The 57,671-nt window shown below is 70.5% G+C and carries 49 protein-coding genes, 1 tRNA gene and 1 pseudogene (1 of these 51 running past the window's edge); 24 read left to right on the plus strand and 27 right to left on the minus strand.

Going from position 1 to position 57,671, the window contains the following annotated elements:
- Positions 1 to 331 precede the first annotated feature (331 nt).
- The 3 genes and pseudogenes from AB0M80_RS25955 to dnaE form a co-directional block, all read right to left on the minus strand.
- A pseudogene (locus AB0M80_RS25955) lies at positions 332 to 1,518 on the minus strand (low temperature requirement protein A).
- Between the two features lie 427 nt (positions 1,519 to 1,945).
- Positions 1,946 to 3,415 carry an MFS transporter gene (locus tag AB0M80_RS25960; protein WP_364569845.1) on the minus strand — a complete coding sequence of 490 codons (1,470 nt, stop codon included), beginning with the start codon at positions 3,413 to 3,415 and terminating at the stop codon, positions 1,946 to 1,948.
- Positions 3,416 to 3,527: 112 nt separating this feature from the next.
- Positions 3,528 to 7,121 carry a DNA polymerase III subunit alpha gene (gene dnaE, locus AB0M80_RS25965; RefSeq protein ID WP_364569848.1) on the minus strand — a complete coding sequence of 1,198 codons (3,594 nt, stop codon included), beginning with the start codon at positions 7,119 to 7,121 and terminating at the stop codon, positions 3,528 to 3,530.
- 356 nt (positions 7,122 to 7,477) lie between these two features.
- On the opposite strand from dnaE, the gene AB0M80_RS25970 reads away from it, so the two are divergent.
- From AB0M80_RS25970 to AB0M80_RS25990, 5 genes are read left to right on the plus strand one after another with little or no spacing between them, the layout of a single operon-like run.
- A complete protein-coding gene (locus AB0M80_RS25970) occupies positions 7,478 to 8,125 on the plus strand; it encodes a FadR/GntR family transcriptional regulator (RefSeq protein WP_364570592.1) in 648 nt (215 codons plus the stop codon).
- Positions 8,122 to 9,543: an amino acid permease gene (locus AB0M80_RS25975; protein ID WP_364569851.1), complete on the plus strand. Its 1,422-nt coding sequence runs from the start codon at positions 8,122 to 8,124 to the stop codon at positions 9,541 to 9,543. The genes AB0M80_RS25970 and AB0M80_RS25975 overlap by 4 nt, the downstream gene beginning before the upstream one ends.
- On the plus strand, positions 9,540 to 10,463 hold the full coding sequence (locus tag AB0M80_RS25980) for an asparaginase (protein ID WP_364569854.1): 924 nt from the start codon (positions 9,540 to 9,542) through the stop codon (positions 10,461 to 10,463). The genes AB0M80_RS25975 and AB0M80_RS25980 overlap by 4 nt, the downstream gene beginning before the upstream one ends.
- Positions 10,460 to 11,851, plus strand: a complete 1,392-nt coding sequence (locus tag AB0M80_RS25985) for an aspartate ammonia-lyase (RefSeq protein WP_364569857.1) — start codon at positions 10,460 to 10,462, stop codon at positions 11,849 to 11,851. Before AB0M80_RS25980 ends, AB0M80_RS25985 begins: the two co-directional genes overlap by 4 nt.
- Before the next feature lie 52 nt (positions 11,852 to 11,903).
- A complete protein-coding gene (locus tag AB0M80_RS25990) occupies positions 11,904 to 13,529 on the plus strand; it encodes a CocE/NonD family hydrolase (RefSeq protein ID WP_364569860.1) in 1,626 nt (541 codons plus the stop codon).
- Here the strand turns inward: AB0M80_RS25990 and AB0M80_RS25995 are convergent.
- Together AB0M80_RS25995 and AB0M80_RS26000 are read right to left on the minus strand one after the other, a co-directional pair.
- Positions 13,519 to 14,277 carry a metallophosphoesterase gene (locus tag AB0M80_RS25995; protein ID WP_364569863.1) on the minus strand — a complete coding sequence of 253 codons (759 nt, stop codon included), beginning with the start codon at positions 14,275 to 14,277 and terminating at the stop codon, positions 13,519 to 13,521. The genes AB0M80_RS25990 and AB0M80_RS25995 overlap by 11 nt on opposite strands.
- A complete protein-coding gene (locus AB0M80_RS26000) occupies positions 14,274 to 14,906 on the minus strand; it encodes a GntR family transcriptional regulator (RefSeq protein ID WP_364569866.1) in 633 nt (210 codons plus the stop codon). The genes AB0M80_RS25995 and AB0M80_RS26000 overlap by 4 nt, the downstream gene beginning before the upstream one ends.
- Before the next feature lie 46 nt (positions 14,907 to 14,952).
- On the opposite strand from AB0M80_RS26000, the gene AB0M80_RS26005 reads away from it, so the two are divergent.
- Complete coding sequence (locus AB0M80_RS26005; protein ID WP_364569869.1) at positions 14,953 to 16,122, plus strand: aminotransferase class V-fold PLP-dependent enzyme; 1,170 nt, start codon at positions 14,953 to 14,955, stop codon at positions 16,120 to 16,122.
- On the opposite strand, the gene AB0M80_RS26010 is transcribed toward AB0M80_RS26005, so the two are convergent.
- Together AB0M80_RS26010 and AB0M80_RS26015 are read right to left on the minus strand one after the other, a co-directional pair.
- On the minus strand, positions 16,119 to 17,066 hold the full coding sequence (locus tag AB0M80_RS26010; protein ID WP_364569872.1) for an SDR family NAD(P)-dependent oxidoreductase: 948 nt from the start codon (positions 17,064 to 17,066) through the stop codon (positions 16,119 to 16,121). The genes AB0M80_RS26005 and AB0M80_RS26010 overlap by 4 nt on opposite strands.
- A 56-nt stretch (positions 17,067 to 17,122) precedes the next feature.
- A complete protein-coding gene (locus AB0M80_RS26015) occupies positions 17,123 to 18,259 on the minus strand; it encodes an acyl-CoA dehydrogenase family protein (RefSeq protein ID WP_364569875.1) in 1,137 nt (378 codons plus the stop codon).
- Positions 18,260 to 18,321: 62 nt separating this feature from the next.
- Between AB0M80_RS26015 and AB0M80_RS26020 the strand changes: the two genes are divergently transcribed.
- Positions 18,322 to 18,738 carry a cupin domain-containing protein gene (locus AB0M80_RS26020; RefSeq protein ID WP_364569878.1) on the plus strand — a complete coding sequence of 139 codons (417 nt, stop codon included), beginning with the start codon at positions 18,322 to 18,324 and terminating at the stop codon, positions 18,736 to 18,738.
- An 11-nt stretch (positions 18,739 to 18,749) separates the two neighbouring features.
- On the opposite strand, the gene AB0M80_RS26025 is transcribed toward AB0M80_RS26020, so the two are convergent.
- The gene (locus AB0M80_RS26025) at positions 18,750 to 18,935 is read right to left on the minus strand and encodes a hypothetical protein (RefSeq protein ID WP_364569881.1); all 186 of its coding nucleotides are present in this window, start codon (positions 18,933 to 18,935) and stop codon (positions 18,750 to 18,752) included.
- A 182-nt stretch (positions 18,936 to 19,117) separates the two neighbouring features.
- Here AB0M80_RS26025 and AB0M80_RS26030 point away from each other — a divergent pair, with 182 nt between their 5' ends.
- On the plus strand, positions 19,118 to 23,353 hold the full coding sequence (locus AB0M80_RS26030) for a hypothetical protein (protein ID WP_364569883.1): 4,236 nt from the start codon (positions 19,118 to 19,120) through the stop codon (positions 23,351 to 23,353).
- A gap of 61 nt (positions 23,354 to 23,414) precedes the next feature.
- Here the strand turns inward: AB0M80_RS26030 and AB0M80_RS26035 are convergent, their stop codons facing one another.
- Complete coding sequence (locus AB0M80_RS26035) at positions 23,415 to 23,879, minus strand: MarR family winged helix-turn-helix transcriptional regulator (RefSeq protein WP_364569886.1); 465 nt, start codon at positions 23,877 to 23,879, stop codon at positions 23,415 to 23,417.
- 125 nt (positions 23,880 to 24,004) lie between these two features.
- Here AB0M80_RS26035 and AB0M80_RS26040 point away from each other — a divergent pair, with 125 nt between their 5' ends.
- Complete coding sequence (locus AB0M80_RS26040) at positions 24,005 to 24,499, plus strand: carboxymuconolactone decarboxylase family protein (RefSeq protein ID WP_364570595.1); 495 nt, start codon at positions 24,005 to 24,007, stop codon at positions 24,497 to 24,499.
- Positions 24,500 to 24,541: 42 nt separating this feature from the next.
- On the opposite strand, the gene AB0M80_RS26045 is transcribed toward AB0M80_RS26040, so the two are convergent.
- Both AB0M80_RS26045 and AB0M80_RS26050 read right to left on the minus strand, forming a co-directional pair.
- On the minus strand, positions 24,542 to 25,411 hold the full coding sequence (locus AB0M80_RS26045) for a hypothetical protein (protein WP_364569889.1): 870 nt from the start codon (positions 25,409 to 25,411) through the stop codon (positions 24,542 to 24,544).
- Between the two features lie 158 nt (positions 25,412 to 25,569).
- Entirely contained in the window at positions 25,570 to 26,169 is a 600-nt protein-coding gene (locus AB0M80_RS26050) for a short chain dehydrogenase (protein ID WP_364569892.1), read from the minus strand.
- 119 nt (positions 26,170 to 26,288) lie between these two features.
- Between AB0M80_RS26050 and AB0M80_RS26055 the strand changes: the two genes are divergently transcribed.
- Complete coding sequence (locus AB0M80_RS26055) at positions 26,289 to 27,734, plus strand: MFS transporter (RefSeq protein WP_364569895.1); 1,446 nt, start codon at positions 26,289 to 26,291, stop codon at positions 27,732 to 27,734.
- Positions 27,735 to 27,775: 41 nt separating this feature from the next.
- On the opposite strand, the gene AB0M80_RS26060 is transcribed toward AB0M80_RS26055, so the two are convergent.
- The 3 genes from AB0M80_RS26060 to AB0M80_RS26070 all read right to left on the minus strand — a co-directional run bounded on the left by AB0M80_RS26060 (position 27,776) and on the right by AB0M80_RS26070 (position 28,857).
- Positions 27,776 to 27,847, minus strand: a tRNA-Val gene (locus AB0M80_RS26060).
- 40 nt (positions 27,848 to 27,887) lie between these two features.
- Entirely contained in the window at positions 27,888 to 28,352 is a 465-nt protein-coding gene (locus AB0M80_RS26065; RefSeq protein WP_364569898.1) for a peroxiredoxin, read from the minus strand.
- 73 nt (positions 28,353 to 28,425) lie between these two features.
- Positions 28,426 to 28,857, minus strand: a complete 432-nt coding sequence (locus AB0M80_RS26070; RefSeq protein WP_364569901.1) for a DUF3052 domain-containing protein — start codon at positions 28,855 to 28,857, stop codon at positions 28,426 to 28,428.
- Between the two features lie 415 nt (positions 28,858 to 29,272).
- Here AB0M80_RS26070 and aceE point away from each other — a divergent pair, with 415 nt between their 5' ends.
- Together aceE and AB0M80_RS26080 are read left to right on the plus strand one after the other, a co-directional pair.
- Entirely contained in the window at positions 29,273 to 32,068 is a 2,796-nt protein-coding gene (gene aceE, locus AB0M80_RS26075; protein WP_364569903.1) for a pyruvate dehydrogenase (acetyl-transferring), homodimeric type, read from the plus strand.
- 74 nt (positions 32,069 to 32,142) lie between these two features.
- Complete coding sequence (locus AB0M80_RS26080; protein WP_364569906.1) at positions 32,143 to 33,354, plus strand: alpha-hydroxy acid oxidase; 1,212 nt, start codon at positions 32,143 to 32,145, stop codon at positions 33,352 to 33,354.
- Positions 33,355 to 33,363: 9 nt separating this feature from the next.
- On the opposite strand, the gene AB0M80_RS26085 is transcribed toward AB0M80_RS26080, so the two are convergent.
- A complete protein-coding gene (locus AB0M80_RS26085) occupies positions 33,364 to 34,107 on the minus strand; it encodes an SDR family oxidoreductase (RefSeq protein WP_364569909.1) in 744 nt (247 codons plus the stop codon).
- Between the two features lie 82 nt (positions 34,108 to 34,189).
- On the opposite strand from AB0M80_RS26085, the gene AB0M80_RS26090 reads away from it, so the two are divergent.
- On the plus strand, positions 34,190 to 34,789 hold the full coding sequence (locus AB0M80_RS26090) for a TetR/AcrR family transcriptional regulator (protein ID WP_364569912.1): 600 nt from the start codon (positions 34,190 to 34,192) through the stop codon (positions 34,787 to 34,789).
- A 109-nt stretch (positions 34,790 to 34,898) separates the two neighbouring features.
- Complete coding sequence (locus AB0M80_RS26095; protein ID WP_364569915.1) at positions 34,899 to 36,509, plus strand: L-lactate permease; 1,611 nt, start codon at positions 34,899 to 34,901, stop codon at positions 36,507 to 36,509.
- Here the strand turns inward: AB0M80_RS26095 and AB0M80_RS26100 are convergent.
- From AB0M80_RS26100 to AB0M80_RS26115, 4 genes are all read right to left on the minus strand, one after another.
- Positions 36,490 to 37,128, minus strand: a complete 639-nt coding sequence (locus AB0M80_RS26100; RefSeq protein WP_364569918.1) for a nicotinamide mononucleotide transporter family protein — start codon at positions 37,126 to 37,128, stop codon at positions 36,490 to 36,492. The two genes, AB0M80_RS26095 and AB0M80_RS26100, sit on opposite strands and share 20 nt — an antisense overlap.
- 141 nt (positions 37,129 to 37,269) lie before the next feature.
- The gene (locus tag AB0M80_RS26105; RefSeq protein ID WP_364569921.1) at positions 37,270 to 38,043 is read right to left on the minus strand and encodes a hypothetical protein; all 774 of its coding nucleotides are present in this window, start codon (positions 38,041 to 38,043) and stop codon (positions 37,270 to 37,272) included.
- 214 nt (positions 38,044 to 38,257) lie between these two features.
- A complete protein-coding gene (locus tag AB0M80_RS26110; protein ID WP_364569924.1) occupies positions 38,258 to 39,478 on the minus strand; it encodes an ABC transporter permease in 1,221 nt (406 codons plus the stop codon).
- A complete protein-coding gene (locus tag AB0M80_RS26115; RefSeq protein WP_364569927.1) occupies positions 39,475 to 40,383 on the minus strand; it encodes an ATP-binding cassette domain-containing protein in 909 nt (302 codons plus the stop codon). Before AB0M80_RS26115 ends, AB0M80_RS26110 begins: the two co-directional genes overlap by 4 nt.
- Before the next feature lie 118 nt (positions 40,384 to 40,501).
- On the opposite strand from AB0M80_RS26115, the gene AB0M80_RS26120 reads away from it, so the two are divergent.
- The 6 genes from AB0M80_RS26120 to AB0M80_RS26145 all read left to right on the plus strand — a co-directional run bounded on the left by AB0M80_RS26120 (position 40,502) and on the right by AB0M80_RS26145 (position 45,949).
- Positions 40,502 to 41,716 (plus strand): helix-turn-helix domain-containing protein, encoded by a 1,215-nt coding sequence (locus AB0M80_RS26120; protein ID WP_364569930.1) that lies wholly within the window; start codon positions 40,502 to 40,504, stop codon positions 41,714 to 41,716.
- Positions 41,717 to 41,819: 103 nt separating this feature from the next.
- Positions 41,820 to 42,266: a nitroreductase family deazaflavin-dependent oxidoreductase gene (locus AB0M80_RS26125; RefSeq protein WP_364569933.1), complete on the plus strand. Its 447-nt coding sequence runs from the start codon at positions 41,820 to 41,822 to the stop codon at positions 42,264 to 42,266.
- Positions 42,267 to 42,448: 182 nt separating this feature from the next.
- Positions 42,449 to 43,372, plus strand: a complete 924-nt coding sequence (locus AB0M80_RS26130) for an ACP S-malonyltransferase (protein WP_364569936.1) — start codon at positions 42,449 to 42,451, stop codon at positions 43,370 to 43,372.
- Positions 43,369 to 44,352 carry a beta-ketoacyl-ACP synthase III gene (locus tag AB0M80_RS26135; protein ID WP_364569939.1) on the plus strand — a complete coding sequence of 328 codons (984 nt, stop codon included), beginning with the start codon at positions 43,369 to 43,371 and terminating at the stop codon, positions 44,350 to 44,352. The genes AB0M80_RS26130 and AB0M80_RS26135 overlap by 4 nt, the downstream gene beginning before the upstream one ends.
- Before the next feature lie 78 nt (positions 44,353 to 44,430).
- Complete coding sequence (locus AB0M80_RS26140; RefSeq protein WP_004559006.1) at positions 44,431 to 44,676, plus strand: acyl carrier protein; 246 nt, start codon at positions 44,431 to 44,433, stop codon at positions 44,674 to 44,676.
- A gap of 28 nt (positions 44,677 to 44,704) precedes the next feature.
- Positions 44,705 to 45,949 carry a beta-ketoacyl-[acyl-carrier-protein] synthase family protein gene (locus tag AB0M80_RS26145; RefSeq protein ID WP_364569942.1) on the plus strand — a complete coding sequence of 415 codons (1,245 nt, stop codon included), beginning with the start codon at positions 44,705 to 44,707 and terminating at the stop codon, positions 45,947 to 45,949.
- A gap of 53 nt (positions 45,950 to 46,002) precedes the next feature.
- Here the strand turns inward: AB0M80_RS26145 and AB0M80_RS26150 are convergent, their stop codons facing one another.
- Positions 46,003 to 46,599, minus strand: coding sequence for a hypothetical protein (locus tag AB0M80_RS26150; protein WP_364569945.1), 597 nt, complete (start codon positions 46,597 to 46,599; stop codon positions 46,003 to 46,005).
- Positions 46,600 to 46,630: 31 nt separating this feature from the next.
- A complete protein-coding gene (locus AB0M80_RS26155; protein ID WP_360265473.1) occupies positions 46,631 to 47,134 on the minus strand; it encodes a DUF3145 domain-containing protein in 504 nt (167 codons plus the stop codon).
- A gap of 273 nt (positions 47,135 to 47,407) precedes the next feature.
- Between AB0M80_RS26155 and AB0M80_RS26160 the strand changes: the two genes are divergently transcribed.
- Positions 47,408 to 49,228, plus strand: a complete 1,821-nt coding sequence (locus tag AB0M80_RS26160) for a hypothetical protein (protein ID WP_364569948.1) — start codon at positions 47,408 to 47,410, stop codon at positions 49,226 to 49,228.
- Between the two features lie 3 nt (positions 49,229 to 49,231).
- On the opposite strand, the gene AB0M80_RS26165 is transcribed toward AB0M80_RS26160, so the two are convergent.
- A complete protein-coding gene (locus AB0M80_RS26165; RefSeq protein ID WP_364569951.1) occupies positions 49,232 to 50,626 on the minus strand; it encodes an NAD(P)/FAD-dependent oxidoreductase in 1,395 nt (464 codons plus the stop codon).
- Between the two features lie 138 nt (positions 50,627 to 50,764).
- Here AB0M80_RS26165 and AB0M80_RS26170 point away from each other — a divergent pair, with 138 nt between their 5' ends.
- Positions 50,765 to 51,271 (plus strand): histone-like nucleoid-structuring protein Lsr2, encoded by a 507-nt coding sequence (locus AB0M80_RS26170; RefSeq protein ID WP_364569954.1) that lies wholly within the window; start codon positions 50,765 to 50,767, stop codon positions 51,269 to 51,271.
- 54 nt (positions 51,272 to 51,325) lie between these two features.
- On the opposite strand, the gene AB0M80_RS26175 is transcribed toward AB0M80_RS26170, so the two are convergent.
- The 5 genes from AB0M80_RS26175 to AB0M80_RS26195 form a co-directional block, all read right to left on the minus strand.
- Positions 51,326 to 52,057, minus strand: coding sequence for a lipoate--protein ligase family protein (locus tag AB0M80_RS26175; protein ID WP_364569956.1), 732 nt, complete (start codon positions 52,055 to 52,057; stop codon positions 51,326 to 51,328).
- Positions 52,054 to 53,442: an NAD(P)(+) transhydrogenase (Re/Si-specific) subunit beta gene (locus AB0M80_RS26180; protein WP_364569959.1), complete on the minus strand. Its 1,389-nt coding sequence runs from the start codon at positions 53,440 to 53,442 to the stop codon at positions 52,054 to 52,056. The genes AB0M80_RS26175 and AB0M80_RS26180 overlap by 4 nt, the downstream gene beginning before the upstream one ends.
- Positions 53,439 to 53,750: an NAD(P) transhydrogenase subunit alpha gene (locus tag AB0M80_RS26185; protein WP_364569962.1), complete on the minus strand. Its 312-nt coding sequence runs from the start codon at positions 53,748 to 53,750 to the stop codon at positions 53,439 to 53,441. Before AB0M80_RS26185 ends, AB0M80_RS26180 begins: the two co-directional genes overlap by 4 nt.
- Positions 53,747 to 54,859 carry a Re/Si-specific NAD(P)(+) transhydrogenase subunit alpha gene (locus AB0M80_RS26190; protein ID WP_364569965.1) on the minus strand — a complete coding sequence of 371 codons (1,113 nt, stop codon included), beginning with the start codon at positions 54,857 to 54,859 and terminating at the stop codon, positions 53,747 to 53,749. The genes AB0M80_RS26185 and AB0M80_RS26190 overlap by 4 nt, the downstream gene beginning before the upstream one ends.
- Positions 54,860 to 54,982: 123 nt before the next feature.
- Positions 54,983 to 55,606: a TetR family transcriptional regulator gene (locus tag AB0M80_RS26195; protein ID WP_364569968.1), complete on the minus strand. Its 624-nt coding sequence runs from the start codon at positions 55,604 to 55,606 to the stop codon at positions 54,983 to 54,985.
- A 195-nt stretch (positions 55,607 to 55,801) separates the two neighbouring features.
- On the opposite strand from AB0M80_RS26195, the gene AB0M80_RS26200 reads away from it, so the two are divergent.
- The gene (locus AB0M80_RS26200; RefSeq protein WP_364569971.1) at positions 55,802 to 56,869 is read left to right on the plus strand and encodes an FAD-binding oxidoreductase; all 1,068 of its coding nucleotides are present in this window, start codon (positions 55,802 to 55,804) and stop codon (positions 56,867 to 56,869) included.
- 10 nt (positions 56,870 to 56,879) lie between these two features.
- On the plus strand, positions 56,880 to 57,671 hold the 5' portion of the coding sequence (locus AB0M80_RS26205; protein WP_364569974.1) for an acyl-CoA desaturase. Its footprint extends 318 nt past the window's final position; 792 of the gene's 1,110 nt are visible here — the first part of the coding sequence; its start codon is at positions 56,880 to 56,882; the stop codon falls past the right edge of the window.

Below are 57,671 nucleotides of genomic sequence, written 5' to 3' on the forward strand. Positions count from 1 at the left end.
ATTTAATGCTCTCAAAGGAACCTCATACGAGGTTCATAAATAAGCTCTACTGGCTTAGTTCACTAGCACACTGTTGAGTTCTCAAGCAACACACTTCGAACCGCCGCGCCGTGAAGCGCTTTGGTCTTCGGCTTTTGTTTCAAGCTTTGTTCCAGGGATACTACCCTGGTTCGGGACCACCCACTCTACCACGATCGTGGGAGCTTGGTTCGTGTTCCCGGTGGCCACCCGGTTTCCCTGGCGACTTGGAGAACTTTACATGCCCCCGAAACCCCTCGCGCAGGGGGGTCCCCTTTTTCGCGCCAAGCCTCTGACCTGCACCGATAGGCGCTCAAGCCGGTTGGCGCTCCCCGTGGGTCGCGACGACGGTCAGCACGACGAGCGCGGCCGCGAGCCCGGCGGCGACGTGGATCGGCGCCGGGGTGAACGACGCCGCCACGACGAGCACCGCGGTGACCGGGAAGCCGATGGCGATCGGGCGGCACTCATTGGTGGGGCCGATGTGCAGCAGCCACACGCTCAGCAGGAACACCGCGACCGGGATCGTGGTCGCCATCGCCGCGGCGACCCCGCCGACGCCGTGCAGGGTGCCCGTGTCGTACCCGACCGCCACCTCGAGCCCGGCGCCGACCGCCGCCGCGGAGGCGAAGATCAGGTAGTAGCCGTACCCCCAGCTCATCGACGTGAACATGCCCGGACGACGGAGCAGCCGCGCGTGCCCCGGCTGGTCGAAGTACAGCCACCACAGCGAGAACACGAGCACCAGCCCGGCCGCCGCGAGGCCGGCCAGGCGCCCGACGTGCGCCGCGTCGGACACCCCCTCCTTGATCGCGTTGGTCGCGCTCAAGATCGTCTCGCCGAGCACGATCAGGGTGAACAGGCCGTACCGCTCGGCGATGTGGTGCGGGTGCCAGGCGGTCCCCTGCCGGCTCTCGGCCCACACCGGCACCGCCAGTTCGGCCACCACGAGCACGAGGAACGCGACGATCCCCGCCGTGCCCGGCACCCACAGCCGCGCGATCCACAGCACCTGGACCACCGCGATCCCGGCCGCGTAGCGCACGGCGGTGGGCCGGCACGCCGGATCCAGAGGCGCGGCGCGCAGCCACTGCCCGACCAGCGACAGCCGCATCAGGACGTACCCGGCGACGATCACCCGGAAATCGCCGTCGAACGCGCTGGACACCCCGGCCGCGATGGTCAGGCCGCCGGCGATCTGCAGGAGCGTGGCCAGCCGGTACGGGACGTCGTCGGTGTCGAACGCCGAGGCGAACCAGCTGAAGTTCAGCCAGCCCCACCAGATCGCGAAAACACCATCGCGAACGACGACACGCCGTGCGCGGCGTGCCCCTCGGCCAGCGCGTGGTGCAGCGAGGCCGCGGCCTGGCCGACGGCGACCACGAAGCACAGGTCGAAGAGCAGCTCCAGCGGTGTCGAGACGCGGTGGTGCTCGCCGCGGTCGCGGGAGCGCATCGGCCGGTACCAAACCCGCGCTCTGGTGGCCGGCTGCTCGGTCATCGGGACTCCCCGCGTCGGTCCGACGGACGCCGACCATCCCAGCATGATCAGGGTGGCGGCGGTGCGCACGACACGGGTGAAGACGGGCGGGCCCGGTTCCCCCTCACCCGGGCCCGCCCGCCGCCGTCACGCGCCGGCGGGCACCGATGGGCAGCCCTTCCGCGAATGCCGGACGGTCCCCCGCGGACGCCGACACCCACTGGATGGAAGGTGACCGAGTGTGTCCATTCCTTCGAACTCCGGACGCTTCGGTCGCTCAAGCCGGTCACCCCATCCCCGGGTGGCCGACTGATTGCCACTGTCGGTAGCCGAAGCCGCGCAGTGAAGGCTCCATAAGACTTACCCGGTTGCTCTGCGTAGCACCAGTGTCTTTCCGTGCTCGTCACTCGGATGGAGCATCGCCGATCTGCGGAAAGTAGTGCGTGGCTCAGCCCCGGGGGACGTCCGCCGCGGAGGTCTCGGCCTCCCGGGCTTCGCGTTCCTCCTCGGAAGCGCGGTGGCGCCGCGTCCGGAGCTCGGCGATCGCGAGGACGAGAGCGCCGCACGTCAGGACGGCCGCGCAGGCGAGCGCGATGGTGAGCGCCAGCGGATAGCCCCGGCCGACGAACAGGCCGAAGACCGACGCGAGCACGGCGGTGCCGATCGCCGTCCCGATCCGCTGCCCGGTCTGCAGCGCGCCGCCCGCGACCCCGGCCATCCGGACCGGCACGCATTCCAGCGTCAACGTCGTGTTCGGCGAAATGACCATCCCGCCGCCCACACCCGCGAACACCAGCGGGAGCGCGAAGGCCCACCCGGACGCCGACGGCGGGACCAGCTCCGCGAGCAGCGCGACGGCCAGCAGCCCGACGGCGACCATGCCCAGCCCGGTGACGGTCAGCCACCGGCCGAAGCGGGGCACCAGCCGCCCGGCGACGGCCGCGGACACCGCCGAGCCGATCGCGAACGGCGTCACCGACAGGCCGGACTGCAGGGGCGAGTAGCCCAGGCCCTGCTGGAAGAACATCGCGAAGACCAGCCAGATCCCGGCGAACCCGCAGAAGTAGAGCGCCCCGACCGCCGCCCCGGTGGCGTACCCGGGTGTGTCGGTGAACAGCCGGGTGTCCAGCAGCGGCGACCGGCCGCGCCGGACCACCGAGTGCTCCCAGCGCACGAACGCGGCCCCGAAGACGAGCGCGACGGCGAACAGCCACCACAGCCGCGTGATGCCGTGCTGGTCGGCCTCGATCACCGGCAGCAGCACGCCCAGGACGGCGACCGCGAGCAGCGCGATCCCGACGAAGTCGATCTCCGATCGCAGCCTGAACTGCTTCTTCTCGCTGCGCGGCAGCAGCCGGAGCGCGAGGGCGAACGCGAGGACGCCGATCGGGACATTGACGTAGAACACCCAGCGCCAGCCGTCCTGCGCCCCGAAGACGGCGAGGATGACGCCGCCGAGGATCGGGCCGACCGCCGTCGAGATCCCCACCACCGCGCCGAACATGCCGAACGCGCGGCCGCGCTCGGCGCCGCGGAAGAGGTCCTGGATCAGGCCGGTGTTCTGCGGGGTGAGCATGCCCGCGGCCAGGCCCTGGGCCAGGCGCGCGAGCACCAGCGTCGTCTCGTTCGGGGCCGCGCCGGCCAGCGCGCTGGTGAGGACGAAGGCGGCGAGGGCGCCGAGGAACATGTTCCGGCGGCCGAACGCGTCCCCGAGGCGGCCACCGGTGACCAGGACCAGGCCGAACGCCAGCGCGTAGCCGGACACGACCCAGCGGATGCCGCCGCTGCTCGCGTGCAGGCCGGTCTGCATCGACGGGAGGGCGACGTTGACGATGCTGACGTCGAGCAGGCCCATGAACCCGGCCGTGAGCGAGACGGCAAGCGCTTTCCAGCGGCGGGGATCGGGTTCGTACGTCATCGAGGGCGGACCTCACGGAAGTTCACGGGGTGGGGATACCCCCATCAGCAAACACGAAAGGCGGGTTCCGCGCGCGTTGTGCACGCCGAACCCGCCCGTCCCGGAAGCATGATCAGGTGGACGCGGTGATCCCCCGGATGCCCTTGAGCTCGCCGATCAGCATGGAGCTGACCTTCACCGGGTAGTCGTAGAGCGCGAACACCGTCTGGTTCTTGCCCACCAGCTTGAGGTGCACCGGGGTTTCCCCCTTGTGCGCCAGCAGCGTGGACCGCAGCTCGCTCACCACCGACTGGTCGATCTTCTCGGCCGCCGCCAGGAGGATCAGCGGGGGCTCGTCGTCGCCGTTGCCCGTGCCGACCTCGGACAGGTCCAGGGTCGCCAGGCCGCCGCCGAAGATCGACATCTTGTCTTCGCGCCAGTTGACCCGGCCCTTGACCAGGACGGCGTTGTCCTCGATCAGCTCGCCCGCGAAGAGCGCGTACGACTTCGGGAAGAAGAGCACCTCGAGGGAGGCGTCCATGTCCTCGACCGTGCAGATCGCCCAGGGCTCGCCCTTCTTGTTGACCCGCCGTTCCAGCGACGTGATCAGCCCGGACACGATGATCTCGCCTTCCTTCGGCGGGTCGGCCAGGATCGAGGCGATCGGCTTCGGGGCGTGCTTGCGCAGGATCCGCTCGGCCCCGTCCAGGGGGTGCGCCGAGACGTACAGGCCGAGCATCTCCCGCTCGTAGGCGAGCAGCTGTTTGCGCGGGTACTCCTCTTCGCCGAACTTCAGGTGCGCGAGCGGCGAGGAAGAAGCCGCCGCGGTGTCGTCCCCGTCGTCCCCGCCGAAGCCGAACAGGTCGAACTGGCCCATCGCCTCCTGGCGCTTGAGCGGGACGACGGCTTCGACCGCGTCTTCGTGGACCTGGATCATCGACAGCCGCGTGTGGCCGAGCGAGTCGAACGCGCCCGCCTTGATCAGCGACTCGATGACCCGCTTGTTGCAGACCACGAGCTCGGACTTGTCGAGGAAATCGGTGAAGGAGGCGTACTTGCCCTTCTCCTCGCGGGTCTTGAGGATCGACTCGACGACGTTCGCGCCGACGTTGCGGACGGCACCCAGTCCGAAGCGGATGTCGTCCCCGACGGCCGCGAAGCGCAGGGCCGACTCGTTGACGTCCGGCGGCAGCACCTTGATGCCGAGCCGGCGGCACTCGGACAGGTAGACCGCCGACTTGTCCTTGTTGTCGCCGACCGACGTGAGCAGGGCGGCCATGTACTCGGCCCGGAAGTTCGCCTTGAGGTAGGCGGTCCAGTACGAGATCAGGCCGTACGCGGCCGCGTGGCTCTTGTTGAACGCGTACCCGGCGAACGGGAGGATCGTGTCCCAGAGCGCCTTGATCGCCTCGGGCGAAAAGCCGCCGGGCCGCAGGTCACTGGCCCGCATGCCGGCTTCGAAGCCCTCGTACTCCTTGTCGAGGACTTCCTTCTTCTTCTTGCCCATCGCGCGGCGGAGCACGTCCGCGCGCCCCATCGTGTACCCGGCCACTTTCTGGCCGATGTGCATGATCTGCTCTTGGTACACGATCAGGCCGTAGGTGTCGGCCAGGATTTCCCGCAGCGGCTCGTCGAGCTCCGGGTGGATCGGCTTGACCTTCTGCCGGTGGTTCTTGCGGTCGGCGTAGTCGTTGTGCGCGTTCATGCCCATCGGGCCGGGGCGGTACAGCGCGCCGACCGCGACGATGTCGTCGAACACCGTGGGCTCCATGCGGCGCAGCAGGTCGCGCATGGGCCCGCCGTCCAGCTGGAACACGCCGAGCGTGTCGCCGCGGGCGAGCAGCTTGTACGTCTCGGGGTCGTCGACGCCCAGGGTGTCGAGGTCGACGTCGACCCCGCGGTTGGACTTGATGTTGTCGATCGCGTCACCGATGACGGTCAGGTTGCGCAGGCCGAGGAAGTCCATCTTCAGGAGGCCGATGGCCTCGCACGACGGGTAGTCCCAGCCGGTGATGATCGAGCCGTCGTCACGCTGCCAGAGCGGGATGGCGTTGGTCAGCGGCTCGCTCGACATGATGACCGCGCAGGCGTGGACGCCGGCGTTGCGGATCAGGCCTTCGAGGCCGCGGGCGGTCTCGAAGATCGTCTTGCACTCGTCGTCGGTCTCGACGAGCGCGCGGACCTCGGCGGCCTCGCCGTAGCGCTCGTGCTTCGAGTCGACGATGCCCGAGAGCGGGATGTCCTTCGCCATGATCGGCGGCGGCAGCGCCTTGGAGATCTTGTCCGCGATCGCGTAACCGGGCTGGCCGAAATGGACCCGGGCGCTGTCCTTGATCGCCGCCTTGGTCTTGATGGTGCCGAAGGTGATGACCTGGGCGACCTTGTCCGCGCCGTACTTCTCGGTGGCGTACCGGATCATCTCGCCGCGCCGGCGGTCGTCGAAGTCGATGTCGATGTCGGGCATCGAGACGCGCTCGGGGTTGAGGAACCGCTCGAACAGCAGCTTCTGCGGGATCGGGTCCAGGTTGGTGATACCCAGCACGTACGCGACCAGGGAGCCGGCGGCCGAACCACGGCCGGGGCCGACCCGGATGCCGACCTTGCGGGCATAGCTGATGAGGTCGGCGACGATGAGGAAGTAGGCCGGGAAGCCCTTCCCGATGATGACGTCGAGCTCGATCTCGATCCGCTCGTTGTAGGACTCGTCCGGCACGCCGTCCGGGAAGCGCCACTTGAGGCCGCGCTGGACCTCTTCGCGGAGCCAGCCGCCCTGGTCGTAGCCCTCCGGCACCTCGAAGAACGGCAGCCGGTCCTTGTGGGTGTAGACCTCGTCGTAGGACTCGACGCGCTCGGCGATCATCAGCGTGGTGTCGGCCGCGCCGGGGACCTCCTTGTCCCAGTACTCGCGCATCTCGGCGGCGGACTTGAGGTAGTAGCCGTCGCCGTCGAACTTGAACCGGGTCGGGTCGTTGAGGGTCTTGCCCGCCTGGACGCACAGCAGCGCCGAGTGCGTGTCCGCCTGGTCCTTGGTGACGTAGTGCGAGTCGTTGGTGGCGATCGGCTTGAGGTCGAGCAGGCGGCCGACCTCCAGCAGGCCCTCGCGGACCGACCGCTCGATCGGCAGGCCGTGGTCCATCAGCTCGAGGAAGAAGTTGTCCGCGCCGAAGATGTCCTTGTAGTCGGACGCGGCCTGGATCGCCGCTTCCTTCTGGCCCAGCCGCAGCCGGGTCTGCACCTCGCCGGACGGGCAGCCGGTGGTGGCGATGATCCCCGAGCTGTTCTCGGCGATCAGCTCGCGGTCCATCCGCGGCTTGCGGTAGTAGCCCTGCATGCTGGCCAGGGAGGACAGCTTGAAGAGGTTCCGCAGGCCGGTCGCGTTCGCCGCGAGCATGGTCATGTGCGTGTACGCACCGCCACCGGAGACGTCGCCGCCTTCACCGAACTCGTCCGAGCCGCGCTGGTTGGCCTGGCCCCAGAAGACGGGCTTCTTGTGGAACCGGCTTTCCGGGGCGATGTAGGCCTCGATGCCGATGATCGGCTTGATGCCCACCTTCTTGGCCTGCTGGTAGAACTCGTCACCGCCGTACATGTTGCCGTGGTCGGTCATGCCGACCGCGGGCATGCCGAGGCGTGCCGCCTCCGCGAAGAGAGGAGCGATCTTCGCCGCACCGTCGAGCATCGAGTACTCGGTGTGGACGTGCAGGTGGACGAAGGAATCGTTCGACACCAGCGAAAACCTCCCCTTGGTGATCGGGACCGGCGCGCCCGGGTCCCCCACCCTAACCGGTGGCACCGACAGCCCGCGCACGCGCTCGCCGGGGTCGATTCTGCTCCTCGCGGGCGGTGTTCCGCCGTTGCGACGCGCCCCCTCTTCGGGCGGTGACGAGTCCGGCCACGCGCCGCTGCCGGGCGGTCACGCGGGGGCTCCACGGACCTGGATCCGCGAGCGGGGGCGGCCCGTGAGCTGAGCCACAGGCGCCCGCTCCCGCGTTGACACCGGCACCCCCGGCACCGAGCATTCCGGCCATGAACCTGTCTGACAGCCAGACAGCCGGACAAGGTGGTCCTCGCCGGGTGAGTGCCATGGAAGCCGTGCTGGCCCACCTGCGCGCTTCGATCGAGCGCGGCGAGTACGCCGTCGGCGCGAAGCTGCCCTCCGAAGCCGCCTTGAGCAGGGAGTTCGAGGTCAGCCGGTCGGTCGTCCGGGAAGCCCTCCGCGGTCTCCAGGCGCTCGGCATGACCGAGTCGAAGACCGGCAAGGGCACCTTCGTCACCGCGACCGGCCCGGCCGACAACCCCACCTTCGGGCCGTACTCGGCCCGCGATCTCATCGAGGTGCGCCGGCACGTCGAGATCCCCGTCGCCGGGTACGCGGCCGTGCGGCGGAGCCAGGACGACCTCGATCTCCTCGGCCACCTGCTCGACCGGATGGAGGCCGAGACCGACAACACGGCCTGGGTCGCGCTCGACTCGCTCTTCCACATCACCATCGCCCAGTCCTCGGGCAACCCCGTGTTCGGGAAGGTGATCGAAGAGATCCGGGACGCGCTCGCCCGCCAGTCCGCCTTCCTCAACCAGCTCGGCGACCGGCGCCGGCAGTCGAACGTCGAGCACCGGGAGATCGTCACGGCGATCGCCGACGGCTCGGAAGACGCCGCCGTCGCGGCCATGACCGCGCACCTGCAGCACGTCGAAGCCACTCTGACCAGCATCGTGAACGGGGACCAGTGACCGAGCAAACCCTCACCGCCACGACCCCGGACGCGGGCGACGCCGGCTACCGCAAGGCCCTCAAGTCCCGGCACGTGAACATGATCGCCATCGGCGGGGCGATCGGCACCGGACTGTTCCTCGGCGCGGGCGGCCGGCTCGCCCAGGCCGGGCCGGCGCTGGCGATCGTCTACGCCGTCTGCGGGCTCTTCGCCTTCTTCGTCGTCCGCGCGCTCGGCGAGCTGATCCTGTACCGGCCCTCCAGCGGCGCCTTCGTCTCCTACGCCCGGGAGTTCATGGGCGAAAAGGGCGCGTACGTCGCCGGTTGGATGCACTTCCTCAACTGGTCGACCACCGGCATCGCCGACATCACGGCGATCGCGCTGTACGCGCACTTCTGGTCGTTCTTCTCGCCGATCCCGCAGTGGGTGCTCGCGCTGATCGCGCTCGCCGTCGTGCTGACGCTGAACACGGTGTCGGTGAAGCTGTTCGGCGAGATGGAGTTCTGGTTCGCCATCATCAAGGTCGCCGCGCTCGTGCTCTTCATGGTGATCGGCATCTTCCTGCTGGTCACGCAGACGCCGATCGACGGCGTCGCGGGCGGGCCGCAGCTGATCGCCGACCACGGCGGGCTCTTCCCGTCCGGGCTGCTGCCGATGGTGCTCATCGTGCAGGGCGTGGTGTTCGCCTACGCCTCGGTCGAGCTCGTCGGCGTCGCCGCCGGCGAGACCGAGCACCCGGAGAAGATCATGCCGAAGGCGATCAACTCCATCATGTGGCGCATCCTGGTGTTCTACGTCGGCTCGGTCGTGCTGCTGGCGATGCTGCTGCCGTGGAGCTCCTACACCAAGGAGCAGAGCCCGTTCGTCACCGTGCTCTCGCACCTGGGTGTGCCCGCGGCGGACAGCGTGATGAACCTCGTCGTGCTCACCGCGGCGCTGTCCAGCCTGAACTCCGGGCTGTACTCGACCGGGCGGATCCTGCGGTCGATGGCGATGGCGGGCTCGGCGCCGAAGTTCACCGGCGTGATGAACCGCAACCACGTGCCCTACGGCGGGATCCTGCTCACCGCGGCCGTGTGCGTACTCGGCGTCGGGCTCAACTACCTGGTGCCGAAGGAGGCCTTCGAGATCGTGCTGAACTTCGCCGCGATCGCCATCCTCGCCACCTGGGCCATCATCGTGCTCTGTCACCTGCTCTTCGTGCGCAAGGCGAAGCGCGACGGCCTCGAGCGCCCGGCCTTCCGGCTGCCGTTCTCGCCGTACACCGAGATCGCGACGCTGGTGTTCCTCGCCGCCGTCGTCGTCCTGATGGGCTTCGACGAGACCGGCCGGATCACCTTGCTGGCGCTGCCGGCAATCCTCGTCGCCCTGGTCGTGGGCTGGTTCGGGGTGCGCAGGCGGATCGACATGCGCGCGTTCGACGAGGCGGGCCTGTGAGCCACGAACCCCTGGTCGAGCTGATCCGCGACGGGATGGTCGAGGGCGTCCACCACGGCTCGGCCGTGGTGCTCGCCCCGGACGGCTCGACGCTGTTCGCCGCCGGGGACGCCGACACCGCGATGTACCCGCGGTCGACGGCGAAGCCGCTGCAGGCCGCGGCGATGGCGCGGCTGGGCCTGCGGCTGTCCCCCGCCGGGTTCGCGATCGCCGCGGCCAGCCACTCGGGCGAGCCGATGCACCTCGAAGCCGCTCTCGAAGTCCTCGACGGCCGGTCCCCCGACGCGCTGGGCAATCCCGCGGACTTCCCGTTCGACCCGGTCGAACGGGACCGCTGGATCGCCGCGGGCCGGACCCCCACCCGGCTGGCGCACAACTGCTCCGGCAAGCACGCGGCCATGCTCGCGACCTGCGAGCTGAACGGCTGGAGCACCGAGGGCTACCTCGACCCGGCCCACCCGCTGCAGCGCGCGATCGCCGCCACGGTCGAGGACCTGACCGGCCGGGGCATCGCGCGGGTCGCGGTCGACGGCTGCGGCGCGCCGCTCTTCGCGACGACGCTGCGCGGGCTCGCGACGGCCGTGTCGAAGATCGCCACGGCCGCCCCCGGCACGCCGGACCACCTGGTCGCCGCGGGCATCCGGAAGCACCCCGAGCTCGTCGGCGGCCACCGCCGGGACGTCACCGCCGTCATGCGCGCGGTGCCCGGGCTGATCGCCAAGGACGGCTTCGAAGCCGTCCAGGTCGCCGCGCTGCCGGACGGCTGCGCGATCGCGGTCAAGATCGCCGACGGCGGGGACCGGGCCCGGCTGCCGGTGCTGGCCGCGGCACTGGAGCTGTGCGGGGTGGCCGGCCCGCCCGGCCCGGAAAACCTGCGTGTCACCGGAAAATTGGCCGCCTCGGTGGGGAGCCCCGGATGACCACCCGCCGCGAACACGACCTGCTGGGCGACAAGGACGTTCCCGCCGGCGCGTACTGGGGCGTGCACACCGCCCGCGCCCGGGAGAACTTCCCCGTCACCGGCACGACGATCGCCGCCTACCCGCACCTGATCGAGGCGCTCGCCTCGGTGAAGGAGGCCGCGGCCCGCGCCAACGCCGAACTCGGCCTCCTCGAACCGGACATCGCCAACGCGATCGCCGAGGCCTGCCGGGAGATCCGCGAAGGCGCGCTGCACGGCGAGTTCGTCGTCGACGTCATCCAGGGCGGCGCCGGGACGTCGACCAACATGAACGCCAACGAGGTCATCGCGAACCGGGCCCTGGAACTGCTCGGCCACGCCAAGGGCGATTACCACGTCGTGCACCCCAACGAGCACGTCAACCTCGGGCAGTCGACGAACGACGCGTACCCGACCGCCGTCAACGTCGCGACGATCATCGCCGTGCGCGAGCTGTCCGAGTCGATGGTCGTGCTGGAGAAGGCGTTCGCGGCCAAGGCCGTCGAGTTCCACGACGTGCTGAAGATGGGCCGCACACAGCTGCAGGACGCGGTCCCGATGACGCTCGGCCAGGAGTTCGGCACCTACGCGGTGATGCTCGGCGAGGACCGGCAGCGGCTCGGCGAAGCCGTCGCCCTGCTGCACGAGATCAACCTCGGCGCGACCGCGATCGGCACCGGCCTCAACGCCGCGCCGGGCTACGCCGAAGCCGCGTGCCGCCACCTGCGCGAGATCACCGGGCTGCCGGTCGTCACCGCGGCGGATCTGGTGGAAGCCACCCAGGACTGCGGCGCGTTCGTGCACCTCTCGGGCGTGCTCAAGCGGATCGCGGTCAAGCTCTCCAAGAGCTGCAACGACCTGCGGCTGCTGTCCTCGGGCCCGCGCGCCGGGCTGAACGAGATCACCCTGCCGCCGGTGCAGGCCGGGTCGTCGATCATGCCCGGCAAGATCAACCCGGTCATCCCGGAGGTGGTCAACCAGGTCGCGTTCGAGGTGATCGGCAACGACGTCACCGTGACGATGGCCGCCGAGGCCGGCCAGCTGCAGCTCAACGCGTTCGAGCCGATCATCCTGCACGCGCTTTCGGAGAGCGTCACGCACCTGGGCGCGGCCTGCCGCGTGCTCGCCTCGAAATGCGTTTCGGGCATCACGGCGAACGTGGACGTCGTGCGCGGCTACGTGGAGAACTCGATCGGCCTGGTCACGGCGCTGAACCCGAGCATCGGCTACGCGGCCGCGACGGAGATCGCGAAGGAAGCTCTCGCGACCGGGCGCGGCGTCGCCGAACTCGTCGTCGAAAAGGGCTTGATCCCGGCCGAAGAGCTGGCGAAGCTGCTTCGGCCGGAAACCCTCGCCCGGGCGCACTGAGGTACCGTCGGATCCGGAAGGGTCTACTCCACTTCGGAAGGCTGGGTCGCCCGTGCTGGACCGACTTGTCGACAAGCTGCTCGGACTCCCCCGCGCCGAAGGGCCGAAGCCGGTCGTGACGCGCGACCTCGCCGTCCCGATGCCCGACGGCGTCACGCTGCTCGCCGACCGGTACGCCCCGGCCGGGACGACGTCGGCGCCGGTGGTGCTGATCCGCACGCCGTACGGGCGCAAGGGCCTGCTGTCGAAGCTCTTCGGCGACACGTTCGCCCGGCACGGGCTGCAGACGGTCGTCCAGAGCACCCGCGGCTCGTTCGGCTCCGGCGGCGAGTTCCGGCCGTTCCACCTCGAGCGTGAGGACGGCCTCGCGACCGCCGAGTGGCTGCGCGCCCAGCCGTGGTGCGACGGGAACCTCGGCATGGCGGGCGTCAGCTACCTCGGGCACACGCAGTGGGCGATCGGGCCGTACCTCGACCCGCCCCTGGCGGCGATGTGCCTCGGCGTGACGGCGTCGGAATTCGTCTCGACGTTCTACCCGGGCGGGGTGCTCGCGGCGGACAACATGGTCTCGTGGTCGGCGATGATCGGCCGCCAGGAGGAACGCCTCGCCGCGCTGCCGAACCCGCTGCAGATGCGCAAGACCCGGCGCGCGCTGGCGCACCTGCCGCTGAGCGGCGCCGACGTCGCCGCGATCGGGAAACCGGTGCGGTTCCTCCAGGACATCACCGAGCACTTCGTGCCCGACGACGACTACTGGGCCATGTCCGACCACAGCGCCGAAGTGGCGCAGCTCGACGTCCCGGTGTCGATGGTCACCGGCTGGTACGACCTGTTCATCGGCTCGCAGCTGCGGGACTTCCGGATCCTCGCCGAGGCCGGGAAGGCGCCGCGGATCACGATCGGGCCGTGGGCGCACGGCGAGCCCGCCAGCATGGGCGCGATGATCCGCGACCAGCTCGGGTTCCTGCGCGCCCACCTGCTCGGCGACCGCACTTCCCTGCACCGGGCGCCGGTCCGGCTGTTCCTGCAGGGCGCCGGCACCTGGCTCGACTTCGAGTCGTGGCCGCCGCCGTCGGCCACCACCGCGTCGCACCTGCGGCCGATCGGCGGGCTCGGCGAATCGGTCGGCGCCGAAGCGCTGCCGACGACGTTCACCTACGACCCGGCCGACCCGACCCCGGCGGTCGGCGGGCCGCTGCTGACGGGCGAGTGGAAGCAGCGCGACAACCAGGAGGTCGAGGCGCGGCCGGACGTGCTGGTGTTCACCGGCGAGCCGCTGCCGTCGGACCTCGACATCATCGGCGACGTGTCGGCGACCGTGCACGTGCGCACCGAACTGGGCCACGCCGACGTCTACGTCCGGCTCTGCGACGTCGACTCCGGCGGTACCTCCCGCAACGTGACCGACGGCATCCTGCGACTGCGCCCGGGCTTCCCCGCGGCCGACGCGGACGGCATCGTCACCGCGGAGGTGACGCTGGACCCGACGGCCTACCGCTTCCGCCGCGGCCACCGGCTGCGCGTCCAGGTGGCCGGCGGCGCGTTCCCCCGCTTCGCGCGCAACCACGGCACGGGCGAGCCGGTCACCGAAGCGGTGGACGGGAAGCCGAACCGCTTCGAGGTGTTCCACGACGCGGCCCGGCCGTCCCGGATCACGCTGCCGATCTTCAGCGGCTGACCACGCGGTGGTGGCTGGTCACCCGGCCGTCGTCGTGGAGAACGTGCAGCAGCAGGGCCGGCGGGCGGTCGTACTCCAGCGGGCCGCCCTCGGTCCAGCCGCTGTCTCCGCCCGGCTCCACCGGGAGCAGGGAGCCCGAAACGACGCCCGGCGCGATGCGCAGCGGGACACCGGCGAACGTCGTCGAAGCGCCGGTGTGCACGTGCCCGGCCAGCAGCGCCACGACCCGCGGGTGCCGTGCCAGCACGGCAGCCAGCCGGTCTTCGCCGGACTGGCGGATCGCGTCCACCAGCGGGACGCCGACCTCGACCGGCGGGTGGTGGAACGCGACGAACGCCGGGCCGTCACCGCCGGAGAGGACGCCGTCGAGCCATTCGAGGGTTTCGTCGGCGAGGAAGCCCGCGCCACGGCCCGGGATCGTCGAGTCGCACATGGCGAACAGCACGCCGTCGACCTCCTGCGCGAGGTCGATCGGGCCGTCGGAAGCCGGTAGGTCGAGCAGCCCGGCGCGAAACGCCGCGCGGACGTCGTGGTTGCCCGGGCACACCAGCACCGGCGCCGGGTGCTTCAGCAGTTCGGCGGCGCGCGCGTACTCCGCGGCCGTGCCGTGGTCGGCGATGTCGCCGGTGACGACGACGGCGTCGACCGGTTTCGCCAGCCCGCCCAGGTAGGTCAGCACGGCGGCCACGCGGTCTTCGGCCCGCTTCCCGCCGTCGAGGTGCAGGTCGCTCAGGTGCGCGATGATCATTTCTCGTCCTTCCCCAGGTACGCCAGGGCCTTGACCCAGTTGGCGACGAGCACTGCGGACGCGGCCGCCAGGTCGCCGTCGCGCAGGGCCGCGGCGATGCGGCGGTGCTCGCCGATGCTCTCCCCGGCGTGGCCGTCCCGGGCGAAGTAGGCCGACTCGTACCGCTTGAGCAGCGGCTTGGTCTGCTCGATCAGCCGCAGCAGGTGCGGGTTCGGGCAGCGGGACAGCAGCAGCGCGTGCCACCGGTCGTCCAATGCGGACAGATCACCGCCGTGCGCGAGCGCCGCGGCCATCTCGTCGGAGACGACGTCGAGCGCGTCCGGCAGCCCGGCCAGTTCCACCGGCGACGTCCAGCGCAGCGCCAGGGCTTCGAGCTCGGCCACCAGCGGGTAGAGCCGGCGCGCCTCGTCCGGGTCGAACGGCGGCACCAGGAACCCGCGGCCCGGCGCGGAAACCAGCAGGCCGCGGTCGGCGAGGCCGATCAGCGCCTCCCGCAACGGCGTCCGGCTGACGCCCAGCTCCCGGGCCAGGTGCACCTCGTTGACGCGGGCGCCGGCGGCGAGCCGCCGGTCGAGCACGCGGGTGGTGATCTGCTCGATGAGGTCGCTGCGCAACGGGGTGCGGGCCATGGCGCGCAGTATTGCATACAGTAACTAACTACTGTATTCAGTTCGTATGAGCTTCGACGTCGAACGTGCGCGCCGTGAAACCCCGGGCTGCGCCGAGGTGGTCCACTTCAACAACGCGGGCGCGGCCCTGCCCCCGGCCGTCGTCACCGACACCGTCGTCGAGTACCTGCGCCACGAAGCGCTGGTCGGCGGGTACGAAGCCGCCGCCGAAGCAGCGGAGCGCCTGGACGCGGTGTACGCGTCGGTGGCCCGGCTGCTCGGCGCCGGCCCTGACGACATCGCCCTGACCGACAACGCGACGCGCTCCTGGCAGGCGGTGTTCTACGCGCTGCCGTTCGGCCCCGGGGACCGGATCCTGACCTCACGGGCGGAGTACGCCAGCAACGCCATCGCGTTCCTGCAGGTCGCCCGGCGCACCGGCGCGGTCGTCGAGGTGATCGGCGACGACGCGTCCGGGCAGCTGGACGTCGAAGAGCTGCGCCGGCGCGTCGACGGCGACGTCAAGCTGATCGCCGTCAGCCACGTGCCCACCCAGGGCGGCCTGGTGAACCCGGCCGAGGAGATCGGCGCGGTCGCCGAGGCGGCCGGCATCCCGTTCCTCCTGGACGCGTGCCAGTCGGCGGGCCAGCTCGACCTCGACGTCACGCGCCTCAAGTGCGACGCGCTGTCGGGCACCGGCCGCAAGTACCTGCGCGGCCCGCGCGGCACCGGGTTCCTCTACGTGCACCCGCGGCTGCGCGAGCGGCTGGAACCGGCCGTGCTCGACCTGCACTCGGCGAGCTGGGAGTCGCCGACGGAGTACGTCGTCGACCCGACGGCCAAGCGCTTCGAGGTGTGGGAACGCGACTTCGCCGCCGTCTGCGGCCTCGGCGCGGCCATCGACTACGCGCTCGAATGGGGTTTGCCGGCCATCGAAACGCGCGTCGCTTCGCTGGCCGCCACCCTGCGCGACCGGCTCACCGAAGCCGGCGCGCGCATCCACGACGCCGGCGCGCGCAAGTGCGGTCTCGTCACCTTCAGCGTCGACGGCACGCCGGCCGCGCAGATCAAGGCGCGGCTCGCCGAGGCGAACATCAACACGTCGCTGTCGACGCGCACCTCGGCGCAGTACGACTTCACCGCGCGCGCCCTGCCGGACATGGTCCGGGCGTCGGTGCACTACTACAACACCGAGGACGAGATCGATCTCCTGGTGCGAGAGGTCGAAAAGCTTTAAAAGGCGTTCACCGCGGTCAGCTCGGCCGAGAGCGCCCACAGCCGCTCGGCCTGCGCCGGGTCGACGGCGTAGTCCTTCACTCCCGTGCGGGTGCCGTCGGCGGGGGCGGGCTCGGCGATGTCGCAGTCCTCGAGGTAGACGCCGCCGAGGCCGTCGAGCTGCGGGGACGTCGCCGCCCAGACCTGGGTCGCGGCGCCCTGCTCCGGCGTCTTCGCGCCTCCGGTGACCTGGCCGGCTTCGTCGACCATGCCCGCGTCGACCAGCTCCTGCCGGTCCAGGTAGCGCACGAGATCGGTGAGGATCCGGCCCGGGTGCAGGGCGAACGCGCGGACGCCCCGGTCACGCGCGAGCTCGTCGAGGTGCACCGCGAAGAGGATGTTCGCCGTCTTCGCCTGACCGTAGGCGAGCCACTTGTCGTAGCCCCGCTCGAAGTTCAGGTCGTCGAAGCGCACCGGGCCGAAGTGGTGGCCCCGCGAGGACACCGAAACCACGCGGGCCCCGGGGCCGAAGGCCGGCCAAAGCCGGTTCACCAGCGCGAAGTGGCCGAGGTGGTTGGTGGCGAACTGCGCCTCCCAGCCCGGTCCGACGCGGGTCTCCGGCGACGCCATGATGCCCGCGCTGCCGATGAAGACGTCGATCCCCCGCCCCGAGTCGGCGAACCGCTCGGCGAAGGCGCGCACGCTGCCGAGGTCGGCCAGATCGAGCTCGTCGACCTCGACGCTTCCCAGTCCTCGCAACGCTTCTTCCGCCGTGGCCCGGCGGCGGGCCGGGACGACGACGTGCGCGCCCGCGCCCGCCAGCGCCCGGGTGGTTTCCAGGCCGATACCGGAGTAGCCGCCGGTGACGACCGCGAGCTTGCCGGTCAGGTCGATGCCCGCCAGGACCTCGGCCGCCGTGGTCGTGGCGCCGAAACCCGAGCCGATCTCGTGCTGTGCAGTGGTCATGCTTCCGACGCTAGGAGCTGGAGCGAACTCCAGCGCAAGCGTGGGTGACCCACGGATCAGTCCGCGAGCAGCTGCCGCGCGATCACGAGCTTCTGGATTTCACTGGTGCCTTCGTAGATCCGGAACAGCCGCGCGTCGCGGTAGATGCGCTCGACCGTGACGCCGCGGATGTAGCCCGTCCCGCCGTGCACCTGCACCGCGCGGTCGGCGACCCGGCCGAGCATCTCGGTGCAGAACAGCTTCGCCGACGACGGCCCGAGCTTGCGGTCCTCCCCCGAGTCGTACTTCGCGGCGGCTTCGTGGACCATCGCGCGGCCGGCCGCGAGTTCGGCGTGTGACTCCGCCAGCAGCGCCTGCACCAGCTGGTATTCGCCGATCACCCGGCCGCCCTGGCGCGCGGTCCGCGCGTACTCGACGGCCTCGGCCAGCGCCCGCTCGGCCAGGCCGACGCACAGCGCCGCGATGTGCAGGCGGCCGCGGGCGAGCGACGCCATCGCGATGCCGAAGCCCTGGCCCTCCGCGCCGACCAGCGCGTCGGCGGGCAGCTCGACGTCGTCGAAGACCACTTCCGACGTCCACGCGCCGGCTTGGCCCATCTTGGCGTCGTGCGGGCCGACGGTGACGCCGGGCGCGCCCGCGGGCACGAGGAACGCGGAAATGCCGCGGCTGCCGGTGCTTTCCGGATCGGTGCGCGCGAACGCGACGAACACCTCGGCGAGCGGGGCGTTGGTGATGAACCGCTTGGTGCCCGACAGCCGGTAGCGGTCGCCGTCGCGGACCGCGCGGCTGGTCAGCCCGCCCGGGTCCGAACCGGCTTCGGCTTCGGTGAGCGCGAACGACGCGATCGCCTGGCCCGCGGCCAGCCGCGGCAGCCAGCGGGTGCGCTGGTCCGGCGTCCCGTGGTGCACGATCGCCTGGCCGGCGATGCCGTTGTTGGTACCGAACAGGGACCGGAACGCGGGCGTCGTCCAGCCGAGTTCGATCGCCAGCCGGACGTCTTCGGCCATGCCGAGGCCGAGCCCGCCGTACTCCTCCGGCAGCGCCCAGCCGAACAGGCCCAGCTCGGCGGCCTTCTCCCGGATTTCGGCCGGGATTTCGTCGCGTTCGTCGATCTCCGCTTCACGCGGCACGACCTCCTTGCGCACGAACTCCCGCACCGCGCCGAGGACCTGCCCGAAAACGTCCGCGTCCATGCGGGGCACGCTACCGGGATCGCTGCCCCCACGGACACGCCCGGACGCGGTAGCTTGGGCCGATGCGCAAGCCGCTCGCCACCGTCATGGCCGCCCTCGCCGCGGTACTGGTGCTGCCCTCGACCGCCTCCGCGACGCCCGGCAGCGGCGTCACCGGCACGATCCTGGCCCGGAAGACCGTGGGGCACACCGACTACACGGTGCGGGAGATCACCATCCAACCCGGCGGCTACACCGGCTGGCACTTCCACGACGGCACGCTCCACGCGTACGTGAAGGCCGGGACGCTGACGCACAACCTCGCCGACTGCAGCCTCGACGGCGTCTTCGGCGCCGGGCGCGCGTTCACCGAGAAACCCGACCAGGTGCACATCGGCCGCAACCTCGGGGCGACGCCGTTGGTGCTGGAAGTCCTGTACGTGCTCCCGGCGGGCAGCCCGCTGTCGGAGGACGCGCCGGACCCCGGCTGCGGCTTCTAGCTCGACAGCCATCAGTCGTCACGCTGCTCGCTGCCGCGCTTCGGGCCGTTGCGGCGCCACTCGTCGCGGAGCGCGCCCAGGGCTCGGACGACGGGGATCCACGCCCGCACGAACAGCGCCACGGCGGCCGGCAGCCGGCTGGCCGCCTGCAGCAGCAGGACGATCGCGCCCAGCGCCGCCAAGATCGCAGTAACCATCTTCGTCTCCCGCTCGATCCCTCTGGATGACCGAGGTCTCCGGCCATCCGCAAATCGAACCGACCGCTCCAAAACCGGTCACCTCGAAACCGCGGGTGAAGGCGGCTTTACCCTGGTCGAGGCGCACGAACCGAAGTACCGGTCCGGTACCGACCGACGTGCGACCCGACCGGAGGGGACGGATGGCAAAGCACAGCAAGCTGGTGGAGCAGCTCCTCGCGCTCAGGAAGCTTTCCGGCCTCACCAACGTGAAGATCGCCGAGCGGTCGAAGACCTACGTCGCTCCCGGGGCATCGAAGTGCCACCTGCTCAACGACCGGAGCATCGGCGACTGGCTGCGGGGCGACCACGTGCCTTCCGAAGAACGCCTGAGCGTCCTGGTGGGGGTCATGCAGAAGGCGGCGGCCGACCGACGGCCGCTGATCGAGCCGGCGGATCCGGAGCTCATGAAGGGCATCGCGGAAGGCAGCTGGCTGGCTTGGCTGGCGGAGGTGCGAGAGGGCGACGGGCGCCATCCGGTCCCGGTCGAGGACGGCTTGCGGTGGGACGAGATCGTTCGCACAGCGAAGATCTGGCCGGACGCCGAGGAAGCGGCAGAGCTGCGGAGCCAGGCACTGGCTGTCCTGCGGCACCTGGAGGGCGAGCGTCGCAAGGCCGTGGAAGCGGCGCTGGCCGACGACCCGTGGCTCGACGAAGAGCTGCCGGAGCGGACAGTGCAGCGGGCCGGCGAGATCGTCCGGTACCTCTCCGGTGACCCGCTCCGGTTCTCCGCGGTGGAGGCGTTCCTGCTCACGGTCGCGCCGCTGCTCCACCACACCCGGTGGGCACAGATCGCCGCCGAAGCGCACTCGGACGTCGACCCGATGCGGCTCGAACGCCATCCCGACTGCGACTTCGAGTTCTTCCGCAGCGGCGACCAGCAGCAGCGCCTGGTCGAGCGGGCCCGGCGCATCCCGGCCGCGGACGACCCCGACCGCCGGGCGATCTGCTGGTGGCTGTTCCACCGGTGGCTCGACCAGAGCGCGTCCGGACAGCCACGGACCGTCTCACTGGGGCTGGAATCGCCGCAGGCCGCAGCCCTGGAACAGCAGCTGAAGCAGCTCTTGCCGGTGTTCCGCCTGTCCCCCGGCGAGCTCAAGGACTGGCGGCTGCGCGATCAGGCGGAAGAGTGGCCCGGCGGCCAGCGGCTGCGCATCCGGCTCGTCGCTCTCGTCCTGGGCCTGGCCCACACGATGGCCATCGAGCCGGGTTCGCTGTCGAGCACGCTCGTCGAGCACCTGGGCATCGACCACCAGGTCGAGCTGGCGGACCTCCACCGAACTCTGCGTGAAAGCAGCTGGGTCCGCACCCCGACGGCGCTGCGGCTGGACGCCGAGTGCCGGCACGAAGCGGTGTACGAAGTGCTCACCGAGCACGTGACGCGGATGTCCGAGGTGCTGCGCACCGCCCGCGAGGCCGCCGCCCGCGAGACGGCGGTGGCGCCACTGCTGACGTTGCCGGAACGGGCGTCGGACGAGGACGTCACACCGACGACGAGGCCGGACGGACGACCGGAGTTCGTGATCCCGACGACGAAGTTCCGGCTCGACGAGACCCGCGTGCGCGAGCTGCTGATGGGCGAGCAGCTCTACCGCGACCGGTCCCTGGCGATCCGCGAGCTGTACCAGAACGCGCTCGACGCCTGCCGATACAGCCAGGCGTGGCGCCGATACCTCGTCGTCAACCAGGGCGGGCCGCGGGACTGGTCCTGGCCGGGGAAGATCGAGTTCCGCCAGTGGAAGGAGGACGGCCGGCACTTCCTGAGCTGCCGGGACAACGGCGTCGGGATGGGCGAGGCCGAGCTGCGCGAGGTGTTCTCGCAGGCGGGGATCCGGTTCGCGGACCGGCGTGAGTTCGCGGTGGAGCGTGCACGCTGGGAGGACGAGGGCATCCACGTGTACCTCAACAGCCGGTTCGGCATCGGGGTGATGAGCTACTTCATGCTCGCGGACCGGATCGAGGTGACGACCCGCCGGATGAACCCGGGTGGGGAGCGTTTGCCGCTGGTGAAAGTGGTGATTGCGGGGCCGGGTCACCTGTTTCGCGTCGAGACTCTCACTGGTGCCGATGACGATGGCAGGCCTGAAGGCACGGAGGTCAAGCTCCACCTGCGGGATGGGGCGAACGCGCCGTCTTGTGTCGCGACTTTGCGCGCGTTGCTGGGTCTCGCGGAGTTCGAGACCACGGCTCAGCACGGCGAGGAAGAGCCTGAATATTGGCGTCCGTTCGAATTCCAACCGCGTCGTCGGCACCCTGCACGGGGGGACAGCATCGAAGCGTACGGGCGGTTGCAGCACGGCGCTCCTTCTGAGAACGGGCAAATCGTCTGGTGCGAGCACGGTGGTGCCCTGCTCGTCGACGGCATCTATGTGCGCTGCGAGAACCAACGCGGAGTGCTGACCGCATCAAAAAGCAACAGCGACCCATGTGGCGCGGTCATCAATCTGACCGGCCCTTTCTCGCCCAAACTCAGCGTCGACAGGATGTCCGTGCTCCAGGACGTGTCGGAACGGACCGAGGTACTGCTGAAACAGGCGACCGCGGAGCTTCGGAAGCCTGGTTCCCTTCTTGAGTATCAATGGGTTCTGAATGTCGCCGAGAACAACATAGGAGTTGCCGATATCATCGCCGGAACGGCGATTTCCGAGGGTTTGCCGACCAAGATCGGCCCGTATGACACCACTGCAGACGTCGCCGGCATCGTCGAGCTGGATCAGCAGCTGATACGGACAACCCCCCAACCGAACGACCCCTACGGGCGCAAGGCCGCGAAGACACCAGCGCACCTCTTGCTGTGGCGGTTGCTGGCTCTCAAAGCGGCCGTTCCCGACGAGGCAACCGGACGGCCGTTACTCCCAGCGCTGCCCTCGGACGACCTCCTGAACGAGTTGGTCGGCTACACGCAACCCGATGGCGCACTTCGTCCGGAAGTTTCCCCTCCGTCTGTGTGGCGCGCGGCTTTTCGTCTCGGAACCAGCCCTAAGAACGTGATACGGCGACTGGCGGAGCTCGGCTTTTCGGTAGCGAAGTGCGAACAGTTGCAACCGCCGACTCACCTCGATTCGGCCGACATAACACTGATGAACCTTGCGGAAAAAGCGACAAGTCTGGTTAGCGATTCTTATCCACACCTCGCGTTGATCGCCGGGAGTGCTCGACTGGACATCCCGATGACTCAGGTCGCCGAGCGACTCGCCGAACTGGGCTTCGAACGCCCACTTACCGTACCTTTGGGGCGCGCTGACGGCACAGACGTACGACTCATCGGCAATTTTGGCGCCCACTCGACGGAATTCAGCAGGCTCTTTCCGAAAACCGGGGAACCGGTGTCCGCTCTATACGTACTACTGGCCGCTCAGGAAACCGGGCTCGAGCCGTCGAGCGTCGCAAACCGGTTGCGCCGACTGGGCCTGAACGTCCCGGACTTCGACGTATCCGTGGTCGACCTCATTGAACTTCCGAACCCCATTCGATACGCGATGGTGAGTTTGCATCTACACGGACACCCGTCTAAAGCTAGTCAAATATGTCGCGAGGCATTGACCGCAGGATGCCGACCAGGAGACCTGGCCCAGACGTTGACACGTTTCGGAGTTCACATCGACAAGCCACCACCTGAGCAACTGACCGAACTCGACAAAGCTTTACTACAATCCGTGTACTCATTTTCAAACCGAATAGAACCGCGGGAATTACTCCACGTTTTGCTGAGCGTGGACCTGACAGCCCAGGACGCGGCGATTCGGCTTGAAGCCATGGGTTTCGACGTCTGCGAAACCGCATCCCTCCCGCCGACCCCCGACACAAGAGACCGAGAGATTCTCCTAACTATCGCCCCATACAGACAAATCGAGGCGATGGACTTGCACGAGTTCGCCATGGCAGTAACCCAAACTGGCTATCCTTCCACAGAGGTTGCGCAGCGGCTGGCGAAGTTCGGATTCAATGCCGACCAATTCCCGGATGTCGCCGATATCCATGCGGAACTGATTCCACCAGACTTGCCGAGATCAGCCGCTATCGGGCAGAGCGAAGTTCCACTTCCCATTATTTTGGACCACGCCGAAAGCGTAAAAGTCGAGCCGGAGAAAATCGGCTCCTGCCTCCAGAGACTGGGTTGCTCCGTACCGGAGATTCGAGAGCTTTCTCCTGAAGAAGCAGTTCTGATCAAGAGGAATTCGTCCCGAGAGAAACTCAAACCGCGGGTACCGCTCACCATATCCAAATTGCTCATGGGCGCCATCCGCACCGGGATGACAGTCCATGAGGCCGCCGCACGATTCACCGCACTCGGCTACCACTTCGCCTTCCCCAACCTGGACGACGAACTGCAACGACTGCTGCACCTGGTTCCACGCGTGAGCGAAGACCAAGGGTGACCCTGGCACTGGAGGCGCTGCACATCCTCCCGGCGGGCGGCCCGGACCCCGGCTGCGGCTTCTAGCTCGAGAACCAGCCGGCCGCGTCGAGCCGGTACGCCGCGGGGTCGACGACCGCGCGCAGGTCGTTCTCCAGCGCGGTGATCCGCCCGGCGCCGACCGTGCGCGCCCAGTCCGCGCGCAGCTCGTCGAAGATCTCCGCCGACTTCGTGAGCGCGTCGATGCCGTGCGCGGTGAGCCGCACGATCTTGCGGCGCGCGTCGGCCGGGTCGTCGGCGCGCTCGACGTACCCCAGCGCCTCCAGCCGTTCGACGGTCTTGCCCGCCGCCTGCTTGGAGACACCGAGGCGGCGGCCGATCTCCGACGCCGTCGCCCCCTGCACGCCGACGGCCTGCATGGCGAAGCCGTACGACGGCCGCATGTCGGGGTGGCCGCGGACCGCGAGCTCACTGTGCAGGCGGTCGATGAGCGTGCGGAAGCCGCCGAAGAGGAGCAAGGGCAGCTCGTACCCCGGCGTGCCGGTCATGACCCCTTGCCAAACTCGACAACCAGGTTTACGGTTTCGACAACCACATTGTCGATCCTACGTCGGGAGACGCCTTGTTCGCCGATCACACCCCGGAGTCTGCACCCCCGGCCGCCCGCCCCGCGATGACGGCCACCGCGAAGAAGTTCGGTCGCGTGCCGTCCGCCGTCGCCCGGTTGGCGACCTCACCGGAGCTCCTGAACGGGTTCCTCAAGCTCAGCGCGATCTTCGAGTCCACGACGCTGACGGCGCTGGAACGCGAAGTGCTCATCATGACGGTGGCCGCACGCAACGCCTGCCACCTCTGCGTGGCGATGCACACGGCCACGCTGACCGGCCTGTCCGCCTCCCCGGAACTGGTGGCGGCACTGCGGGCGGAATCCCCGCTGCCGGAGCCGCGGCTGGAGGCACTGCGCGGCTTCGTCCACGCGGTCATGGACACGAGGGGCGAGGTCCCGGCCGACGCGCTGGCGGCGTTCACCAGTGCCGGCTACACGGAACGGAACGCCTTGGAGGTGGTGCTGGGAATCGGGACGTACACGCTGTCGACGTACGCGAACCGGCTCACCCGCGCGCCGCTCGACGACGCCTTCGCCGAGCACGCGTGGCACGCAGCCTAAGGCCGTGGGGCCGCCCGGTCCGGCGGCCCCACGGCCGGGAACTCAGCCCTTCACCAAGGTGACGACGCTGGTGTCGTCGACCGAGACGTTGGTGTTGTAGTTCGGGTCGAGCGCGGTCGCCTGGGTGACGACCTCCGCGGCCCCCTTCTGGAACGGCGTGGTGCCCGACGGCACCACGGTCCCCGTCCACGGCGCCGGCGTACCCGGCGTGCAGGAGACCTGCGCCGAGTAGGTGCCGCGGATGATGACGTTGCGCTTGACCTGCGTCGCGGACCCGCTCAAGGTGACCTTGGCCGGGGCGGTGCAGTCGACGGTGCCGTGCAGGTAGGCGTTGCCGTTGAGCGTGCTCGCGGTGCCGTCCGTGGCCACCTTGAGCCCGATCGCGAGCTGCGGCGGCGCCGGCGGGTTGGCGATGTGCACCTCGCCGCGCGCGGCCGCCGTGTCACCTTCGCAGTGCTGCTCGAAGGTGGCATCCAGCGTCTGGACGTACCCGCGCGGCCCGAAAACGACGTTCTGGACGGTGAACGTCCCGGTCAGGGTGTTGCACCCCCGGCCGTTGCCGCTCAGGTCCAGCCCCGGCGCGTTCGCCCCCTGGAAGGGGTACCGGGTCGCCCCGTCGTAGGTACCCACGGCCAGGCCCGTGCCGCTGGGCGCGGCCAGGTCGAGCGTCCACCAGTCGCTGTTGAAGGCGCTGATGCTCACGGCGATGTGGTTGCCGTCCTCCGACGCGTTGACGGTGAGCCGGTCCTTCGCCTCCGTGGAGTAGGCGTAGGAGCGGCCACCGCTGATGTAGTCGCCCTCGTCACCGCTGAACGACAGCGATCCCGTGGCGACGGTCTGCGCCTGCGCCGGCACCGCCCCCACGAGCACGGCGAGCACCGGTACCGCGACGACGGCGGCGGCTCGCTTCAAAAACCCTGAACCCTTCACAGGTCCCCCAATCAGGTGAGTCGATCACTTGCCGCACTGCCTGTCGGCAACAGCCGATCACCCGTTACGCCCGGGCGGAGATTTTTGTTTCGCCTCAAGAATTCCGGGTTTCCTGCGCGGATCTTGACAAAGATCCGCGGTCACCGGGGCACGACGGTGCGGCCGTTCGCCTCGCCTTCGACGAGAACGCGGTAGGCCTCGGCGACGACCGCCACCGGCGTCCCGCGGCGGCCGTCCTCCCCCATCGCTTCGAGCGTTTCGCTGATCCAGCCGGGGCTGACCACGTTGATCCGCGGCCCGTGCGGCAGGTCGGCGGCCGCCGACCGGACGAAGCCTTCGAGGCCGGCGTTGACCAGCGCGCCGAGCCCGCTGCCCGGGATCGGCTCGGTGAACGTCCCGCCGGTGAGCGTGATCGAGCCCCCGGCGGGCAGGCGCTGCGCCGCGCGCCGGGCGAGCGCGACCTGACCGAGCAGCTTGGCGCGCAGGTCGTCGAGCACCTGCGCGTCGGTCAGCCCGGCGAGCGGACGCAGCGGGACGTTGGCGGCGCAGCACACGACGGCGTCCGCACCGGTCCCGAACAGCGCGTCGAGCGACGCCGGCTTCTCCAGGTCCACGCCGACCGGCGAAGTCCGGGAGACGGGCACGACCTCGTGCCGTGGTTCGAGGGCGGCGGCGACGGCGCGACCGACGAGCCCGGTGGCGCCCAGCAGGATGATCTTCACCCCCTCGACGCTAACCACGCCGGCAACCGCGATTCCGCGGTCGCGGAAATCCCGCGAAAAACCGTCCGCGCCCGTGTCCGGTCCGCCGGGACGGCTCCGACCCCCTGGCGAAACCGACCACGGAGAAGGAGCCGAACATGGAGAAGCCGGCCGGACGGCGGGAGTGGCTGGGCCTGGCGGTCCTCGTGCTGCCCACCCTGCTCGTCGCGATGGACATGACCTCGCTGTTCCTCGCGTTGCCGCAGCTGAGCGCGGACCTCGGGGCGAGCAGCACCGAGCAGTTGTGGATCACCGACAGCTACGGCTTCGTCGTCGCCGGGTTCGTCATCACCATGGGCACGCTCGGCGACCGCATCGGGCGACGCCGGCTGCTGCTCGCCGGCGGGGGCGCGTTCGGGCTGCTGTCGGTCGTCGCCGCGTTTTCGACCGGCCCGGTGATGCTCACCGTCGTCCGCGCGGCGCTCGGCGTCGCCGGGGCCACGCTGATGCCGTCGACGCTGGCCCTGATCACGAACATGTTCCGCGACGAGAAACAGCGCGGGAAGGCCATCTCGATCTGGGCCACCTGCCAGTTCGCGGGTGGTGCGGCCGGCCCGGTGTTCGCCGGGTTCCTGCTCCAGCACTTCACGTGGAGCTCGGTCTTCCTGGTCGCGGTCCCGGCCGTGGGTGTCCTGCTCGTCGCCGGCCCGTTCCTGCTGCCCGAGTTCCGCGCCCCCGCGTCCGGGCGGCTGGACCTCCCCGGCGTGGCGCTCTCGCTGGCCGCCGTGCTGCTGGTCGTGTTCGGTCTCAAGCAGCTGACCACCGGCTCGCCGGCCCTGCCCGTCACGGCGATCGCCACCGGTGCGGCACTGGGTGCGGTCTTCGCCCGCCGCCAGCTGACCACGGCGTCGCCGCTGCTGGACCTGCGGCTGTTCCGCAACCGCCCGTTCACCGCGGTGCTGGTCGCGCTGGTGTTCGCCGGCGTCGCGATGGCCGGCGTGGGCCTGCTGGTGACGCAGTACCTGCAGAGCGTCCTCGGCCACTCCCCGCTCGTCTCGGCCCTGCTGTTCGCGCCGATGGGCTTGGGCGTGGCGGCGGGCACGATGACGGCGCCGGCCCTGACCCGGTTCCTGAAGCCGGCGACGGCGATCGCGGGCGGCTTGGCGGTGTCGGCGGCGGGCAGCCTCCTGCTCGCCTTCACCGACGGACTCGCCCCGATCGTGGCGGGCATCACAGTGCTGACGCTGGGCACGGGCCCGCTGTTCGCGCTGGGCATCGGCCTGGTGATGGGCTCGGTCCCGCCGGAACGAGCGGGCTCGGCGGCGTCGATGGCCGACACCGGCAACTACCTCGGCGGTTCCCTGGGAATGGCCCTGATCGGCCTCACCGCGGCGGCGGTGTACCACGGGGTGTTCCCGGCGGGCACCACTCTCGCCGTCGACGTCACCCGCCCGGAGGTGGCCGAGCAGGCGAAGGCGGCGTTCACCAGCGGGTTGAACGTGACGGGCGTGATCGCGGCGGTGCTCTTCGCGGGGCTGGCGCTGCTGGTGACGACGATGCGGCGCACCGAGGCCGCCGACGTCGAGCCCGCCATGGCCGGATGAAGACATGCGGCGCCCCGAAGACCCTCGGGGCGCCGTTGCGGTGGGCGCAGCAGGGTTCGAACCTGCGACCGCTCGGGTGTAAACCGAGTGCTCTTCCGCTGAGCTATGCGCCCGGACGGCGGCGGCCCGGAACCGGGCCGCCGCCGGGGGAACTCAAGCCGTCAGTTCGGCCACGGCCTTCTTCCAGCCCTGCTGGTCGCGGGCCTCGCCCGGCGCGTTGACCTCGGCGAACCGGACCACACCGGAGGTGTCGATCAGGAACGTGCCGCGCACCGCCAGGCCGGCGTCCTCGTTGAAGACGCCGTACGCGCGAGCCACCTCGCCGTGCGGCCAGAAGTCGGACAGCAGCGGGAACTGGTAGCCCTCCTTCTCGGCCCACGCCTTCAGCGAGAACGGCGTGTCGACCGAGACGCCCAGTACCTGGACGCCCTTGTTGTCGTAGTCCGCGAACTCGTCGCGGAGCTGGCACAGCTCGCCGGTGCAGATGCCGCTGAACGCGAAGGGGTAGAAGACCAGCAGAACCGGCTTGTCACCCCGGAACGACGACAGCTGGACCGGCTGCTTGTTGTAGTCGTTGAGCGTGAAGTCAGGGGCCTCAGAACCGACCTCGACGGTCATACCAGCGTTTCCTCTCCCGAACGGACACGTGCCTGCGACGACAACCCTATCGTGTCCGTCCGGCGAGACCGGCTCAGCGCTGCTTCGACTTCGACTTGGGGGACACCAGCCGGGTACCGATCCAGTTCGGGCCCACACTCATGTTGGCCGTCTGGGCCAGTCCGACGGCGGGTACCGCTTCGGCGATTTCGCTCGGCTCGACGTGCCCCGGCTGCCCGTTCTTCGGGGTGAGCACCCAGATCACGCCGGTCTCCTCCAGGGGACCCCGGGCGTCGATGAGCGCGTCGCCCAGGTCGCCGTCGTCCTCGCGCCACCACAGCAGCACCACGTCGATGACCTCGTCGGCGTCCTCGTCGAGGATGTCCCCGCCGATCTGCTCCTCGATCGCCGCGCGGAGGTCGTCGTCGACGTCCTCGTCCCAGCCGATCTCCTGGACCACCATCTCGGGCTTGATGCCGAGCCTCTCGGCGACGCTGCTCTGATCAGCGTCTCCCGCGGCGACCACTGCTTTCACTCCTCCAACTACGACGGAGCGTGACGTCGGAGCACCCTCGGAAGGTACGCCTGGGCCACACTCGGCTACCCGGTTGCCGATAGCGAACACTGGTGAAGCTCCGCGCGCAACCGTCCACACCGGATCTGTGACAACTCGTGTCGCAGGATACGGCCCGCGACCGGCCGCCGCGACGGCGTTTCGGGTGCCTCGCGCCCCCGGTCTGCTACCCGGCCGAGGGGCGTCCCCTAGGGTGGGGAGGAAGAAAACGCGCGCGCGATACACCGCGCGCTGGGAGTGACTCGACCGGGTCGGCCTATGTTACCGGCAAGTAGCGGTGCGGAAGCCGGTACGGAAGACGACGATGGAGAGTCGTACACCCCCGCGTACGAGCACCACCGGCTACAACTTTTCGCAAGGAGACCCCTTGGCCCCGCAGAACGACGGCGCCTCCCGCAAGGAGACCCCGGCACGCGTACGCGTCATCCGTGACGGACTGGCGGCGCACCTGCCCGACATCGACCCGGAGGAGACCGCCGAGTGGCTGGACTCCTTCGACGAGGCTCTCGCGAGGGGCGGTCAGCAGCGGGCCCGATACCTGATGCTGCGCATCCTCGAGCGAGCCCGGGAGCGGAACGTCGGCGTCCCGGCCCTGACCTCGACGGACTACGTCAACACCATCCCCACCGAGAACGAGCCCTGGTTCCCCGGCGACGAGGAAATCGAGCGCCGCTACCGCGCCTGGATCCGCTGGAACGCGGCGATCATGGTGCACCGGGCGCAGCGCCCGGGCGTCGGCGTCGGCGGGCACATCTCGACCTACGCCTCCTCGGCCGCGCTGTACGAGGTGGGCTTCAACCACTTCTTCCGCGGCAAGGACCACTCCGGCGGCGGCGACCAGATCTACATCCAGGGCCACGCCTCCCCCGGCATCTACGCGCGCGCGTTCCTCGAGGGCCGGCTGTCCGAGTCCCAGCTCGACGGCTTCCGCCAGGAGTACTCCCACGCCGGCGAGGGCGGCGGCCTGCCGTCGTACCCGCACCCGCGGCTGATGCCGGAGTTCTGGGAGAACCCGACGGTGTCCATGGGCCTCGGCCCGATGAACGCCATCTACCAGGCGCGGTTCAACCGCTACCTGCGTGACCGCGGCATCAAGAACACCGACGACCAGCACGTCTGGGCGTTCCTCGGCGACGGCGAGATGGACGAGGCCGAGTCCCGCGGCCTGATCCACGTCGCGGCCGGCGAAGGCCTCGACAACCTGACCTTCGTGATCAACTGCAACCTGCAGCGGCTCGACGGCCCGGTGCGCGGCAACGGCAAGATCATCCAGGAGCTGGAGTCGTACTTCCGCGGCGCCGGCTGGAACGTCATCAAGGTGATCTGGGGCCGCGAGTGGGACTCGCTGCTGCACGCCGACCGCGACGGCGCGCTGGTCAACCTGATGAACGTGACGCCGGACGGCGACTACCAGACGTACAAGGCCAACGACGGCGCCTTCGTCCGCGAGCACTTCTTCGGCCGCGACCCGCGGACGAAGGACCTGGTCAAGGACCTCTCCGACGCCGACATCTGGAACCTCAAGCGCGGCGGCCACGACTACCGCAAGGTGTACGCGGCGTACAAGGCGGCGCTGGAGCACCACGGCCAGCCGACGGTCATCCTGGCCCACACCATCAAGGGCTACGGCCTGGGCCCGGCGTTCGAAGGCCGCAACGCCACGCACCAGATGAAGAAGCTCACCCTCGACGACCTCAAGCTGTTCCGCGACTCGCAGCGGATCCCGATCAGCGACGAGGAGCTCGAGCGCAACCCGAAGCTGCCGCCGTACTACCACCCGGGCGCGAACTCGCCCGAGATCGAGTACCTGATCGGCCGCCGCAAGGCGCTCGGCGGCTTCCTGCCGGAGCGGCGCGCGAAGGCCGCGAAGGCGCTGGTCCTGCCCGGCGACAAGGTCTACGAGGGCATCCGCAAGGGCTCCGGCAAGCAGGAGGTCGCCACGACGATGGCGTTCGTCCGGCTGGTCCGCGAGCTGGCGAAGGACTCCGAGATCGGCAAGCGCGTCGTCCCGATCATCCCGGACGAGGCCCGCACCTTCGGCCTCGACTCGATGTTCCCGACGGCGAAGATCTACAACCCGCACGGCCAGACCTACACCTCGGTCGACGCGAGCCTGATGCTGGCCTACAAGGAGTCCGAGAAGGGCCAGCTGCTGCACGAGGGCATCAACGAGGCGGGCTCGACCGCGTCGTTCACCGCCGTCGGCACGTCGTACGCGACGCACGGCGAGCCGATGATCCCGATCTACATCTTCTACTCGATGTTCGGGTTCCAGCGGACCGGTGACGGCCTGTACGCCGCCGCCGACCAGATGGCCCGCGGGTTCGTCATCGGCGCCACCGCCGGGCGCACCACGCTGACCGGCGAGGGCCTGCAGCACGCCGACGGGCACTCCCTGCTGCTGGCCGCGACCAACCCGGCCGCGGTGGCCTACGACCCGGCGTGGTCGTTCGAGATCGCGCACATCGTCAAGGACGGCCTGCGCCGGATGTACGGCGAGACGGGCCCGGACGGCAACGGCGAGAACGTCTTCTACTACATGACGATCTACAACGAGCCGTACCAGCAGCCCGCCGAGCCGGAAAACCTCGACGTCGACGGCCTGCTCAAGGGGCTGTACAAGTACGCCGACGCGCCCGAGGGCGACGGGCCGGAGGTGCAGATCCTGGTCTCCGGCGTCACGATGCCGGACGCGCTCAAGGCGCAGAAGGTGCTGGCCGAGGACTGGGGCGTGCGGGCGGCCGTGTGGTCGGCCACGTCGTGGACCGAGCTGCGGCGCGAAGCCGTCGAGATCGACCACGACAACCTGCTCTACCCGGGCAGCGAACCGCGCGTGCCGTACGTCACCGAGGCGCTGAAGGGCGCGAACGGGCCGGTCGTGGCGGTGTCGGACTGGATGCGCGCGGTACCGGACCTGATCCGCCCGTACGTGCCGACCGACATGCTGACGCTGGGCACGGACGGCTTCGGGTTCTCCGACACCCGGCCGGCGGCCCGGCGGAAGTTCCTGGTCGACGCCGAGTCGATCACCGTCGGGGCGCTGTCGATCCTGGCCAAGCGCGGCGAGGTCGACCACGCGAAGGTGCTCGAAGCGGCCACGAAGTACCGGCTCGACGACGTCACAGCCGCCGGGCCGCAGACGTCGGATTCCGGGAACGCGTGACCTGGTGCTAGTTTCGGGCCCGGCAGACATCTGATGTCTGCCGGGCCCGGTTCGCCGTGAGGGAGTTGATCAAGGTGACCAAGCGACGGCTGCCCAAGCCGAGTGAGCTGCAGCAGATCCTGCGGCCGAAGCCGATCGTGCTGAACCCGACGGACCGGCGGCTGGCGAACGCGCACACCATCGCCGACCTGCGGACGATCGCGCGCAAGCGGACGCCGCGGGCGGCCTTCGACTACACCGACGGCGCGGCCGAGCTCGAAGACAGCCTGCTCCGCGCCCGGCAGGCGTACCGCCGGATCGAGTTCCACCCGAACGTGCTGCGCGGGGTGTCCGATGTGGACACCACGCGGGACATCCTCGGCAAGCCGTCGGCGCTGCCGTTCGCCTTCGCCCCCACCGGTTTCACCCGCATGATGCAGCACGAGGGCGAGCGCGCGGTGGCCCGCGTCGCCGAGCACAACGGCATCCCGGTCGGGCTTTCGACGATGGCGACGACCTCGATCGAGGACCTCGCCGAGGCCGCCCCCGGCGCCCGCAAGTGGTTCCAGCTCTACGTCTGGCGCGACCACGGCGCCGGCGAAGATCTGATGAATCGGGCGTGGGAGCACGGCTACGACACCCTCATGCTGACCGTGGACACCCCGGTCGCCGGCGCCCGGCTGCGGGACGTCCGCAACGGCCTGACCATCCCGCCGGCGCTGACCCTCAAGACGTTCCTCGACGGCGCGACACACCCGGCGTGGTGGTTCAACCTGCTCACCACCGAGCCGCTGACGTTCGCGTCGCTGAACCAGTTCGGCGGCACGGTGGCCGAGCTGCTGAACAAGCTGTTCGACCCGACGCTGAACTACGACGACCTCGACTGGGTGCGCCGCACCTGGCCGGGCAAGCTCGTGGTCAAGGGCGTGCAGAACGTCGACGACGCCCGGGACGTGGTGAAGCACGGCGCCGACGCGGTGCTGCTGTCGAACCACGGCGGCCGCCAACTGGACCGCGCGCCGACGCCCCTGGAACTGCTTCCGGCGGTGCTGGACGAGCTCCAGGGCGGCGCGGAGGTCTGGATCGACACGGGCATCCTGTCGGGCGGCGACATCGTGGCGGCCATCGCCCGCGGCGCCGACGCCGTGCTGATCGGCCGCGCGTTCCTCTACGGCCTGATGGCCGGCGGCGAGCGCGGGGTCCAGCGGTGCGTGGACATCCTGCGCACGGAAATGGTCCGCACGATGCAGCTGCTCGGCGTCCGGACGCTCAAGGACCTCACGCCGAGCCACGCCACCCTGCGTTAGCCCCAGCGGTCAAACCTGCGCCTGGCCACCGTCGACGAAGAACTCGACACCGTTGACGAAGCTCGCCTCCTCGGTGGCCAGGAAGAGCGCCGCGGCCGCGATTTCCGCCGGGTCGCCGAGACGGCCCAGCGGAACGGCGGTCGCCAGCTGGTCGAGCAGCTGCTGCTCCGCGCCGGGTTCGGCCAGGCCGCGCAGGCCCGGGGTGAGCGTCGGCCCCGGACTGAGCACGTTCACGCGGATCCCCCGGCCCTGCAGGTCGAGGGCCCACGTGCGGGCGAAGTTGCGCACGGCGGCCTTCGTCGCGGCGTAGACGCTCATGCCGGGCGCCACGCGCGTCGACGTCGTCGAGCCGGTGAGGATCACCGACGCTTTCTCGTTCAGCAGCGGCAAAGCCTTCTGCACGGTGAAGACGACACCCTTGACGTTCGTGCCGAAGGTGGCGTCGAACTGCTCCTCGGTGATCTCGCCCAGCGGCTGGGTCGCCCCGCCGCCGGCGTTGGCCACCACGACGTCCAGTCCGCGGCCGCGCTCGGCCACCGCGCGGTAGACCTCGTCCAGGTCGGCGAGGCTCGACGAGTCCGCGCGGATGGCTTGGACCGAGCCGCCGATCTCCGCGACCGCTTCGTCGAGGGCCTCCTTGCGGCGGCCGGTGATGACGACGTGCGCGCCTTCGGCCGCGAACCGCTTCGCGATGGCGAGCCCGATGCCGGTGCTGCCGCCGGTCACGACGGCCGTCTTGTTTTCCAGGTTCACGATGCCCTCCGAATTCTTGACTATCTCGTCCAGAACCTACGCAGTTATGGACGAGATAGTCAAGAACCAGTAGCCTGAACCCATGGCGAGACCCCGCAGCTTCGACGAGCGCGCGGTGCTGCGCACGGCCCGGGACCGGTTCTGGTCGACGGGGTACGCGGGCACGAAGATCGACGACATCGCCGCGGCCACCGGCCTGGGCAAGGGCAGCCTCTACGGCGCCTTCGGGGACAAGCACGCGCTGTTCCTGCGCGTCTTCGACGACTACTGCACCGAGGCCACCGAAGCGACGCGACGCGCGCTGGACGGCCCGGACAGCGGCGCCTACCAGCGGCTGCGCGACCACGTCGTGGCGATCGCCGAGGCGACCGCGGCCGACCAGGACCGGCGCGGCTGCCTCATGGCGAAGAGCACGGCCGAGTGCGCGCAGCACGACGGGGTCCTCGCGGCCCGCGCCCAACGGGCGTTCCGCGAGCTGGAGGACCAGCTGACGGACTGCATCGCGGCGGCCCAGCGCGCCGGCGACCTCGACGACACCCACGACCCCGCCCGCCTGGCCGGCCTGCTGCTCGCCGTCAACCGCGGCATCGAAGCCCTCGGCAAGGGCGGGGCCACCCCGGCCGCACTCCACGCGATCGCCGAAACCGCTCTGGCCCTGCTCCCGAAACCGGTCACCGCCTGACCCGTTGGGCCAACCGGTCTCAAGTTCTTGACGAACCGCCTGGTTTGTGACGAAGATCTCGGACACTCGCCGAAAGGCCGTTTTCGCATCGTGGAAACGGAGGTCGCCCGTGTTCGTGCAGGATCTGACTCCCCTCGGCTCACTGGGCCTGTCCGCGCTCGTCGCCGTGCTGCCCCTGGCCACCGTCCTCGTCCTCCTCGGCGCTGTCCGGATGAGGGCACACCACGCCGCCTTGATCGGGCTGCTCGTCGCGCTGGTCGTGGGGATCGCCGCGTACGGCATGCCCGTCGTCCAGGCCGTCTCCGGGGCGCTGCAGGGCGCCGCGTTCGGGTTGTGGCCGATCATGTGGATCGTCGTCAACGCGCTGTGGATCTACCGGCTCACCGTGCGGACCGGGCACTTCGACGTCCTGCGCCGCTCGTTCGGCCGGATCTCCGACGACCCGCGCATCCAGGCGCTGATCATCGCGTTCTGCTTCGGGGCCCTGATGGAGGCGCTGGCGGGCTTCGGCGCGCCGGTCGCGATCAGCGCCGTGATGCTGGTGGCCGTCGGGTTCCACCCGGTCAAGGCCGCGGTCGTCGCGCTGGTCGCGAACACCGCGCCCGTGGCCTTCGGCGCGATGGGCACCCCGGTCGTCACCCTCGCCCAGGTCACCGGCCTGCCGTTGCAGCAGGTCTCCTCGATCGTCGGCCGCCAGACGCCGCTGCTCGCCCTGGTCGTGCCGCTGCTGCTGGTCATCATCGTCGACGGGAAGCGCGGCCTGAAGGACACCTGGCTGCCCGCGCTCGTCTGCGGGGTCGCGTTCGGGCTCGTGCAGTTCCTCGCCTCGAACTACGTGTCGCCGCAGCTGGCGGACATCGGCGCGGCGCTCGCCAGCGCGGCCGCGCTGGTGGCGCTGCCGCAGACCCGGCGCCCGGTGCCCGAAGCCGCCCGGATCGGCACCGGCGGGACGGCGACCGCCGAAGCGCCGCCGGAGGACTCGCGCGGCGACGTCGGCAAGGCCTACCTGCCGTACCTGCTCATCATCGTGATCTTCTCCATCGCCGTGCTGCCGCCGGTCAAGAAGCTGCTGGACAAGGCGACCTGGAAGTTCCACTGGCCCGGGCTGAACGTCGCCGCGCCGAACGGGAAACCGGTGTCCGGCAACACGTTCTCGCTGCCCTTCCTCAACACCGGCGGCACGCTCGTGCTGCTGGCCGGGATCCTGACGGCGGCGCTGCTGGCCGTTTCGGCGAGCGGGTCGGCGAGCGAGTGGCTGGCGACGGTCAAGGAGCTGCGGTTCGCGATCCTCACCGTGACCGGGGTGCTCGCGCTGGCCTACGTGATGAACCTGTCCGGCCAGACCAGCACGATCGGCACGTTCATCGCGGCCGCGGGCGCCGGCCTGGCGTTCCTTTCGCCGGTGCTGGGCTGGTTCGGCGTCGCCGTCTCGGGGTCCGACACCTCGGCGAACGCGCTCTTCGGCGCCCTGCAGGTGACGGCGGCGCACCAGACCGGCCTGCCGGCGGACCTGCTGGCCGCGGCGAACAGCTCCGGCGGCGTTCTCGGCAAGATGGTGTCGCCGCAGAACCTCACGATCGCCTGCGCGGCGGCGAACCTGCCCGGCGAGGAGGGAAAGCTGCTGCGGAAGGTGCTGCCGTGGAGCGTGGGGCTGCTGCTGGTGATGTGCCTGATCGTGTGGGGTCAGAGCACGGCGGTGCTCAGCTGGATGCTGCCATGACCCCGGAGCGCTCCGCGACGCTCTTCGCGGAGCGGTTCCAGCTCCACCAGCCGTGCACGACGAGCCCGGCGAACACGAGGTAGATGGCGGCGGAGAAGTACAGCCCGGACGAGATCTGCAGCGGCACGCCGATCGCGTCGACGGCCAGCCAGACGAGCCAGAACTCGACGAGCCCGAGCCCCTGCGCCCCGAAGGCGACGAGGGTGCCGACGAAGATGGCGGCGTCCGGCCAGGGCGCCCAGGACGCGTGCAGTGCGTCGAGGACCAGCGCCATCACGGTGGTGCCGATGACGAAGGCACCCACCATGGCCAGCCGTTCGGCGACCCGGCCCTTGCGGACGACGACGCCGAACACCGGGTCGCGCCGGCGGGTCCAGGCCCACCAGCCGTAGACGGAGATGGCGAGGATGGCGACCTGCCGCGCGGCGAGCCCGCCGAGGTGGGCGGAGACGTAGACGGCGAACAGCAGCACGGTGGCGCCGACCTGCACGGGCCACGTCCACAGGGTGCGACGCTGCGCGAGGAACACGACGGCGAGCGCGAACACCTGCCCGGCGAGCTCCGCGATCGAGATCCACTGGCCGAGCACGGTGATTCCGTGGTGCAGCAGGAAGTCCACGTCACGCCCCTTTCGTCCTACCGCTCCCAACATGCTCCCCGGCGGACGCATTCCCCAGAGACTGTGAGCGGCGAGACATTCCGAGGCGCGGGACGGGCCCGGCGGCTTCCTCGTCCGCCGGGCCCGTCGGCTCCCCCGCGCTCAGCCCTGCGGGCGCGGGGTGCCGACCGGCGGCGTCGGGGTGCTGTCCGCGCCGACCGTGGCCCGCGGCGGCGCGCTCGTGCCCATCTCGCCCGTCCGCTGCTTCGGCGTCTCCAGCTGGTGCTCCATGTCCGCCAGCCAGCCGCGCCAGCGGTCCTGGGCCGGCTTGATCAGGCCGCCGCCGAAGCCGACCACGATCACGCCGCCGATCGTCGCCAGCACCGCGATCAGCACCGGGCCGGTGATCGCCGTCGCGATGTCCACCTGGCCGAGCGCCGCGATGATGCCGAACGCCATGATCAGCCAGTACGCCGCCACCGAAAGCGGGCGCGCCGCCCCGCGGCCGGACAACGCGGACGCGACGACGTCGCGCACCACCTTCGCGATGGCCGCGGCCACCACGACGAGCACCAGCGCCACCACAATCCGCGGCAGGAACGCGATGATTTCGTTGAGCAACTGGCTCACCGGGTTGGTCGGCCCGAACACGCCGAACGCCAGCTGCAGCGCGATCAGCAGAATGAAGTAATACACCAATTTGACGAGGATCCCGGTCGCGTCGATCTTCTGCCGGCCGATCTTCCCGTTCAGGCCGGTCCGCTCGACCAGTTTCCCGAATCCGGCTTTCCCCAGGACCATCCCCAGCCCTTTCGAGACGGCCTTCGCGATCAGCCAGCCGATCAGCAGGATGATCAGGAATCCGACGAGTTTCGGGACGAACGCGGCCACCATGGCCCACGCCTGCCCGAGCCCGTCCTTCAGTTGCTGACCCATACCGACTCCCTCCACGGGTTTTGCACCGGATCGTTGATCAGGTACCCCGCGGCGGCAACTCGTGTGCCCCACGATCGAGTGAGACGACTGGCGCGCGAAGATCACCGGTGGCCATACTGGTTCTACCGGTGGGGACCGGGGAGACGAGGCCGTCCGGCGCAGCGTAAACCGCAGGCGCCGGGCGGCCTCGAGCATTACCGCGACAACGAAACCGTCAGGCGGCGCGCAGGGCGTCCCGGAGTTTCACCTTCGCGCCGGTGTGCATGACCGCATTTCGGTAGATCCGCGCGGCGAGCCAGATCAACCCCGGAATCAGCAGCACCACCAGCCCCACGGACACCACCGCTTCCCAAACGGGCACACCGCCCATCGCCAGCCGCATCGGCATCAGCGTCGGTGAGAAAACCGGAATGACCGAAAGCACTTCGACGAACGTGTTGCCCGGATCCGACGGCAGCACGGAAATGCCGATCACGTATCCGGCGATCACGAACATCAGGGCCGGCATCGTCGCCCCGCCGACGTCTTCCTGGCGCGAAACCAGCGCCCCGAGCGCGGCGAACACGATCGAGTACATGAAGAACCCGAGCAGGTACCACACGACCAGCCAGACGACGGTGCCCACGGCCGCCGAGACGGAGATGGTGAGCACGTCCGTGGCCAGCCCGGTGACGACCCCGCCGATCCCGATCACGAGCATCTGGATCAGCCCGACCACCCCGATGCCGAGCACCTTCCCGGCCATCAGCTGCCACGGCTTGATCGTCGACAGCAGCAGCTCCACCACCCGCGACGTCTTCTCCTCGACGACGCCCTGGGCGACGGTCTGGCCGTTGATCATCAGGGACAGGTAGATCAGGATGCCGGCGATGATGCCCAGCACGAGCTGCTGGCCGTTGTAGTCGTACGGCTCCTCCAGCGGCGGGTCCTCGACGAACTTCGCGGACCCGATCGCGGCCTGGAACCGGGCCGGGTCACCGCCCAGTGCGGTGACCTGCTGGCTGACGGCCACCTGCTGGGACAGCAGCTGAAGGACGTTCGAGAGCTTGCCGTCGAGGTCCTTCTTCACCTGGACGTGCACGCTCTTGCCGTCGCCGGTCAGCAGCGCGTCGAGCGAGCCGTCGGCCAGCTTCGCGCGCCCGGCGGCCTCGTCGGTGACCTCCGTGGTTTCGAGGGTTTCGCCGACGGTCTGCCCGGCCGCCTTCAACGGCACCGTGAAGCCGGCGGTCGCCGTGGTGAAACCGACCTTCGCGTCGGGGCCGCTGCCGCCGGCGAGCAGCTTGATCGCCACGATGCCGACCACGATCAGCAGCAGCATGATCACGGTGCTGACGCGGAAGGCCTTCGACTTCACGCGGGTGCTGATCTCGCGGGAGGCCACCAGGCCCACCGCCGCCGTGGGACTCATCCGGACATCCTGGATCGGCGTGCTCATGCGGCGACCTCCTCGGCCGTGACGACGGACCGGAACAGTTCGGCCAGCGACGGCTGCTCGCGCGCGAACTCGCGGACCGGCCCGGTGGCCAGCGCCGCCTTGAGGACGGCCTGGTCGTCGGCGCCCTCACCCAGCTCGAGCTCGGTCACCGAGCCCGTGCGGCCGAGCACCTTCACCCCGGGCAGGCCCTCGGCCCACCCGTCGGCGGCCTCGGGGACGTCGACCCGCAGCCGGACGGCGCCGCCCGCGCGCAGCTCGTCGACCGTGCCCTTGGCCACCATCTGTCCACTGCGGACGATGCCGACGCGGTCGCAGAGCCGTTCCACCAGATCGAGCTGGTGGCTGGAGAACACGACCGGCACCCCCTCGGCCGCCTTCTCCTTGAGCACCTGGCTCATCACGTCGACCGCGACCGGGTCGAGGCCGGAGAACGGCTCGTCGAGCACCAGGATCCGCGGCTCGTGCACCAGCGCCGCGGCCAGCTGGACGCGCTGCTGGTTGCCGAGGCTGAGCTTCTGCACCTCGTCCTCGCGGCGGCCGGCGACGCCCAGCCGCTCGGTCCACTTCTCGGCCGACGACCGCGCGTCGGCCGCGGGCATGCCGTGCAGCCGCGCGAGGTAGGTCAGCTGCTCGACGACCTTCATCTTCGGGTAGAGGCCGCGTTCTTCGGGCATGTACCCGATGTGGCGGCGCGTTTCGTGCGTCACCGGCACGCCGTCGTAGCGGACCTCGCCGGCGTCGGCGGACAGCACGCCGAGCGCGATCCGCATGGTCGTGGTCTTGCCGGCGCCGTTGCTGCCGACGAAGCCGAACAATTCGCCCGGCCGGACGTCGAAAGTCATTTCGCGCAGGGCGACGACGTCACCGTAGCGTTTGGAAATCCCGTCGATCTCTAAACCGGTCATTCCGGTTCCCCCGTTCGTGTGTGGGCCCGATCCTAGGCAGTGCGTACACGCGCCGCCTACCCTCGCGCGTTGCCGCCGGGGGCTACCAAAGTTGCGGGCCCGTAGGATCGCCTCCGCCATGGATGGAACCCCCGCTCCGCGCCCGGTGCCGAAGCACCACGGACTGTCCGCGAAGACGCTCCGGCGGCTGGAGCACGCGTCCGGCAGCCTGGCGAGCGCGAGCATCGCGGTGATGGAGCGGCGGCTGACCTGGTTCGCCCGGCTGCCCGCCGACCAGCGCGCGAGCGTCCTGCTGATCACCCAGGCCGGGGCCGCCGGCTTCGTCGGCTGGCTGCGGGACTCCAAGGAGGCCCTGAAGCTCACGACCGAAGCCTTCCGCGACGCGCCCGCCGAGCTGTCGCGGTGGATCAGCCTGCGCCAGGCGGTCGGCATGGTGCGGCTGGCCATCGAGGTGTTCGAGGAGCAGCTGCCCGACTTCGCCGCGAACGAAGCGGAGCGGGCCGCCCTGATCGAAGGAATCCTGCGCTACGGCCGGGAAATCGCGTTCGCGGCGGCGAACTCGTACGCCGCCGCGGCGGAGGCGCGCGGCGCGTGGGACGCCCGGCTGGAGGCGCTGGTCGTCGACGGCATCGTCCGCGGCGACGCCGAGGAGTCGGTGCTCTCGCGGGCCACGGCGCTGGGCTGGGACCCGACGGCGGCGGCGACCGTGCTGGTCGGCAACCCGCCGTCGGAGGACCCGCCGACGGTGGTGTTCGAGGTCCGCAGCCGCGCGGCCCGCGTCGGCCGCCCGGTGCTGCTGTCGGTGCAGGGCTCCCGGCTGGTGGTCGTGGTGGGCGGGCCGACCGACGGCGGGGTGAAGGAGCGGGAGATCCTGACCCGGATGTCGGTGGCGTTCGCCGAGGGCCCGGTGGTCGCCGGCCCGACCGTGCCGACGCTGGCGGAGGCCCACCACAGCGCGACGGAGGCGTTGTCGGGGCTGCGGGCGGTGGTCGGCTGGCCGGGTGCACCCCGGCCGGTGCGGTCGACGGACCTGCTGCCCGAGCGCGCGCTCTCGGGGGACGCGGAGGCGGAACGCCTGCTGGTGGACACCATCGCCCGCCCGCTGGAGGAGGCCGGCCCCACCCTGCAGCGCACGGTGGAGGCGTACCTGGAGAGCGGCGGCGTGCTGGAGACGTGCGCGAAGACGCTGTTCGTCCACCCGAACACGGTCCGGTACCGGTTGCGGAAGGCGGCGGACCTCACCGGCTGCCAGGCGACCGACCCGCGCGACGCCCTGGTGCTGCGGATCGCGCTGACCGTGGGACGGCTGGCGAGGGCCCGCGGCTTTTGGTGAGCGGCGGATGTCGAGAACCGCGCACCGGCTCCGTCCCGGGGACACGAGCGGCCACCGAGGGCCGCGATTCCCCACCGCAGGAGTACCGGAAAGGATCGCCACCATGGCCGTCGCCGAGGACCTCGACCGCGCCACCGACTCGCAGTGGGACTGGGTCGCCGAACAAACCCGCACGTACCTGGCCTCGGGCGGCACCGAGGGACACGAGTCGAACGGCGTGTACACCCTCCTGCTGGCCACGACCGGCCGCCGGACCGGCGTGCCCCGGCGCACCTGCCTGATCTACGGCACGTCGGGGGACGACTTCGTCGTCGTCGCGTCCAAGGCCGGCGCCGACGAGGACCCCGCGTGGTTCAAGAACCTCCTGGCGGAACCGAGCGTCGGGGTCCAGGTCGGCCCCCGCCGGTTCACCGCGCGCGCCCGGGTCGCGTCCGCGGCCGAACGCGGGCCCCTCTGGGCGCGGATGGCGGCCATCTTCCCGCTCTACGACGAGTACGCGCAGAAGACCGAGCGCGTGATCCCGATCGTCCTGCTCACCCCGCACGGCTGACCCTTGCCGAGACTGGCGTCACGTGATGGACTTAACAGCGAAAGGTGATTGAACCCGACAAGGCTTCCGGGTTACGCGCGAGCTTCTGCGGTGCATCTTTGGAGGTTTCCGACAAAGACGCCGCACAGACACTGTGAGCGTCGGCATCCCCGGAAGGCACCGCGAACGTGTTGTCTTGAAGGGTGACAGCAGCAGTTCTCGCTCCCGGTCAGGGGGCCCAGTCCCCCGGTATGTTCACGCCATGGCTCGACCTCGACGGCGCTCGCGAGCGCGTCGCGCAGTGGTCCGAGCGCGCCGGGCTGGACCTGCTCCGCCTCGGCACCGAGGCGGACGCCGACGAGATCCAGGACACCGCGATCGCGCAGCCGCTGATCGTCGCCCTGTCGCTGCTCACCTTCGAGCACCTCCAGGCCACCGCGCCGGTGCCCGCGGACGCGCCGGTCGCCGGCCACTCCGTCGGCGAGCTCGCCGCCGCCGCGATCGCCGGGGTGCTGACGCCCGCAGACGCCGTCGCGCTCGCCGCCGTCCGCGGCGCCGAGATGGCGAAGGCGTGCGCGCTGGAACCGACGTCGATGGCCGCGGTCATGCTCGGGGACCCCGAGCAGGTCGTCGCGTGGCTCGAAGAGCAGGGCCTGACCGCGGCGAACCGCAACGGCGCGGGGCAGATCGTCGCCTCCGGCGCCGCCGACACGATCGCGAAGATCGTCGCCGAGCCCCTCGAAGGCACGAAGATCCGCGCCCTCAAGGTCGCCGGCGCGTTCCACACGCGGTACATGGCGCCCGCCGAGGAAGCGATGCGCGCCCACGCCGCCGAACTGACCCCGGCCGACCCCACCCGGCCGCTGCTGTCCAACGCGGACGGTGCCGTCGTCACCAGCGGGGCCGAGTACCTGGAGCGGCTGGTCTCCCAGGTCACCCGGCCGGTCCGCTGGGACCTGACGATGGACGGCCTGGTCTCGCTCGGCGTCACCCGCACGATCGAACTCGCGCCCGCGGGCACCCTGACCGGCCTGGTCAAGCGGCAGCTCAAGGGCGTCGTCACCACTATCACCGCGCTGAAGACGCCGGCCGAACTGGCGGCGTTGCGCCAGGAGGACGCCTCGTGACCGACCGACCCGCCCTGAGCCTCAACCCCGGCTCCCGCGGCAGCCGCGTGCTGGGCATCGGCAGCGCGCAGCCGGAGAAGATCGTCACCAACGACGACCTCTCCAAGATCATGGAGACCAACGACGAGTGGATCCAGACGCGCGTCGGGATCATCGAGCGGCGGTTCGCCGAGAAGGACGAGTCGCTGACCGACTTCGCCGTCGCCGCCGGCCGGGCCGCGCTCGCCGACGCCGGGGTCGACCCGTCCGAAGTGGACACGGTGATCCTGCCGAACTGCACGATGCCGACGGCGATCCCGAACGCCGCCGCCCAGGTCGCCGCCCGGATCGGGATCCCCAGCCCCGGCGCGTTCGACCTCAACGCCGCGTGCGCCGGGTTCTGCTACGGCCTCGGCGTGGCGTCCGACCTGATCCGCGGCGGCTCGGCGAAGAAGGTCCTCGTGATCGGCGCCGAGAAGCTCACCGACTGGGTCGACCCCACCGACCGCGCGAACGCGATCATCTTCGCCGACGGTGCGGGCGCCGCGGTCGTCGGCGCGTCGGACGAGCCGCTCATCGGCCCGGTGTCCTGGGGCAGCGCGGGCGACCTGGTCGACCTGATCTACATGCGCGACGACAAGTACATCTACCAGGAGGGCCAGTCGGTCTTCCGCTGGGCGACGACCCGGATCGCGCCGATCGCGCTGGGCGCGCTGGAGGCCGCCGGGCTCAAGCCGTCCGATGTGGACGTGCTGATCCCGCACCAGGCGAACCTGCGCATCGTCGAGGCGATCGCCAAGAAGCTGCGGGCCAACGGCGCCCGCGACGACATGGTCGTCGCCGACGACATCAAGTACTCCGGCAACACCTCGTCGGCGTCCATCCCCCTCGCGCTGGACCACATGCGCAAGGCCGGGACGGCGAAGCCCGGCGACGTGGTGCTGGCGGTCGGGTTCGGCGCGGGCCTGTCCTACGCCGGGCAGGCGTTCGTCTGCCCCTGATCCGCCCGTTACGCTCCCCGCGGGCACTCGCCCACGGGCATCAATACCCCCAGTAACACCGAGAAGGGAACTACCCCCATGGCTGACAACGCTGAGATCCTCGCCGGCCTCGCCGAGATCGTCGAAGAGGTCGCCGGTGTGGCTCAGGACGACGTCACCGCCGAGAAGTCGTTCGTGGACGACCTGGACATCGACTCGCTGTCGATGGTCGAGATCGCCGTGCAGGCCGAGGACAAGTTCGGCGTCAAGATCCCGGACGACGAGCTCGCCAACCTGAAGACCGTGGGCGACGCGGTGAACTACGTGTCGGCCAACTCCAAGTAAGGCCTCTTCCCTCCTTGAGGAGACTCCCATGAGCAACATCGACGTCGTGATCACCGGTCTCGGCGCCACCACACCGCTCGGCGGGGACGTGACGTCCACGTGGGACGGTCTGCTGGCCGGGGCGAGCGGGGTTCGCGCGATCGAGGCCGACTGGGTCGAGGAGCTGCAGCTGCCGGTCAAGATCGGGGGCCAGCTGGCCGTCGACCCGGCCGAGGTCCTGCCGCGGGTCCAGGCCCGCCGGCTGGACCGCTGCGAACAGGTCGCGCTGATCGCCGCCCGCCAGGCGTGGGCCGACGCCGGGTACACCGAGCCGACCGACGAGCACACCGACGTGGACCCCGACCGCCTCGGCGTGTCGATCGGCACCGGCGTCGGTGGCCCGGTCACCCTGCTCACCCAGAACGACTTGTTGCACAAGCAGGGTCTCCGCAAGGTGTCGCCGCTGACCGTGCCGATGCTGATGCCCAACGGCCCGGCCGCGCACGTGGGCATCGACCTGAAGGCGCGGGCCGGGGTGCACTCCCCGGCTTCGGCCTGCGCCTCGGGCGCCGAGGGCATCGCGAGCGGGGTCGAAATGATCCGCTCCGGGCGCGCCGACGTCGTGGTCGCCGGGGGCGCCGAGGCGTGCATCCACCCGATCACGCTGGCCGGGTTCGCCCAGGCCCGCACGGTGTCCACGCGCAACGACGACCCGGCGAGGGCGTCGCGGCCGTTCGACGCGAACCGCGACGGCTTCGTGCTCGGCGAGGGCGCCGGCGTGGTCATCCTGGAGCGCGCGGACCTGGCGAAGGCCCGCGGGGCACGCGTCTACGCGACGATCGCCGGGCACGGCATCACCTCGGACGCCTACCACATCACCGGCAACCACCCCGAGGGCATCGGCCAGATCGCCGCGATGCGCGCGGCGATGAAGATGGCCGGCGTGACCGCCGCGGACATCGGGCACGTGAACGCCCACGCGACGTCCACTGTGGTCGGCGACATCGGCGAGGCGGCGGCGATCCGCAAGGCGATCGGCGAACACCCGGTCGTGACGGCGCCGAAGGGCTCGCTCGGCCACCTCGTCGGCGGCGCCGGCGCGGTCGAGGGCATCATCACGATCCTGTCGCTCTACCACGGTCTCGTGCCGGCCACCCTGAACCTGACCGACCTGGACCCGCGGGTGGAGCTGGACGTCGTCGCGGGCGAACCGCGCAAGGTCGAGCTGACCGCGGCGATCAGCAACTCGTTCGGGTTCGGCGGGCACAACACCGCCCTGCTGTTCACGGTCTGAGCAGTCCGAGCAGACGAAGAAGGGCCCGGCTTCGGCCGGGCCCTTCTTCGCGTTCAGCACTTCTCGTGTTCGGGCGGCGGACCGCCGTCGACGGCGGCGACCTTCAGGGCCTTGTCCTCGATCACCATCGGCATCACGAGCCGCCACTTGATGCAGGGCTCGCGGAAGAACAGCGGGGCGTCTTCGAGCTGCTGCCGGCTGGTGAACCCGACCAGCACCCGCAGCGAGTTCCCGGACGAGCGCTCGATCCGGTAGACGAGGGCGTCGCTGTCCTTTGTGGTGCGAACACCCTTCTTCCAGTCGTTCTGCGATTGGCTGACGGCCCGCTGGTCGGTGACCACCGCGGTCCACTGCTGGTACTGCTTGGTGTTGATGGCCGTGAAGTACCTCTCCAGGACCCGGCGGACGGCTTCGGCCTGCGGGTGCCTCTTCGCGTCTTCGGTCATCCGGACGTCGTCGTCCACCGCGGCCGGCGCGCCGCTGCTGGACGGCGACGGCGTCGACGCCGCGACGGAGGTGTCGTCGGCGGGCTGATCGGGGCGGCGGTAGATTTCGCGCGCGAGCAGGCCGCCACCGACGGTCACGGACAGCACCACGACCACGACGGGCACCAGCCAGCGCTGGCGGGAGCTGGGGGCGGGGGTGGTCACGCCGGAAAGCGTACCGGCCCCCGTCCCGCGCTCAGCCGACCTGGTGCAGCCAGGTCACCGGCGCGCCGTCGCCGGCGTGACGGAACGGCTCGAGTGCCTCGTCCCAGCTCGCGGCGAGGAGTTCGTCCAGCTTGTGCGCGAGGGACTCGCCTCCGCGCGTCATGCTGACGAGCGCGCGCAGCTGGTCCTCGCCCACCACGATGTCGCCGTTGGCGCTGGTCCGCCCGTGCCACAGGCCGAGGCCGGGCGCGAAGCAGAACCGTTCGCCGTCGACGCCCGCACTGGGCTCTTCGGTCACCTCGAACCGGAGCATCGGCCACGCCTTGAGCGCGGCCGCCAGTTTGGCGCCGGTGCCCGCGGGCGCGCGCCATCCGCACTCGGCGCGAAGCTGACCCGGACTGGCCGGCTGCGCCGTCCACTTCAGGTCAACGCGGGCACCCAGGGTGCCCGATATGGCCCACTCGACGTGCGGACACACCGCAGACGGCGACGAGTGGACGTACACCACACCTCGGGTGCTGCCACGGGTGCTCACTGCTACCTCCGCTTGTTGCTCGACGAGGGACGTCTTCCCCTACGCCCTACTCCGAGCTGCAGCGCAAGCCTCAGCGCGGCTCCCGAATGCCGCCTCCGATGCGTTGAAGCACATTCTGCACCCCAACCGTGCTGTTTGGCCACACGAACACCACAAGTCACCCACCACACACTTTCGGAGGGCAAGCCGCCGCGGTGTCCCCGTGTCGCACGGTCCATTGCGCTGGGCGCGCTAGCGTGTTGACCCGGAACGACGAGCTAGGGAGGGGTTTCGGTGCGACTGGTGCGCCTGGAGCGGCAGCAGTCCCGGGTGGCGGACGACATCCGGGCGGCACTGGCGTCCCTGGGCCGCGGCAGCACCGTCATCGGCGGCATCGCGCTGGTCGGCGTCGGCTCGGTGACCGAGCGCCCGATCGAGGCGGTGGTGGTGCTCCCCCACGGGGTGATCATCGTCATCGGCGTCGACCTGCCGGATCCCGCACTGCGCCTGGAAGCCCCGCTGGGCGCGCCGTGGAAGGCGGACGGCTGGCCGCTGGTCGCCGACGACGACGCGGTCAACCCGGCCACGGAAGCCCTGGACATGTCCCAGGCGTGCGAGCGGCGCATCGCGGAGCTGGTCCCGGGCACGGCGCCGGTGGGCACGATCGTCGCGGTGGGCCCGTACGTGGAGACGGTCGACCAGCCGCCGGCCGACCTGGCGGGCCCGGTCCGGGTCCTCCACCCGACCCCGACGACGATGCTGGCGGCGACGGTGTCCTTGGCCACGGCCCACCGCCCCCGGTCGGTGGACCAGGTCCGGGCGTTGATCCGGGGGCTGGCGCCGTCGGCACCGGAGTTTTCGGACGAGGTGCTGATCGGCGAGGGGTTCAGCCGGTTGACGGACGACGCGCCGCCGGAGTCCCTTGGGGACGATGGCCCGCCGACTGGCACGGCCGCGATTTCAGCCGCGGCGATCTCCACCACAGCAAACTCGCCCACACCTGATTCGGCAGCCTCGGCTTCGGCCGCGAGCGCCACCGGCCGGCGAACGGAGAGCCCGGTCGAAGCCAAGCCGGAGCCCGCCGCGGCCTCAGCTGCGGAACCTGCCGCCGAAGCCGACCCGGAACCTCCAGCGGCCACGGAAGCCGCTCTGCCGCCAGCCGGCGAGGAACCATCCGCGGAAGCCGAAACCACCGAAGTACTCCCGTCGCCTGCGCCGGACGAACCGGACCGCCCAGTCGATCCCTCGACGCGGCCGGTGTTCCCCGGCACCGAAGCCTCGACGCCGGAAACTCCCGCGCCACCACCCATCGAACCCGATCCCCCACCGGCCACCCCGCGGCCACCACTGCCATCGCCCGCTGCCGCGCCGGCCAGCCCCACCCCCCAGCCGTCACTGCCATCGCCCGCTGCCACGCCGCCCAGCCCCACCCCCCAGCCACCACTGCCATCGCCCGCTGCCGCGCCGGCCATCCCCACCCCGCGGCCGCAGCCGGCAGCCGCGCCGGTGGCCTCGCGGACCGTCCGTTGGCTGCCTCTGGGGGCCATCGGGGCGCTCGTCGCGCTCGTCGTCGCCGCCATCGCCGTTGCCACCACCGGGGACGGCACCGCCGCCGCGCCGGCCGGGCCCGCCACCTCGGCGACCCCGCCGCCGCCTTCGTCCTCCTCCGCTGCTCCCGTGCGGAGCCTTCAGTTCGCCCTTCGCGCCGCCGGCGGGGATCAGCGGTGTGCGTCGCACGCCTTCGGGGACGCCCAAGCCAGCCTGCAGCAGACCAGCTGCTCGGGCGTGCGGCGGGCGAGCTACGCCGCGACCGTCGACGGCCGGGCCGGGGCGGTCACCGTCGGGATCGTCGAATTCGCCGATACCGCCCAGGCCGCCGCCTTCAAGGCCGTCGCCGACACCCCCGGCGCGGGCGGGATCCTCGACCTCGCCACCGAGACCGGCCAGTGGGGCGCCACCCCCGTGCCGCGGTTCGAGAACGCCGCCTACGCCAGCAAGCTCGACGGCGCGTCCGTCCGGCTGGTGCAGGCGGTGTGGGCGCCGGGATCGTCCACTGCGGACGATCCCGGCCTGGTCAGGGCCGCGAAGGCCGCCCTCGACCTGCCCGCACGATGAGCCTCACAGCCCGTACGCCTCCAGCAGCCGCAGCCACACCTCGCTGATCGTCGGGAACGACGGCACCGCGTGCCACAGCCGGTCCAGGGGCACCTCCCCGACGATCGCCACCGTCGCCGAGTGCAGCAGCTCCGAGACGTCCTGGCCGACGAACGTCACGCCGAGCAGCACGTTCCGCTCCGGGTCGACGACCATCCGGGCCTTGCCGGTGTAGCCGTCCGCGTGCAGCGACGAGCCCGCCACCGCGATGTCGATGTCGACGACGCGGTCCGCCGAACCCGGCCGCGCGTCCGCCAGGCCGACGGCCGCGACCTCCGGGTCGGTGAAGACCACCTGCGGCACCGCGTGGTGGTCGGCCGTGGCCGTGAACCGGCTCCACGGCTCCGTCGGCACCGGAGAGCCCGCGGCCAGCGCCGCCACCGTGTCGCCCGCCGCGCGGGCACCGTACTTGCCCTGGTGGGTCAGCGGCGCCCGGCCGGTGACGTCGCCCGCCGCGAACAGCCAAGCACCGTCCACTGCGGACACCCGGCCGGTGTCGTCGGTCTCCAGCGCGCGGCCGGCGTCCAGGCCGAGCGTCTCCAGGCCGAGCCCGGCCGTGGCCGGACGGCGGCCGGTCGCCACCAGGAACTCGTCGACGACGAGCGTCGCCCCGCCCTTCAGCGTCAGCTCGGTCCCGTCCGAAACCGCGGCGACCCGCTCGACCCCCGACTCCGTGTGCACCTGCACCCCGGCTTCGCGCAGCCCCGCCAGCACCAGGTCGCCGGCGAACCCGGCGTTGCGCGGCAGCGGCCGCTCGCCGGTGATCACCAGGTGGACCTCCGACCCGAGCGACGCGAACGCCTGGGCCATCTCGACGCCGACCACACCGCCACCGAGGACGCCGAGCCGGGCCGGCACCGAAGACGCCGACGTCGCTTCGCGCGAACCCCACGGCCGGATGAGGTCGAGCCCGGGGATCGACGGTTTGCTGGGCACGCTGCCGGTGCACACGATCACGGCGTGCCGCGCGGTCAGCACGCGGTCGCCGTCGACGGTCACCTCCCGCTCACCGGTGATCGCGCCGTGCCCGCGAACCGGTTCGATGCCGACGCCACGGGCCCAGTCGACCTGTCCCGAGTCGTCGCCCTTGCCGGTGAACCAGTCACGGCGCGCGAACACCGCCGCCGGATCGATCCGGTCGCCGACCGGCACGCCGGGCACCCGCTTCGCCGCGGCGAGGAGATTTCCCGGCCGCAGCAAGGCCTTGCTCGGGATGCAGGCCCAGTAGGAGCACTCGCCGCCGAAGCGTTCGTGCTCGACGAGGGCGACCTTCAGGCCTCCACGAGCCGCTCGTTCGGCGGCCACCTCCCCCACCGGGCCCGCACCGATCACCACTACGTCAAAAGTCTGTCCAGCCATGGCTTCAGCGCACACCACTACGCGGGATCACGCAAGCCAGCGGCTATCCTCCGTCAGGAAGCTGCAAGTTGTCGGCGGCACCGGGTGCCGTCGGCCCCGGTGCGCGCGAACACCACGTTCGAGCACGGGAGGTTTGTCGTGGCCAGGAACACGGCTGTGCGGGTGCTGGATGATCTGACCGGCGAGCCCGCGGCGGAGACCGTCGGATTCGGGCTGGACGGCCTCGACTACGACATCGACCTCTCCTTCGCCAACGCCGAGGCGTTGCGCGCACTCCTGCAGCGGTACGCCGACGCCGGGCGCCGCACCGGCGGCCGCAAGAACCGGCCGCGGATCGTCCCCGGGGCGAAGAAGACCACACCGAAGAAGGCGACGCCGAAGCCGGCCGCCGCCAAGGCCGCACCCGCCAAGGCCACGTCCACCAAGGTCGCATCCGCCAAGGCCGCGTCCACCAAGGTCGCGTCCACCAAGGCCGCACCCGCGAAGGCCGCACCCGCCAAGACGAAGGTCGCCGCGGCCAAGCCGGCCCCCGCGAAGGCCGAACCGGCGAAGACCACGCGCACCCGGAAGGCCGCGGAGCCGAAGACCACCACGCGGGCGGCCGCGCGCAAGGTGCCCACCGTCACGTTCTCGGCGGCCGAATAAGGTCCACAGTGGACAAGGGCGGCACTTTCACGTGAAAGTGCCGCTTTCGTTCCGTCAGGCCGCGCGCTGCGCGCCGTCGGCGTGCCAGGAGGGGTAGCGGTAGCGGGTGTGCAGCAACGCCCGCTGCCGCGCCAGCTCGGCCGCGGACGGCGGACGGGGCACGAGCGTGCCGAGCAGCTGCGACGCCGCCGCCCGCACCGCCGCCTCGACCGCCGGGAACCCGGGCCGCAGGCCGTGCTCGGCCAGCGACGCCACCGGGCTGCGGTGGGAGTCGAGCGGCCGCGGGTCCGGCGGCGCGCCGGTCAGGTAGCGGCCGACGAGGCCGGCGGCCGTCTCGACCAGCAGCGTCGAGTGGGCGAGCAGCCCGGTCTTGGTGCGGAACACGGCGAACCCGCACAGTTTCGCGTCGCCGACGAACAGCCCGCGGTCGCCGATCCGCGGGACCAGCCCGAGCTGGTCGACGGCGGCGCTCATCACCTGGCCGAGCGCCTCCAGGGGCCGGTCGGCCGGGCCGGGCAGGACGAGGGTGACGTTGAGGTTGCCGGGGTCGTGGAACACCGTGCCGCCACCGCTGGCCCGCCGCAGCACCGGGACGCCGTCGCGGACGCACTCGTCGACGCGCACCTCGCGCGCGATCCGCTGCCCGCGCCCCACCACGACGCAAACCGGGTTGCGCCAGAGCCACAGCACCGGTGACTCGGGCGCAACCCGGAGGAGAGCTTCGTCGAAAGCGAGGTTTTCGGCCGGATCCGTGAACGCCGCACGCACATCCGACCCGGTCGTCATAGCGCCTTGAGTTCCTCCACGATCTCGCCCACCGACGACTTGGCGTCCCCGAAGAGCATGCTGGTCTTCGGATCGTAGAACAGGTCGTTGTCGATCCCGGCGAAGCCGGAGGCCATCCCGCGTTTCAAGACGATCACGGACCGGCTCTCGTTGACCTTGAGGATCGGCATCCCGTAGATCGGCGAGCTCGGGTCGGTCTGCGCGGCCGGGTTGGTGACGTCGTTCGCGCCGATCACCAGCGCGACGTCGGTCTGGGCGAACTCGGAGTTGATCTCGTCCATCTCCTTGAGCTGCTCGTACGGCACGTCGGCCTCGGCGAGCAGCACGTTCATGTGCCCGGGCATCCGGCCGGCGACCGGGTGGATCGCGTACGCGACGGTGATGCCCTTCTTCTCCAGCAGCTTCGCCATCTCGCGGACGGTGTGCTGCGCCTGCGCCACGGCCATGCCGTAGCCGGGCACCACGACGACCTTGCTGGCGTACGCCATCTGGATCGCGGTGTCGGCCGCGCTCGTCGAACGCACCGGACGGGCTTCCTTCGTCCCGCCGCCGGCCGCGATCGCCGGCCCGCCGCCGAAACCGCCCGCGACGATCGCCGGGATGGACCGGTTCATCGCCTTGGCCATCAGGTTGGTCAGGATCGAACCGGACGCGCCGACGATCATGCCGGCCACGATCAGCGCCGTGTTGTCCAGCGCCAGGCCCATCGCCGCGGCCGACAGCCCGGTGAACGCGTTGAGCAGCGAAATCACCACCGGCATGTCCGCGCCGCCGATCGGCAGCACGACGGTGAGGCCGAGGACGCCCGCGGCGACGAGCAGCCCGATCATCAGCCACCCGTTGTCGCCGCCGGTGACGATGAGCACCGCGCACGCCAGCGCGACGAGCAACAGCAGCGCGTTGACCGGCTGCTGCAGCTTGCCCATGGTGATCGGCCGGCCGCTGATCAGCTCCTGCAGCTTGCCGAACGCGACGTTCGAGCCCCAGAAGGAGATCGACCCGATGATCGCCGCGAACAGCGACGCGATCGCGATGTACACCGGTTCGTGCGCGTAGCCGCCGGTCGAGCGGAACTCGACCCACGCGATGAGCGCGACCGCGCCGCCGCCGACGCCGTTGAACAGGGCCACCATCTGCGGCATCGCCGTCATCTTGACCTTGCGCGCGGACGGCACGCCGACCACCGCGCCGATCGCGACGCCGAGGACGATGAGCAGCCAGTTGCCCATGCCCGGCGTGAGCAGGGTGGCGATCACCGCGATGCCCATGCCGACCGCGGCGATCCAGTTGCCGCGGACCGCGGTGCGCGGGCCGGTCAGGCCCATCAGGCCGTAGATGAAGAGGGCGAACGCGATGATGTAGAGGATCGCGACGAAGTCGGTCACTTCTCGTCCTCCTCACCGGCGACGGGTTTCTTGGCCTTGAACATCGACAGCATCCGGTCGGTGACCAGGAAACCGCCGACGACGTTGATCGTGCCGAAGGCGATCGCGATCACCAGCAGGATCTTGTTGAACACGCCGTCGACACCGAGGCCGAGCACGATCAGGCCACCCAGCAGCACGATGCCGTGGATGGCGTTGGTGCCGGACATCAGCGGCGTGTGCAGGGTGTTGGGCACCTTCGAGATGACGGCGAAGCCGACGAACCCGGCGAGCACCAGCACCGCCAGGTTCTGCACAAGTGGGCTCACGTCGCGCTCCCTTCGCGCCCGGCCACGCAGGCACCGGCGACGATTTCGTCTTCGAAGTCCAGCTTCAGCTCGCCGTCCTTCGTCACCAGCAGCTCCAGCAGCTCGGTGACGTTGCGGGCGTAGAGCTCGCTGGCGTGCGAAGGCATTTCGGCGGGCAGGTTCAGCGGGGCCGAGATGGTGACGTCGTGCTCCACGACGTCCTCGCCCGGCTTGGTCAGTTCGCAGTTGCCGCCGGTCTCGCCGGCGAGGTCGACGACGACCGACCCGGCCGGCATGCCCTTCACGGCGTCCGCGGTGACCAGCGTCGGTGCCTTGCGGCCCGGCACCAGCGCCGTGGTGATCACGACGTCGAACTTCGTGATGGCCTCGGTGAGCCGCCGCTGCTGTTCCTCGCGCTCCTCCGGCGTCAGCTCGCGGGCGTACCCGCCTTCGCCGACCGCCTCGATGCCGAGGTCGAGGAACTGCGCGCCGAGCGACTTGACCTGCTCGCCGACCTCGGGCCGCACGTCGTAGCCGGTGGTCTGCGCGCCCAGCCGTTTCGCCGTGGCCAGTGCCTGGAGCCCGGCGACGCCGGCGCCGAGCACCAGCACCTTGGCCGGCGGGACGGTGCCGGCCGCCGTGGTGAGCATCGGGAAGAACCGCGGGAGCTTCTGGGCGGCGAGCAGCACCGCGCGGTAGCCGCCGATGCTGGCCTGCGACGACAGCGCGTCCATCGCCTGCGCCCGGGAGATCCGCGGAACCGCCTCCATCGCGAACGCGCGCAGGCCCGCTTCTTCGAGTTTCGTGAGCCCGTCCGGGTTGCCGCGCGGGTCGAGGAAACCGACGAGCACGGCGCCCCGGCTCAGCTTCGCGACTTCCTCGGGCGAGGGCGGGTTGACCTTCACGACGATCGGGGCGCCCCACGCGTCGCCGAGTTCGGCGCCCGCCTGGGTGTACGCGTCGTCACTCAGGTGCGCACCGGATCCGGCGCCCGGCTCTACGACGACGCGCAGCCCGCGCTGCACCAGCCGTCCCACGAGCTTGGGCACCATGGCCACCCGCCGCTCCCCGGGGCGTGATTCGGCCACCACACCCACGGTGAGCTGCTGACTCTGTTCGCTGTCCGTCACACGACCTCCTCATCGGCGAGGCACGATCCGAGGGTTGTACCACGCCGGACCGACAGTCCCCAGTGACGTGGGTCGCAAGTCTCGCGGTTGTGCCAGAAGATACGAGTGCCGGGAAGGAAACGTTCAGCGGGTTTTCCAGTGCGGTACGCCGAGCAGGATCAGGCGCAGCCGTTTTTCCGCCGTTCCGGTGATTTTCGGGTCCTCACCAGGGCGGGCTTCCAGCAGTTCGACAATGGTCGTCAGCATCACGGAAACGATCAAGTCGGCCAGCATGTGCAGGTCTTCGGTGCTCCACGACCGCAGCGGCGCGAACCGGGCGAGGTCGATGGCGAGGTCGCCGGAGAACATGCGCAGTTCGACGCCGATCGCGCGGGCGAGCGGGCCGCCGCCGTAGCGCTCGCGGGTCAGGAACCGGAAATGGTCCTCGTTCGCCCGGACGAATTGGTGCACCGTGGCCACCGAGGCCCGGATCATGTCCTGGTAGGTGTCCGGGTCGGTGCGGGCCGAGCGCATCATGCCGCGCAGCGTGCGCGTCGCCTCTTCGACGAGCGCGACACCGAGCTCCTCCATCGACGCGAAGTGCCGGTAGAAGGCCGTCGGCACGATGCCGGCGCCTTTCGCGACCTCACGCAGGGAGAGGCTGGCGAACGGCCGGGCGGCCAACAGGTCCAGGGCGGTGTCCAGCAACGCCTGGCGGGTGCGCAGTTTGCGCTCCTGGCGGCTCACCGGCGTCAGTGGTTCGGACACGGGGTCCAGCGTACGGACTTCTTTTGGGGGTGCAGGGGGCCTGCCCCCTGCCGGGGATCGGGGCGGAGCCCCGCTGAACACAGCGTCCACCGCGTTGCTCACGTCACATCCTCCGCGTCTCGCGTTGACAGGGCGTCTACTCCTGCAGTGCACTGTTGAGTGTACAGTCGTTCACTGTAACCGAGGAGGTCCACGATGACGGCGCTCATCCCCCGGCGGGTGCGCAGTCTCGCCTCGCTGGCCGAGGCGCTGCTGACGCCGCACGGGATGGACCGGTACCTGGAGCTCGTCGACCCGATGCTGGTCCGCCGCGAAATCCGCGGGCTGGTCACGGCGGTGCGCAAGCAGACGCCGGACAGCGTCACCCTCACCGTCCGGCCCAGCCGCGCGTGGCCCGGCTTCACCGCCGGCCAGTACGTCCGCCTGCAGGTGGAGATCGACGGCGTCCGGCGCACGCGCTGCTATTCACCGTGCGGTTCGCAGTACGACGGCGAACTGGAGTTCACGATCAGGGAGCAGGGCCTGGTCTCCGGGCACCTGAACCGCGGCATCGGTGCCGGGGCAGTAGTCGGTCTGTCCACTCCGGACGGCACCTTCACGCTCCCGGCCGCCCGGCCGGACCGCGTGCTGCTGATCGCCGGCGGCAGCGGCATCACGCCGGTCCTCGCCATGGCCCGCACGCTGGCCGACGAGGGCCACGCCGGCGAGATCGTGTTCCTGCAGTACTCGAACGGCCCGGCCGACGCGCTGTACCGCACCGAACTGGCCGAGCTCGCCGCCCGGCACCCCGGGCTGCGGGTCGTCCACGCGTACACCCATGCGCAGGGCGGTGACCTGAACGGGTTCTTCTCACCGGAACACCTGGCGCGGGTCGCCCCGTGGTTCCGCGACGCGGAGGCGTTCGTCTGCGGCCCGAAGCCGCTGATGGACGCCGTGCGCGAAGAGCTGGGTGAACGCGTGCACACCGAAGAGTTCACGCCGCCGGCGCTGACCTTCGACACGGCGAACGCCGAGGGGCAGGTCCGGTTCAAGCGCAGCGGCCGCGAGTGCGCGAACTCGGGGAAGCCGTTGCTGGAGCAGGCCGAAGAGGCCGGGCTCTCGCCCGAGCACGGCTGCCGGATGGGCATTTGCTTCTCCTGCACCCAGCTCAAGACCGCCGGGCGCGTCCGCAACGCGAAGACGGGCGAGATCTCCGGCGAAGAAGACGAAGAAATCCAGCTCTGCATCTCCGTCCCGGTCGGGGACGTCGAGATCGACGCTTAGGGAGTTCACCATGACCGGTCTGCAGGATCGCCTGACCCCGGAACAGGTCGAGGAGTTCGGCCGCGAGCTCGACGCGCTGCGGCAGCGGATCGTCGACGACCTGGGCCAGGAAGACGTCGACTACATCCACGACATCATCAAGAAGCAGCGCGGCCTGGAGGTCGCCGGACGGGCGTTGCTGTTCGCCGGGTTCTTCCCGCCGGCGTGGCTCGCCGGCGTCGGCGCGCTGTCGCTGGCCAAGATCCTCGACAACATGGAGATCGGCCACAACGTCATGCACGGCCAGTACGACTGGACGCGCGACCCGGCGCTGAGTTCGCAGCGCTTCGAGTGGGACACCGTGGCGCCGGCGGAGAACTGGCGGCACTCGCACAACTACATCCACCACACGTACACGAACATCCTCGACAAGGACCGCGACATCGGTTACGGCGTCCTCCGGATGGACGACGCCCAGAAGTGGCACCCGTACTACCTCGGCAACCCGGTGTACGCGTCGCTGCTGGCGATCTTCTTCCAGTGGGGCGTCATGCTGCACGACCTCGAGATCGAGCGGGTGGTGAAGGGGGAGCGCAGCTGGGCCGAGAACGTGCCGGTGCTGCAGAAGATCGTCCGGAAGGCGGGCCGCCAGATCGGCAAGGACTACGTCCTGTTCCCGCTGCTGACCGGCCCGCTGGCGCCGCTGACGTTCCTCGGCAACGCGACGGCGAACCTGACCCGCAACCTGTGGGCGTTCGCGATCATCTTCTGCGGCCACTTCCCGGCCGACGTCGAGAGCTTCACCGAGGACGAGACGGCGTCG

It is taken from the genome of Amycolatopsis sp. NPDC051045, from assembly GCF_040682955.1.
Taxonomy (GTDB): Bacteria; Actinomycetota; Actinomycetes; order Mycobacteriales; family Pseudonocardiaceae; genus Amycolatopsis.

Coding starts and splice junctions, on each gene's coding strand:
- AB0M80_RS26115 (WP_364569927.1), bottom strand. CDS start 40,383: ATGACCGGTTTAGAGATCGACGGGATTTCCAAACGCTACGGTGACGTC.
- AB0M80_RS26040 (WP_364570595.1), top strand. CDS start 24,005: ATGACGGCCACCGCGAAGAAGTTCGGTCGCGTGCCGTCCGCCGTCGCC.
- AB0M80_RS26015 (WP_364569875.1), bottom strand. CDS start 18,259: ATGGACGCGGACGTTTTCGGGCAGGTCCTCGGCGCGGTGCGGGAGTTC.
- AB0M80_RS25985 (WP_364569857.1), top strand. CDS start 10,460: ATGACCACCCGCCGCGAACACGACCTGCTGGGCGACAAGGACGTTCCC.
- AB0M80_RS26035 (WP_364569886.1), bottom strand. CDS start 23,879: ATGACCGGCACGCCGGGGTACGAGCTGCCCTTGCTCCTCTTCGGCGGC.
- AB0M80_RS25995 (WP_364569863.1), bottom strand. CDS start 14,277: ATGATCATCGCGCACCTGAGCGACCTGCACCTCGACGGCGGGAAGCGG.
- AB0M80_RS25960 (WP_364569845.1), bottom strand. CDS start 3,415: ATGACGTACGAACCCGATCCCCGCCGCTGGAAAGCGCTTGCCGTCTCG.
- AB0M80_RS26020 (WP_364569878.1), top strand. CDS start 18,322: ATGCGCAAGCCGCTCGCCACCGTCATGGCCGCCCTCGCCGCGGTACTG.
- AB0M80_RS26125 (WP_364569933.1), top strand. CDS start 41,820: ATGGCCGTCGCCGAGGACCTCGACCGCGCCACCGACTCGCAGTGGGAC.
- AB0M80_RS26025 (WP_364569881.1), bottom strand. CDS start 18,935: ATGGTTACTGCGATCTTGGCGGCGCTGGGCGCGATCGTCCTGCTGCTG.
- AB0M80_RS26175 (WP_364569956.1), bottom strand. CDS start 52,057: ATGACGACCGGGTCGGATGTGCGTGCGGCGTTCACGGATCCGGCCGAA.
- AB0M80_RS26120 (WP_364569930.1), top strand. CDS start 40,502: ATGGATGGAACCCCCGCTCCGCGCCCGGTGCCGAAGCACCACGGACTG.
- AB0M80_RS26065 (WP_364569898.1), bottom strand. CDS start 28,352: ATGACCGTCGAGGTCGGTTCTGAGGCCCCTGACTTCACGCTCAACGAC.
- AB0M80_RS26105 (WP_364569921.1), bottom strand. CDS start 38,043: ATGGGTCAGCAACTGAAGGACGGGCTCGGGCAGGCGTGGGCCATGGTG.
- AB0M80_RS26110 (WP_364569924.1), bottom strand. CDS start 39,478: ATGAGCACGCCGATCCAGGATGTCCGGATGAGTCCCACGGCGGCGGTG.
- AB0M80_RS26200 (WP_364569971.1), top strand. CDS start 55,802: ATGACGGCGCTCATCCCCCGGCGGGTGCGCAGTCTCGCCTCGCTGGCC.
- AB0M80_RS26010 (WP_364569872.1), bottom strand. CDS start 17,066: ATGACCACTGCACAGCACGAGATCGGCTCGGGTTTCGGCGCCACGACC.
- AB0M80_RS26165 (WP_364569951.1), bottom strand. CDS start 50,626: ATGGCTGGACAGACTTTTGACGTAGTGGTGATCGGTGCGGGCCCGGTG.
- AB0M80_RS26145 (WP_364569942.1), top strand. CDS start 44,705: ATGAGCAACATCGACGTCGTGATCACCGGTCTCGGCGCCACCACACCG.
- AB0M80_RS25970 (WP_364570592.1), top strand. CDS start 7,478: ATGGAAGCCGTGCTGGCCCACCTGCGCGCTTCGATCGAGCGCGGCGAG.
- AB0M80_RS26055 (WP_364569895.1), top strand. CDS start 26,289: ATGGAGAAGCCGGCCGGACGGCGGGAGTGGCTGGGCCTGGCGGTCCTC.
- AB0M80_RS26030 (WP_364569883.1), top strand. CDS start 19,118: ATGGCAAAGCACAGCAAGCTGGTGGAGCAGCTCCTCGCGCTCAGGAAG.
- AB0M80_RS26140 (WP_004559006.1), top strand. CDS start 44,431: ATGGCTGACAACGCTGAGATCCTCGCCGGCCTCGCCGAGATCGTCGAA.
- AB0M80_RS26005 (WP_364569869.1), top strand. CDS start 14,953: ATGAGCTTCGACGTCGAACGTGCGCGCCGTGAAACCCCGGGCTGCGCC.
- AB0M80_RS26090 (WP_364569912.1), top strand. CDS start 34,190: ATGGCGAGACCCCGCAGCTTCGACGAGCGCGCGGTGCTGCGCACGGCC.
- AB0M80_RS26000 (WP_364569866.1), bottom strand. CDS start 14,906: ATGGCCCGCACCCCGTTGCGCAGCGACCTCATCGAGCAGATCACCACC.